Origin of the sequence: Devosia geojensis (assembly GCF_000969415.1) — a bacterium.
Taxonomy (GTDB): Bacteria; Pseudomonadota; Alphaproteobacteria; order Rhizobiales; family Devosiaceae; genus Devosia; species Devosia geojensis.
In genome coordinates this window covers 1-40671 of record NZ_JZEX01000023.1, presented here as the reverse complement: position 1 = coordinate 40671, position 40671 = coordinate 1, and the positions used below count along the sequence as shown (strand labels likewise).

Below are 40671 nucleotides of genomic sequence, written 5' to 3'. Positions count from 1 at the left end.
GCCCCCGACCCCTCCCCTCAAGGGGGAGGGGAGACGGCGCCCAACCCGTTGATCTGGTGTGGAATTAAAAACTTATCCCCGCAGCTTCCACCTGCCCCATACTCTGCCCCATCCCTTCGCCGGGCGCGGCAAGTACGAGTTGCCGGCGGCCGGTGGCAGGTCGGACGGTTCACTCGTGGCCACGGGACCGTCTCGCCTGCCACCGGGTTCTGGGAGCGGGTGTCTGCCGGGGGTCGCCCCGGCAGAGGCCGAAGTGGCGAGGACGGGCGGTCATCCCAAACAGCGCAAAGACATCGCTGGGCCGTCTCTCGTCGCCCCGGTCAAGAAATCCCCGTGCAACGGGCGGGTGAAAGCCCACCTTTCCTTTTGAAGCTTCGGTCCCCGGGTATAAGCCCGCCCGTTGCCGCCCACCTCATCAACCGCAGGCCACATGGCCGGGCGGGGTTTCGGCGTGCGCGTCGGAAACGGCACGCACTGGCGTCAAGTCGCGGCGGCGGGCTTGCGCTGCTCGAACAACTCCTGCGCCAAGGCCACGAACCGGTCGCCGCGTTCTTCGAAGTTCTTGAACTGGTTGTAGGAGGGGGCTCCCGGCGAGAGCAGAACCGTATCGAAGCGTTCCCGGCGCTTTGCCAGCTCCGCCATGCCTTCGGCGAGGTCGTGGGACGAGATCACCTCGATGTCCGGCGCGGCGGCGCGGGCGGCCTGGGCGAGGCGGAAGCCGGTGACGGGCAGGCAGACGAGTGTCGTCACCCCATGACCGGCGAGGAGCCCGGCAAGTTCGCCATAGTCCTGCTCGCGCTCGTGGCCGCCGGCGATGAGCGCGATGCACCGGCCCTCATAGGCGGCAAGAGCCGCCTTGGTCGCCTCCGGCGTCGTCGAGATGGAATCGTCGACGACGGTCACCCCGCCGATGGTGTGCTCCTCCAGCCGGTGCGGCAGCGGTCGGAAGGCGGCGATGCCCGCGACGATTCCCTCGACGGTCGCCCCCGCCGCCAGCGCCAGTCGCGCCGCGAGACGGGTATTGTCGAGGTTGTGTGCGCCCCTGAGGCGCGATGTGGCAACTGCCCTGGTCAGCGTGGCGTCGACCTGCGCATCGAGCGGCGGCAGCAGCCGCCGGCGGTCGCCGACCGCCGCCAGCACCAGCGCATTGTTCGCGGCGCCCGAGCCCAAACCGATGCGGAACTCGCCCTCACGGCCGATGAGGTGCAGCTTGTCCTCGTAGTAGCGCGCGACGCTCCCGTGCCAGTCGACGTGCTCGGGGTAAAGGTTGGTCACCCCCGCGATGTCGGGCAGGAAGTTCATGTCGGCGGTCTGGTAGCTCGAAAGCTCGAAGACGACGGTCCCGTGCCGGTCGGCGATCTCGAGCGGGGCGAGGCCGACATTGCCGGCGAGGCCCGCATCGACGCCCGCTTTTTCGAGCATCAGATGCGTCAGCGTCGCCGTCGTCGATTTGCCCTTGGTGCCGGTGATGGCGATGACCTTACGTCCCGTCCGGTAGGCGAGGCCCCAGAGGTTGAGGTTGGACGTGACGGGAATGCCTGCTGCCCAGGCCGCCTCGAAGATGGGCTTGTAGCGCGAGACACCGGGGCTCTTGACGATGAGGCCGAAGCGGCGCGCGGCGATGGCCGAGGGCAGGTCCGCGGGCGCGATTTCCTCGGCCTCCTCGATCACCGCTTCGCCGCTGTCGACGGTCACATAGACCTTGAGGCCCGGCTCCTTGGCCTTGAGGAAGGCGCGGGTCGAGCGCGCCTCGCGCCCGGCTCCGTAGAGCAGCACGGGTTCGTCAAAGCGCATGTTCGGCGATCCGCTTGGCCAGGTCGGCGGGGATGTGGTGTTCGGGGCTGTCGGCCATCAGTTCGCGCATCGCGTTTTCCAGCGCCGGCTGCCCGTACTGGGCGAGAAGGTCGTCCCGCAGCGCCACAACGATCGCCTCGTCCCGCCACTCCGGCCGTTCGGTCAGCAGGTAAAGGCAGGCCGCCGCTTCCAGGATTTCTCCCACGCACTCCCACGGCTTCTGCCCGGCAAGGCCGGTCAATTCGCGGAACGAGGCTTCGTGGCGCGGCTCGGCGAGCAGGTTCCGCCCGAAGATCGAGACCAGCCGTTCTTGCTCCATCACCGGCGCGAAGATGAGGAAGACGAAGTGGCACTTGGGGCATTCCCCGCACCAGAGCGGCCCCTCATGCCCGGCGAGGCGGAAGTTGCGGTTGCAGCTCGAGAACACCCGGTCGAACTTCGTCTCGCGCGAAAAGAGCTCAGCGATGCGCGCTTCCGAATAGGGGCGCAGCAGCGAGAAATATTCGAGGGCGCCCCCGGTCGCAGCCGAAAGCGTCGCCGCGATCCGCCGCTCGAAATCGAGCGATTTGGAATGCTGGTGGTTGGCCTCGCGCCCGTCGAAGACCACGTTGCCCTCGCTCGCCGAGCGCTCGTTGGAGAGCACGATCCGGTCGTAGCCGAAGAGCACGGCGCAGAGCGCGGCGATCATCGAGTTGATCGCGGTCGAGGGCACATGGCCGTTGTAATAGCCGGGCTCCGACGAAAGCCGGATCATTTCCGCGTCGAGCATGCGCCGCACATAGAGCGCGGGCCTGCCGATCGTCTCGACGCTGCCGAGGATCGGCCCCTTGGGATTGACGGCAAAGGGCGTGAACTCCGCCTCCGCCGCCTCCAGCAGCTCGACGCTGACCAGCGAATCCTTGCCGCCGCCGATCGGCAGCAGCGCGCGGTTCTCGAGCGCCGGCGCGTCCGGGGCAGGGCCGGTGTCCTCGGCGGTGGCAAGCGTCAGCCGGCCGAAGCGGATGAGGTTGTTGCGGGCATAGAACTCGCCGAGCCCATTCTCGTAAATGTCGATGACGAAATCGCGCTCGTCGACGGTCAGTGCAATGCCTGGCGCCTCGATGACCAGCGGAGCCTTGAGTTTATAGTATGAGACGCCGAGCACCATGGCGGTGAGGTCGAGGAGTTTCTCAAAGGCGCGCGATCCCGCCGCCTCCGGCGCGATGCCGCGCGGCAGCTCCAGCACCTCGGTGAAGCGCTTGCCCTCGAGGGCGTAGGTGAAGCGGACGACACCCGTTGCGGGATCGAACTGCGGCTGCTCGATGCGGAAGGTCTGGCTCAAGGCTCGTTCTTGTTCCCAAGCCGCGTCCGTCGCGGCATGATTCCCCCTATATAGGAATTGCGGCGGGTGTGGGAGTTGTGCGGATGCACCCATCCTTGCCCCGGGACGGTTGCGGGCGCCGTGCCTCCGCTCCCCGACGTCATTCCGGCGAAAGCCGGGACCCATCCCGAGATGCACGCAAGGTGTTTGAATGGGGCAGGAAGGCGCAAAGCCGCTCTTCCCTTGCCGGTGGATGCGCTCAGGGCTGGGTCCCCGGCTTCCGCCGGATGACACCCGGTGGGTGAGGCACGGATGGTGCCACGAGCAGGATGCTTGCGGAGGAGGTTGGGGAACTTCCCGGCGGGATAAACTGCCTAGTAGATCCGCATCTGCAGGCGCATGACGATGTCGTTGCCGAGCCGCTGGAAGCCATATTCGCGCATGGTGCAGGCCCAGCCGGTTCCGTTGCGCTCGATGCGGAAGAGGTTGTAGCGCGCCGGATCGTCCAGCCGGCCGCCCTGGGCGGCGCTGGCGGCGGCCACCCCGATCACCGGTACTTCTCCCCGGGGACCGGGTATCGAGTGGATGGACGAGCGGTGCGTGTGCCCGTGCAGCACCAGCTCGCAGCCCTGCCGCGCGATGACATCGCGGAAGAGCTTGTGCCCGCGTAGCCCGAACGAAGGGTGCTGCAGCTCGGTGTTGGGCGGGTGGTGGATCATCACCACGCGGAAATAGCCGGCCTCGCCCGTGACCTTGAGGATCTCCGCGAGCCGCGCCGCCTGTCCGCGCCCGAACTCGCCGACGGCGAGGAACGGGGCTGTCGGCACCGCGCTCGAGCAGGCGATGATCGCCACATCGCCCACGCGCCGCACGTAGGGGAAGCGGCTGTTTTTCTCCAGCGTCTCGCCGGCGATGTAGTCGCCCCAGCGGTTGAACGCCTTTTCCAGCGCGCCACGCACATAGGCGTCGTGGTTGCCCGGCGACACGCAAACGCGCTCGGCCGGCCCCAGTTCGTGCAGCCACTTGCCGGCGCGCTCGATCTCCTCGGTCAGCGCCAGGTTGGTCATGTCGCCGGTCACGGCGATGAAATCGGCGTTCTGTGTCTTGAGGTGGTCGATGAGGGTGGCGAGGCTTTCCCCGCTCAGCACCGATTTGCGGGTCAGCTTCCAGTTGAGATAGCCGGTGATGCGCTTGCCCACCAGGTCCTTGGGCCTGACCGGCGGCAGGGGCGCCAGGTGGATGTCGGAGATATGGGCGAGGGTTGTCATCGCGCGCCCTAATGCCACGAGCCGCTTCCCAAGAAAATCACCAAATGGCGCCACGCCACATTTTGTCGCCATCAATCCTCTGCTACCGGTAGGTCCGAAAGGGAGCGTTTCGCAATGCAGATGAATCGCTGGCAGCGCGCGAGCGTATGGCTTTATCTCAATGCGGTAGGGCTTCGGCGCCGCATGACCCTGGGCTCGCGGGTGATGCTGGTCGACGGCGACAAGGTGCTCCTCATCCGCCATTCCTACATCCCCGGCTGGGGCTTTCCCGGCGGCGGCGTCGAGCCCGGCGAGACCGCCGAGGAGAGCGCACTGCGCGAAGTGGTGGAGGAGACCGGTTACAAGCCCATCGGCCCGATGGAGCTTTTCGGCCTCTACCACAACAACAATCCCGTCACCAACCGCGACCACGTCGCCTTCTACATCTCGCGCCGCTTCGAGAAGGTCTTCGATTTCAAGCCGACCCACGAGATCAGCGAGATCGGCTGGTTCCACAAATCGGCATTGCCGGAAAAGATCACCCCCTCGACTTCGCAGCGGATCGACGAGTTCTTCGACAAGGCCGAAAAGCGCGCGATCTGGGGGTATTGAGGCCTACTTCAAGAACGGCAGCTCCGGCCCGATCGGGATGATCCGGTACGGGTTGATGCGCGTGTGGCTCCAGTAATAGTGCGTGGTGATGTGCTCAAGGTTCACCGTCTCCTTGACGCCCGGCACCTCGTAGAGTGCCTTGAGGTAATGCGAGAGGTTCGGGTAGTCGGCGATCCGCCGCCGGTTGCACTTGAAGTGGCCGACATAGACCGCGTCGAACCGCACCAGCGTCGTGAAGAGCCGCCAGTCGGCCTCGGTGATGGCATCGCCCGTAAGGTACGCCTGGTCCCCGAGGATGCCTTCCACCCAGTCGAGCGCGGCAAAGAGCTTCTCGACCGCCTCGTCATAGGCCTCCTGGGTCGTGGCGAACCCGGCCTTGTAGACGCCGTTGTTGATGTCGTCGTAGATGCGCGTGTTGATCGCGTCGATCTGCTCGCGCAGCGGCGCCGGATAGTAGTCGTCGGTGTTGCCGGTCAGCTCGTTGAAGGCCGAGTTGAACATGCGGATGATCTCGGCGCTCTCGTTGGAAACGATGGTGCCGCGCGTCTTGTCCCACAGCACAGGCACGGTTACGCGTCCGGTGTAGTGGGCATCAGCCTCTGCATAAACCTGCCAGAGGAAGTCCTTGCCGAGCAGAGCGTCGCCCGTAGAGCCCTCGTCGGTCCTGAAGCTCCAGCCGGTCTCGTCTGGCATCTTGGGCGAAACGACCGAGACGGAGACGAGGTTCTCGAGCTCCTTCAATTTGCGGAAGATCAGCGTGCGGTGCGCCCAGGGACAGGCGAGCGAGACATAGAGGTGGTAGCGCCCGGCTTCGGCGGGGAAACCGCCTTCGCCCGAAGGGCCTACGCTGCCGTCAGGTGTCACCCAGTTGCGGAAGCCTGCGTTGCTGCGCACAAATTTCCCGCCGGTCTTGCTCGTGTCGTACCATTCGGTCGACCATTTCCCGTCGATAAGTTGTCCCACGATCTTGTCCTTTCGTCGTGATGGCGACGCAATTGCCCGCTGACATAGGTTTGTCGGGGGTCGAATCGGTAGAGCCCGATCCGTTGACAGTGCGTTGCATCTTTCCGTTTGCGCGAGGGCGAGCTTGGTGATAATGCGCGTTTCAGGCGTGGAGGCGCCTAGGATGATAAAGGTTTTGAGAGCGACGCGACGACCCTAGCTGGTCCCCTTTGGCTGCCCTTTCGGCAGTCCCGTTCTCTCGTGCCCTCTCATCCGGATCTCCGATCATGACCGTTCCCCTGGCCTCCGCGGCTGTGCCCATCGTCACGCATCTGCCCGGCATTCCCTATGTGCGGCTTGCAACGCCCGCCGACGACGCGTTCGTCGAGGAGCTGCACGCCATCGCCTTCGGGCCGGGCCGTTTCGCCCGCACGGCCTTCCGGGTGCGCGAGCGGTTCCCGATCGATCCGACCCTCAGCCTCATCGCCGAGGTCGACGGCATGCCCTGCGGGTCGGTGTGGATGACACCGATCAGCGTCGGCGACGTCAACGGCTATCTCCTCGGTCCCCTCGCCACGCACCCGGATTTCCGCAAGCGCGGCGCCGGCAAGCTCCTTGCGCGCGAGGTCACGGCCAACGCGCTGGCGCGCGGGGAGGGGCGGTTCGTGCTGCTCGTCGGCGACCAGGACTATTATTGCCCGCTCGGCTGGCGGCTGACCACGCGGGGCGCGATCGTCTTTCCGGGGCCGGTGGATTATGACCGCGTCCTCGCTTACGCGCCCGAACCGGACCTGGCCCTGGCGCTCGCCGGGCCGATCGCCGCGTTCCGGTAAACGTTCGGTAAACGCCTGCGTTCAAATCAGTTTGAGCGCCTGCATGGCGGCTGCGTCTTATTGGGGGATGCAGCCGGGCGCGTCGTCGCCTAGATTGAACACGTGTGCCATTCCATTACTGGAGCGTTGTCCGCGTGGCTCTTGATGAGATCGACATAGACGGTATTGCCGCGCGCCTGCTTTCGCAGCCGCCCGCGCTCGCCGCCCATAGCGAGCTCAAGCCCGACTGGACGCCGGTGGTGCCGTTCGATCGTCCTCCCGTCGCGGCGGCGGTGCTGATCGCGCTCATCGACCGGCCGGAAGGCCACACGATCCTCTATACCGAGCGTTCGCCCGAGCTGCGCGCTCATTCCGGTCAGGTCGCCTTTCCCGGCGGCAAGGTCGATCCGACCGATATCGACGCGGCCGACGCGGCGTTGCGCGAGGCGGGCGAGGAAGTGGGCATGCGGCGCGAGGATGCGCGCGTCCTCGGTTTCATGCCGACCTATTTCACTGGCACCAACTACCTCATCACGCCCGTTGTCGCGCGCGTCGCGCCCAGCCGCCCGTTCGTGCCGAACCCGCGCGAGGTGCACTCGGTGTTCGAAGTGCCGCTGGCGCGGCTCTTGAGCAACGAAAGCTACGGCACCTACCGCATCAAGCGGAACGGGCAGGAGCACCGCACCTGGCAGATCGACCACGAGGGCCACGTCATCTGGGGCATCACCGCCAATCTCACCCGGCGCTTCCGCGATCTGGTGCTGGGCGAGGAGCCGCGGCCATGATCGGAGCGGCGACCGCCGAGGCGCGATTGCGCGAGGCGCATTGGGTGCACCTTCCGGAACTGCGCGCGATCCTGGCGCTGCTGGAAGGCGAGGAGGGCCGCACGCGTATCGTCGGCGGGCTGGTGCGCGACACCATCCTCGATCTGCCGCACGCGGTCTCCGACATCGACATCGCCACCGAACTGCTGCCTAACGATGTGACGGAACGGGCGCGCGAGGCCGGCATCGCCGTCTACCCCACCGGCATCGACCACGGCACGGTGACGCTGAGGCACGGGACGGTCGTGGCCGAGGTCACGACCCTGCGCCAGGACGTCGAGACCGACGGGCGCCATGCCATCGTTCGCTTCGGCACGGATTGGGTCGCCGACGCCTCCCGGCGGGACTTCACCCTCAACGCGCTCTATGCCGACATGGACGGGGCGCTTTTCGATCCGCTGGGGGGGCTCGGCGACTGCATCGATGCGCGCGTGCGCTTCATCGGCGATCCGGCGCAGCGCATCGCCGAGGACGGACTGCGCGTCTACCGCTTCTTCCGGTTCAGCGCCAGCCACGGGCGCGAGACCTTCGATCCGGACGGGCTGGAAGCCTGCGCTGCCGTCGTCGGCAAGCTCGGGCATCTCTCGGCCGAACGCATCGGTCACGAAATCAAGCGCATGCTGGGTCTTCCGCACGTGGCCTCGACGCTGAGGAAGATGGTGCAGATCGGCATTCTCGACCTGCCCGAAACCGTGGTCGCGGCATTGCGCAGCTACGAATGGCAGGTCGGCGAGCCGGTGCTTTCGGCACGCCTCGCCCTTATCCTCGAGGACGCCGATGCAGGGGAACTGCAGGCCCGCTGGCGGCTCTCGAACGAGGATATCGGGTCGGCGACGAACCTGCGTGCGGCAGCCGATCTCGTGGCGCGCATGCGGCTGCATGAGGCCGTCTATCGCTATCCGGGCCTCGCCAAGGATGCGCTCGACGTGGCGGCGGTCCGCGCCGGCTGGGGCGAAGCGGGCAAGATGGCCGTGCGCGAGAAACTGATCGCCGTCGAGGAGCGTGACTTTCCATTGACCGGAGACGATCTCGTCGGTCACGGCCTGCCGCCCGGTCCGGCGCTCGGCCGGGAACTCAAGCGCCTCGAGCGTCTGTGGATCGAGAGCGAGTTCGCCCTCGATCGGGACGAGCTGCTCTCGAAAGTCGAAAAGACCTGAAGCGTTTTAGTGCCGGGTCTCGTTGTCGTCGACGTCGACGATGCGTTCCTTGATGCGCTCGATCATGTCCGGGCGCACGATGGTTTCGCCGTGGAAATTCTTGAGATTCTCGACGGCGCGGCGCACCACTTCGGCCTCGCTGTCGGCCTCCGCGCGCCAGGTGGAACCGGGGATCAGGGTTCCGGAATCGAAGCGTTTCATATCGTCCTCCCCGTCTGGGTTGTCACACGTTGAGTGGACCAGAGGAACGCGGCAGGTACAAGGCAGTTCCCCTGACGTTTGCCTTGCGCATTGATCACTCACCTGCTGTCATCCCGGCGAAAGCCGGGACCCAGTAAACACTGGCCAAGCGGGCGAGCCACGATGGGCGTGATCGGCAGTTCGCGGCAAGAAATGTATCCGCGCCGGCTACTGCCCCGACTTTCGCCGGGGTGACAGCCGGTAGAAGTTGGAGGTCCCCTCACTCCTCGTCGGCGAAGATTCCGAGCGGCGAGAGCCCTTCGAGCCACGTTGCCCCGTCCCGCCGTACCACTTCGCGCGCGGCAATCCCGGCTTCGGTTTCGAGGGCGTCGGCCAGCTCGCGCGAATGGGTCACCACCCAGACCTGCGTGCGCTCGGCGGCGCGTGCGATGGTCCTCGCAAGTGCGGGCAGGAGGCTCGGGTGCAGGCTCGTTTCCGGCTCGTTGAGGGCGACCAGCGGCGGCAGGCGGTAGGAAAGCAGGGCGCCGAGCAGCGCCAGGAACTGCAGCGTCCCGTCGGAAAGCTCGCGCGCGGCGAACGGGCGCCTCGGCAGGTCCGGGAAGGTCATGGAGAATGTCGCGTTCTCCTGCGGGACCGGCACGTCGAGGCTGGCGCCGGGAAAGGCGTGCTCGATGGCGGCATCAAGGTCGATGGTGTCCTGCCGGATGTGCCGGAGCGTCGCGAACACCGCCGCGAGGTTCGAGCCGTCTGCATTGAGGAGCGGCGCGGCCACCGCCAGCGCCGGTCGGCGCAGCGGACTATCCGCATCCGTGCGGAAGCCGTGATAGAACCGCCAGGCGGCCAGCGTCTGGCGCACCGCGTCGATCTCGGCAAAGCCGCGTACGTTGGCGAGGGCCGTCTCGCTGGCCAGCAGCGTACCCGGCAGCTCGCTGCGCCTGCCGGCCGTGTCGCGCACCCAGGCCGCGCCGCCCTTGCGCTCAAGCACCGTCACCTCGCGCCTGCCCATGCGGATCGTCAGCGCCTCGCGCTTGATCTGCGCTTCCAGCGGAAAGGCCGCGGCGGTCGGCACGCGAAAGCCCACCTCCACCTGGTAGCCCGGCGCGAAACCGAATTCGGCCTCGTAGGCCGCCGGCATCTCTGCCCCGATGTCGTCGATCTCGACCTTGAGCGACAGCCGCGACTGGTCGCCCACCTTGCGCTCGCCGGCCCAGAACACCGAGGCCATTCCGCCCTCCCGGGCGATCTCCTCGGCCAGCGTCCCGCGCGCGGCTGCGTGCACGAGCTCCAGCGCGCGGTAGAGGTTGGTCTTGCCGACGCCGTTGCCGCCGACCAGCACCGAAAGCCGCCGCACCGGAAAGCGGATGGCGCGAACGGACCGGTAGCCGATGATCTCGATGTCCGTAAGGCTCAACGGTTATCTCCCTTTCGTCCCATGTGGAGATAACCCCCCTCCCAGCCTCCCCCGCAAGGGGGGAGGTGCTGGTCCTGTTGTTGGAGCAGATCGTGCCATAAGCACAATGCGGCACCTCCCCCCTTGCGGGGGAGGCTGGGAGGGGGGTGATGCCAGGCCGGTCAGCGATAGGGCTACGGCCACCTCACCTCGGGCGGCAGTGAGGAAAGAATCGCATTCACATTCCCCCCGGTCTTCAAACCAAACGTGGTGCCCCGATCGTAGAGCAGGTTGAACTCCACATAGCGCCCGCGCCGCACCAGCTGCTCGTGACGGTCCGCGTCGGTCCAGGCGGTCTCGAAGTTGCGGCGCACGAGCTTGGGGTAGATATCGAAGAAGGCGAGCCCGACGTCCCTGGTGAAGGCAAAGTCCGCTTGCCAGTCGCCGGAATTGAGGTGGTCGTAGAAGATGCCGCCGATGCCCCGCGGCTCGTTGCGGTGCGGCAAGTAGAAGTATTCGTCGCACCAGTCCTTGTAGCGCTGGTAGTCGATCTGCGGATGCGCATCGCACGCCGCCTTCATCGCCGCATGGAAGTCGCGCGTGTCCGGATCGTCCTGCGTCCTGCGCCGGTCGAGCACGGGCGTCAGATCCGCGCCGCCGCCGAACCACTGCCTGCCCGTCACGATCATGCGTGTGTTCATGTGCACGGCCGGAACGTGGGGATTGCGCGGATGAACGATGAGCGAAATGCCCGAGCTCCAGAACTCGGCGCCCGCTTCGGTCCCCGGAATCTGCTTAGCGAACTCGGGCGAGAACTGCCCGTGGACGGTCGAGATGTGGACGCCGGCTTTCTCGAACACGCGCCCATGCAGCATCGACATCTCGCCGCCCCCGCCCGCCGCGCGGTCCCAGGGCGTGCGCTCGAACTCGCCTGCCGGCAGTTCCGAGCCTGCGCCCGTCACCTCCGCCTCGATCGCCTCGAACTCGGCGCAGATGCGGTCGCGCAGCTCCCGAAACCAGGCGGCGGCCTCCCTCTTCCTGGCGTCGATGTCCTCGGGCAGTGCCTGGGGCTGGGGCATTTCGTTCGTCATGTCAGATCCTTGAACGCTTCTGTTTGCCGCATGGCTTCGCCGAGTACGAGGGTCGCGGCCAGCGCGACATTGATCGAGCGCAGCCCTTCGCGCATCGGGATGCGCACCTGGAGGCCCGCAGCCTGCGCCACCGTATCGGGCACGCCGGCGCTCTCGCGCCCGACCATTATAATATCCCCGGCCTCATAGGCAGCATCGTAGACCGAAAGGCCGGCCTTCGTCGTTGCCAGCACCAGGCGCCTGTCGCTCTCCCGCCGCCAGGCGTCGAACCGGGCAAAGCTCACATGTTCCTCGAATTGCGCATGGTCGAGATAGTCGAGGCCCGTGCGCCTAAGGTTCGCCCGCGAGAAGGCGAAGCCCGTCGGGTGGATGATATGCACCCTGATCCCGAGGCAGGCGCCGAGCCGCAGGAGTGTCCCCGTGTTCTGGGCGATGTCAGGCTGGTAGAGCGCGAGTTCGACGGGCATTCGGGAGCTTTCCGCGGGCGTCCTGTTGCAGGTGGCGCAAGGCTCGCCTGAGTGAAACTGGGTATAGTGTCGCAGTTGGGCTTTGTCGCGCCGGGGCGTACTGGACAAGCGCCTGGGACAGTGCAAAAAGGGTCCGCAAAAGACGGGCCGCTTGAGGGCGGGGGCGTGCGATTCCGCTTGGCACAAGCGGCAGGGCCGCCACGCCGGCCCGCCGTTTACAATGGACGGGGACCATACCTTGGCAACTCATGCAGAAAAACCAGCGACACGGCGGGATTTCCTCTATGTCGCAACCGGGGCCGTCGCGGCGGTCGGCGGCGCGGCCGTCGCCTGGCCGCTGATCAACCAGCTCAATCCCGATGCCTCGACGCTGGCCCTCGCCACCATCGAATTCAACCTTTCGGGTATCGAGGAAGGCCAGTCGGTCACCATCACCTGGCGCGGCCTGCCGGTCTTCGTGCGCAACCGCACCCAGGCCGAGATCGACGAGGCCAAGGCCGTTCCGCTTTCCGAGCTCAAGGATCCCGAGACCGACGAGGAGCGCACCAAGCCCGGCCACGAACAGTGGCTGGTCATGATCGCCAACTGTACGCATCTCGGTTGCGTGCCGGTCGGGGAATCGGGCGATTTCGACGGCTGGTTCTGCCCGTGCCACGGCTCGCACTACGACACGGCCGGCCGCATCCGCCGCGGCCCCGCGCCGCTGAACCTCGTCGTTCCGCCTTATGAATTCCTCAGCGATACGCTGATCCAGATCGGTTGACGGGGGCCACGATGTCAGAACATTCGACCTACAAGCCGGCCAACGGCGTCGAGAAGTGGATCGACGACCGGCTGCCGATCATCAGGTTCTCCAAGGAGCACCTGATGGATTTCCCCACGCCCAAGAACCTCAACTACTGGTGGACGTTCGGCGCGATCCTGGCCATGTGCCTCGGCATCCAGATCGTCACCGGCATCATCCTGGCGATGCACTACACGCCCAACGTGGCGATGGCGTTCGATTCGGTCGAGCACATCCGCCGTAACGTCAATGGCGGTCGCGTCATCCAGGCGGTGCACGCGGTCGGCGCCTCGATGTTCTTTGCCGCCGTCTACATCCACATCTTCCGCGGCCTCTATTTCGGCTCCTACAAGGCTCCCCGCGAGATCCTGTGGATCATCGGCGTCTTCATCTTCATCCTGATGATGGCCACGGCCTTCATGGGCTACGTGCTTCCCTGGGGCCAGATGAGCTTCTGGGGCGCCACGGTCATCACCAACATCTTCTCGGCGATTCCGATCGTGGGCGACCCGATCCTGCAGCTCTTGCGCGGCGGCTTCGCGGTCGACAACCCGACGCTCAACCGCTTCTTCTCGCTGCACTACCTGCTGCCGTTCGTCATCGCGGCGCTGGTCGTGCTGCACATCTGGGCGCTGCACGTGCCCGGCAACAACAACCCCATCGGCGTCGAGGTGAAATCCAGCCGCGACACGGTGCCCTTCCATCCGTACTACACGATGAAGGATGCCTTCGCGATGGTGGTGTTCCTCATCCCGTTCGCCTGGTTCGTGTTCTTTGCGCCCGATATCCTCGGTCACCCGGACAACTACATCCAGGCCAACAGCCAGGTCACGCCCACCCACATCGTTCCCGAATGGTACCTCCTGCCGTTCTATACGATCCTGCGGGCCATCGACTTCAACGTGCTGTTCATCGATTCAAAGCTCGGTGGCGTCATCGCCATGGGCGGCGCGCTGCTGATCCTCCTGGTTCTGCCCTGGCTCGACCGCTCGCCGGTCCGCTCGGGCAACTTCCGGCCGATGTTCCGCTGGTTCTACTGGCTCTTCGTCCTCAACTTCATCGTCCTGACCTACCTGGGCGCGCAGCCGGCCGAGGGCATCTACGTGCTCGTCGCCAAGTTCTGCGTTGCTTACTACTTCCTCTACTTCATCGTCATCCTGCCGGTGCTTTCGCGCATCGAGGTGCCCAAGCCGCTTCCGGCCAGCATCTCGGAAAGCGTGCTGGGCAAGGCACACGCATAACGGCAGGGCTCTCAAGATCATGATCAAGAAAAAGACCATCATCGCCGTGCTGGCCCTGGCAGGGGCGCTCTTTGCCGGCCCCGCCTTCGCCCAGGAGGAAGAGGCGGGCGGCCATGGCGCCGTCCATATCGACAAGCAGAGTTGGACGTTCGCGGGCATTTTCGGCACCTATGACGAGCACCAGCTCCAGCGCGGGTTTCAGGTTTTCCGCGAGGTCTGCGCCAACTGCCACGGGGCACGCCTCATGGCGTTCCGCAACCTCTCGGAGCCCGGTGGCCCCGGCTTCTCGGAGGAGCAGGTCAAGGCGCTCGCCGCCGAGTACCAGATCGCCGACGACACGGTGGACGGCGGCATGCGCCCGGGCATCCCGGCCGATCGCTGGCCCTCCCCCTTCGCGTCCGACCAGGAGGCGCGCGACGCCAATGGCGGCGCCATTCCGCCGGATTTCTCGGTACTGGCCAAGGCCCGCGGCGTCACGGACGCCTTCCCGTTCTGGGCTTTCAACTATTTCACCGGCTACCAGGAAGGCGGCGTCGACTACATCCGCGCCCTGCTCGTCGGCTATCACGATGAGCCCCCAGAGGGTTTCGAGCTGCCGGCCGGCCGCTTCTACAACGACTATTTCCCCGGTCACGCCATCTCCATGGCTCCGCCGCTCTTCGACGGCGCCGTCGACTATGTCGAGGCGGAAGGCGAGGCGGCCGTTCCCGAGACGGTCGATCAGTACGCCCGGGACGTTTCGGCCTTCATGATGTGGATGGCCGAGCCGCACCTGGTGTCGCGCAAGGAAACGGGTTTCCGCGTACTGCTCTTCCTCGTGGTCTTTGCCGGCCTCATGTGGGCCACCAAGACTCGCATCTGGAAGGGCATCGAGCACTGATCGCGCGCGATCCCGCCTGATATCTCGCGAAGGGGCCTGCGGGCCCCTTCGTTTTGCTCACGATTGCCCGAGCCCCTTGCCAAGCGGGCGCTCTGCTGCAATCTAGTCGTGTCAAGCGTTCCAGCTCCGGGAGTGCCGAGCATGTCCGTCGTCCGCCTTGCCCTGACCGTTGCCAGCGCGGCGGTGGCCATCAGCCACAATCCGGTCGTGCGCGCAGCGGTGGCCAACCCCAAGACGCGCGAGGTCGCGATAGAAGCGACCAAGATCGCCGCCTACAACGCGGGCCGGCTCGCGCGCGTCATCGTGCGTCCGCGCACCCGCTGACGTCCTTACCTCCACAAGGCTCGCCATGTCGCTCGAACTCGCCCAGCTCGACCTCAAAGCGCTCGTGCGCACGATTCCCGACTACCCCAAGCCCGGCATCCTCTTCCGCGACATCACCACGCTCATCGAGCACCCCGAAGGGTTCCGCGAGAGCGTCGAGCGGCTCGCCAACGCCCACCGCGGGCTGGGGGTGACGCATGTCGCCGGCATTGAGGCGCGCGGCTTCATCTTCGGGGCCGGGGTCGCCATCGCGCTCGGCGTCGGGTTCGTGCCCATCCGCAAGAAGGGCAAGCTCCCCGGCCAGACCATCGGGCAGAATTACGCGCTCGAATACGGCGTCGACACCATCGAGATCCATGACGATGTGCTTGACGGCTCGCACCGCGTGCTGCTGGTCGATGATCTCATCGCCACCGGCGGCACCGCCATCGCCGCCGTCGGCCTCATCCGCCGCACCGGCGCCGTCATCGAGCACGCCGGCTTCGTCATCGACCTGCCCGATATCGGTGGGGCCGAGAAGCTCGAGACGGAAGGCGTGACGGTCACCTCGCTCATCGCCTTCGAGGGGCATTGAACTCTCTGCCACGCCCTCGTGGTTCGAGGCTCCGCTTCGCTCCGCGCCTCACCATGAGGGCTACTGGTTGATCGCGATTTCCCATCAGCCCTCATGGTGAGGTGCCGCGTAGCGGCCTCGAACCACGAGCGCGTGGCACGATCTCACCAGCTGTTGCGCCCGTCGACCTTGACGACATCCAATGTCGCCAGGTCCAAATCCTCAACCATGCGCAGGTTGATCGCGAAGATCCGCGTCGTCGGCATGCCTTCGGTCATCCCTTCCTTCAGCGTCCCGTCGTTGTTGTACATGGAAGCCCAGTCGGGCGAGGAGCCGTACGTGTTGCCGCCGCAATGGGCGCAGAAGTGATGCTCATTGACCGGGCCGCTCGCCGAATAGATGGCGTCGTGCTCGGCCGAGACCACGCGTACGTCCTCGGGTCTGTAGTAGCCCCAGACGGCGCCGGTGCGGTGGCAATAGGTGCAGTTGCACTCCTTGACCTCGGCGGGCAAGGCGGGCAGCTCGATGCGGGTGGCGCCGCAGTGGCAGGTGGCGATGAGGGTCATGTCGGGTCTCCGTTTTCTGAACTGGAGACAGGCTAGATCGACCCTGCTGACAAGGCGTGTCAGCAGCCGGCCGGGACGTCCCTATTCGGCCGCCGCGACCACCTCTTCCTCGATAGTCGCCACGTCGACGAGGCAGAACTGGTTGCCTTCCGGGTCCTTCATGACCGTATAGGTCGGCAGCACGCGCACGACCTCGGCGCCGAGTTCCTTGATCCGCTCGACCTCCTCGGCGCGGTTCTCCACCGAGATGTCGAGATGCACGCGGTTGTTGTCGTAGCGGCGTCCGTCGACGTTCTGGAAGCAGAGCGTCGCGCCCGGCCCGTCGACCATCACCGTCGGGTCGGTCTCGATGGTGAAGCCGAGGCTCGCAAGGCGCTCGATCTCTTCTTCGTCATAGGGTCGTACGGCATAGCCGTCGAGCATCCCCGCCCAGAAGTTGGCGAGCTTGGAGGGTGTACGGCAATCGAAGACGATTTCGCGGATCTGGCCCATTTGTCTGTCTTCTCCTCAATCGTTACCGACCCGTTAAACCGGAATTGGGGCAAGATTTGTGTAGGATGGATGACAGTGGATAACCGCGGGAGAGGGGCCGCGATACATCGCGACCCCTGGGATTTGCATGGGGCGCAGCTATCGCGCCTTGTCCCTCGCCAGCAGCTCTTCGAGCGGCGGCAGGGCGGGGCCGTCGTGCTTCGACTGCATCAGCTTCTTTTCCTCGGGCTTGCGCACGGGGATGGGCGCGCCATGGCGCGGCACGTTGCGGTCGTGCATGACCGGAACCGGTCGCTGAAAGGGGTTTCTGGGCATGGGCAATACCTTTCCATTCCGCCGGCGTCGTTTCATCGACGCAGCGGGGATGAATATGTGCGCGCCGACAGAACGCCGCGCGCGGTTCATGGGTTCGTTTTGGTGGGATGCCCGTGGAGGAGAGCCGGGAAGGCCTCAGGTCTTTCGCCGTTGGTGCGGCGGTATCCGGATCGCAATCATCGCGCTCTCATCCAAATGCCCTCCAGGCGCACCGATCGGTGGCGTGGCTGCATGTCGGACGTCCGCTGCGACGATCAGATCATTTCCAGCGAGACCTCGTATCTTGGAACGACGGGACGTTAGCGAGGGATCGCCGAATGGTCAACCGCGTCTGGCTGCTTACCCTTGGAGGGGCAGGGTTGGGATGAGGGGAAGCACCGGCGGCTCGATTGCGCAGAACCGCCTAAAGCGGCGTGCAGAGCATCAGTATGGCGTCGGGCGTTTCCAATTGCACGGCCGAGCCGCCGCTGGGTCCGGCCACCATCCGACCGGCCTCGATGCCGCGCGCGGCGCGCAGGGGACCGTCGTTGAAACCCACTCCGTCGGTATAGCTGGTGATGGCGCCGGTGCCCGAAGCCGTGTCGCCGGCGGTGCGGGCGGCAAAACCGTAAACGCCGCCGTAGAGGGTCAGGATTCCCGCCTTCTGCGCACTGCCATCCCGGCATACCCAGTTGCCCTGGTATTCCTGCCCATGGGCGGCGGGGACGAGCAGGGCGAACGTGGCGGCAGCAAGGGCGAATCGGCGCATGGCTGGCAGATTGGCCGCAGCTTCACCCGCTTTCAAGTGCCCCGCCGCAACGCCTTGCCGATCACCGGCACCCTGGCGAGGACCATCAGCGCGCGCAGCCGCAGGGGCATCCGATAGTCGCGCAGCTTGGAAAAGCCGACGAGCTCGGCGTGGTAGACGATCTCGCCGTGCTGGTTGCGCGCTTCCAGCGTATTGAACAGCAGCCCCCAACCGGGAATGGAGTTGGACGGGCGCTTGTTGGTGACGACGAGGGTGTAGCGCACGCTGTCGCCCGGGCGCACCGGCGCGCGGAACTCCATGGAGTTGACGCCGGGGGAGGGGCCGGAAACGCCCGGCTCCTTGCCGAGCCCGCGCAGTCGTTCCTCCTCGGCAAAGAGCGCGTCGACCATCTTGCGGTGTCCGACGCACACCGTATGCCAGCCGGAGGCGACGATCCCGCCGAAATGGCTATGGCTCGCCGTTTCCTTGTCCACGTGGAAGTACTGCGGGTCGTAGAGCCGCCCGAAGCGGACGATCTCCTCCTCGCTGAAGGTATGGGTGCCGAGGTCGAACACCTCGTCGATGACGATGTCTTCGAACCAGCGGGTCATTGCGCCGCCTCCGCGACCGGGGCTGACGCGTCGCGCAGCTCGACGAGGTTGGAGAGGCGCATGGTCAGCACCGGCTGGTTCTTCTGGTTCCGCACGTCGAAGTCGAGGGTCATGATCCCCCATTCCGGGTGGTGATGGGAGCGGCGCAGCTCCGCCACCGTTACCGTGCCGCCGATGGTGTCGTCGACCATCACGGGGTTCTTCCATTTGAGGTTCTTGAACCCGAGACCCCCCGCCGAAGCGAGCTTGCCGAGGAAGCTGTCGACCAGCATCCGCAGCGTCAGCGCTCCCGTTTGCCAGCCGCTCGAGGCAAGGCCGCCGAGCAGCGATTCCCTCGCCGCCTTCTCGTCGAGATGGAACGGGAACGGGTCGAACTCGCGCGCGAAGGTGACGATCATCTCCTTGGTGACGGTCGTCTTGCCGAGATCGATCACCTCGCCGACCTGAAGGTCCTCGAAATGCCGCAGGTCTTTCGTGACAGGATTGGTCATTTGCTTGCCCTATACGTCAAGCGGGAAGATGCACCCGGGCGCGTCAAAGGGCAAGTGCCGGCGCAGCCACGGGGAGCCGCTCCGGTTCGCGGGCGGCTCCGGGTAAGATCGTTCTGTCGTTGCGGGGGGACCGGCGGGGAAGCCGGAAAAAATCAGCGCCCGTTGAGGGCGAGGAATGCGTCGACGAGATTCTTGGCGCGGGTGAGCGCTGCGTCGGCGCCTTCTTCCAGCGGCGTCTCCGGGCGCTTGGAAAAGCTCTTGCCGGTGGCGATGCGGGTGATCGTGGCGATCCACGCCTCACCGGCGGTCAGGGTGATGTCAAACCCCTTGTAGACAGTGTTCATGGTCGAACTCCTTTGCGTCTCACCTCCCTTGCCGCGGCCGCGCTGTGCGGCCGACAGCCTGAAATGGGGTTTACCACCCCGATTTTCAGGGTTGAACCGGCTTGCGGAATAGCTTCTATGCGGGGAGCGGGAAGCACGGGAGGGGGAAATTCCATGTGGCAGACGGCGATGCAGGCGGCGATTGCGCAGCGTCTTGAGGCGGATACGCGCGTCGAGGCGCTCTTCGTCGGCGGCAGTTTCGGGCGCGGCGAGGGCGACCGTTTCAGCGACATCGATCTCGTCGCGGTCGTTCCGGGCGAGCATCAGGAAGCCGTCGCCGCCGATTGGAAGGGCGTGCTCGGGTCGATCGCGCCGGTGGTCTTCTGGCACGATTTCGCCCGCCCGGCGCTCATCACCAACGCCGTGACCGAGGATTGGCAGCGCATCGACCTCATGATCGTCGAGGGTGTGCAGCAGCGCTCGCGCGACACCCTGAAGCCCCTTTTCGACAGGGCAGGCCTCTACGATGCCTTGCCTGAAACACAGCCCTGGACAGGGCCGAACAAGGGCAGGGTCGAGGGGCTCATCAGGGAGTTCATCCGCGTCTTCGGCCTCCTTCCCGTCGCCGTCGGGCGCGGCGAATTCCTTCTCGGGCAGATGGGTGTCGGGCTCCTGCGCGGCATGCTCGTCGATCTCCTGCGCGAGGAGGTCGAGCGCGCCGACAAGGGCGGCATGCTCAACTGGACGAGGCTTCATTCGCCCGAACAGCTCGCCCTCATCGCCAGCGTCCCCAGCCCCGAGCCGACGCGCGACAGCCTCATCGCCGCCCACCTCGCCTGCGCCCAGGCCTTCCTCCCCCGCGCCCGCAGTATGGCCGAACGCCTCGGCATCGAGTGGCCGCAGCGCTTCGAGGATGCGGCTTGGCGCCATATCGAACGCGAGTTGGGCGTTGTGAAGCCGGCCAGCATGGCTTAACCGCAGGAACCGGCCCTCGGCCGCAGCCGTTGCTTGGGACGCAACGGGTCCCTGCCATGGCCATCTCACCGTCCCTACGCATCTATGCCGCCTGCTTTGCCGCGTGCCTCACGGTCGGCAGCTGGTATCCGCGCATCGCCGATGTGCAGGCGGGGCTCGATCTCAACAGCGCCCTTCTCGGCCAGAGCCTTGCCGGCTATCCCGTCGGCACCATGCTCGCTTTCTCGCTCGGCGCGCGCTGGGCGACGCGGCTCGGCTTTGCCCGCTGCTTGCCCTCGTCACGCCGGTCATGGGGCTGGCGCTCGTGCTAGCGACGATCGCGCCGTCGCCGCCGCAGCTCTTTGCCGCGCTTCTCATTGCCGGCCTCGGGCAGGGCATGCTCGGCATCACCGCCAATGTCGAGGCCGATCGCATGGAGGCGGTGCTCGGCCGGCGCGTGGTGGTGCGTGCCCATGGGTTCTGGAGCCTTGCCGTATTGGTCGCGGGTGGGGCAGGGGCGCTGGCGCGCGGCATGGATATCGCGCCCGTCTGGCATCTCGGCGCCGTGCTGCCGCTCGCCAGCGTCCTCGTCTGGCTTTCGGTTGCCGGCTACCAGCCGATGCCGCCGCGGCAGAGCGAAGCGGCGGCGCGCCCGTCGCGCCTGGTGCGGCCGAGCCGCGCCGTCCTCGTGCTCTTCCTCGCCGCCGGGGGCACGCTCTTCATCGACAATGCCGCGTCCGACTGGTCGGTGATCCTGATGCGCGATGCGCTCAGCGCCAGCTCCTTCCTTGCTGGCCTCGGGCTCACCGCCTGGGCCAGCGGGCAGGCCTTCGGGCGCCTCTCGCACAACTGGGTGGCCAAGCGCATCGCGCCGGAAAGGCTGGCGCTCGCGCTCGCCGGCATAGCCGTCCTCGGCCTGCTGCTCGTCATCTTCGCCCCGAACAGCATCGTCGCCATTGTCGGTTTCGCGCTCGTCGGCCTCGGCACCAGCGCGCTGCTGCCCATGGGGCTCTCGGCGGCGGCGCGTCTCACGGAGCGGCCCTCAGCCGTCAACGTCGCCGCGCTCTCGCAGCTGACCTTCCTTGCCTCGATCCTCGCTCCACTCGTCATCGGCTGGGTTGCCGAGGCGTTTGGCCTGCGCGCCGCGTTCGGCCTCGGCATCGCCATCCTCATCGCCAACGGCGTGACGATCCTCTGGCGCCGCCCGTTCGCGGCGCTCGCCAAACCCGCCGAGTGAACCGGCTCAGGTGTTGAACTTGAACAGCATCACGTCGCCGTCCTTGACGACGTACTCCTTGCCTTCGTCGCGCGCCCTGCCGGCCTCGCGGGCTGCGACTTCTCCGCCGAGCGAGACGAAATCGTCATAGGCGATGGTTTGCGCACGGATGAAGCCGCGCTCGAAGTCGGTGTGGATGACGCCGGCCGCCTGCGGAGCCTTGTCGCCCTTGTGGATGGTCCAGGCGCGCGCTTCCTTGGGGCCGACGGTGAAGTAGGTCTGCAGCCCCAGGAGGTCGTAGGCCTCGCGTATCAGCCGGTTGAGGCCGGGTTCGTGCAGGCCCAGCGTCTCGAGGTACTCGGCCTGCTCGGCGTCCGGCAGCTGGGCGAGCTGGCTCTCGATCTCGGCCGAGATGACGACGACTCCCGCGTTGTGCGCATGGGCGTAGTCCTCGACCTGCTTGCTCATCGTGTTGCCGGTTGCAGCCGAAGCCTCGTCGACATTGCAGACGTAGAGCGCCGGCTTGGAGGTCAGGAGCTGCAGGCCCTCAAATGCCTTCTCCTCCTCGGCCGAGCGCTCCACATGCCGGGCCGACTTGCCTTCGCGCAGCAGCACCAGCGCCCGGTTGATGAGCTCGACGTTGAGCTTGGCTTCCTTGTCGCCCTGCTTGGCCTTCTTCTCGACGCCGGGCAGGCGCTTCTCGAGGCTTTCGAGGTCGGCGAGCATCAGCTCGGTCTCGACCACCTCGGCGTCGGCGAGCGGATCGACCTTGTTGGCGACGTGCAGGATGTTGGAATCCTCAAAGCACCGCAGCACATAGGCGATGGCGTCGCACTCGCGGATATTGGCGAGGAACTGGTTGCCGAGCCCTTCGCCCTGGCTCGCGCCCTTCACCAGCCCCGCGATATCGACGAACGACATGCGCGCCGGAATGACGTTGGCTGATTTGCCGATCGCCGCAAGCTTGTCGAGCCGCGCGTCCGGCACCGCCACCTCGCCGACATTGGGCTCGATGGTGCAGAACGGGAAGTTCGCCGCCTGTGCGGCGGCCGTGCGCGTCAGCGCGTTGAAGAGCGTCGACTTGCCCACATTGGGCAGGCCGACGATGCCCATCTTGAATCCCATGGGGAACTCCGGATTTTTCGTTGCCCCCAAATCGGGCGGATGGGCGGCAAAGTCAATGGAGGAAGGCCGGCAGGCGCGGCGCGCGTGTTACTTCCCGAACATCTTCCTCAGCATGTCCGCCATCGGCCCGCTCTCAGGCATCTTCACCTGCGGCTTTGCCGCCCGCGCCTGGCGGATATGGCTCTGCGCCTTGGGCGGCGCTTTTTCGGTTTTCACCGGCTCGCTGCCGAGGACCAGCGCCAGCTTGTTCATCAGCCCGTTGTCGTCGCCCTTGACCACGAGGTCGGCGTTGCGCGCCAGCGTTTCGAGCAGCGGCTCGAGCCATTCGGCATCCGCCTTGGCGAAGTCGCCGAGCACGTGGTGGTTGACCAGCTCCTTGGCGCCGGGATGGCCGATACCGATGCGCACGCGCCGGTAGGCGGTGCCGATCTGCGGATCGATCGAACGCAGCCCATTGTGCCCGCCATTGCCGCCGCCGCGCTTGATGCGCACCTTGCCCGGCGCGAGGTCGAGCTCGTCATAAAAGACCGTCACGTCCTCGGGCGCGATCTTGTAGAATTGGCAGGCCTGCTGCACCGCATCGCCCGAGTGGTTCATATAGGTCTGGGGCTTGAGGATCAGCACCTTCTCACCGCCGATGCTGCCTTCGCTGAGGAGTCCGCCGAACTTTGCCCGGAACGGCCCGAAGCCGTGCTCGCGCGCGATCGCCTCGACGGCCATGAAGCCGACGTTGTGGCGGTGGTTCTGGTACTGGCTGCCCGGATTGCCCAGGCCGACGAAGAGCTGCATGGCGAAATTCTTTTTGCGGCGATGGTGATGCCGAATACCGACGTTAACCTTCTACCACCGGGTCATTCCCGCGAAAGCGGGAAACTCTGTTTCAACGCAGAGCTGCAAACGGAGGTCCCCGCTTTCGCGGGGATGACCCGTGGGGATGAGAGCGTGAATTCAGCCGGCGCGTGCACCACCCTTAAAACGAATGAGGCGACCCGCAGGCCGCCTCATCAACTCTAACACGCTTTGGCGCGCAAGGGGATCATTCCCCTTCGGCGGCCTCGCCGTTACCCTCGGCAGCTTCCTCGCCGGCCTCGGCTTCGGCGGCCCGCAGGCCCGACGGAGCAACGATGGTGGCGATGGTGAAGTCGCGGTCGGTGATGGTCGGGGTGACGCCGCTGGGCAGCGACACGGCCGAGATGTGGATCGAATCGCCGATTTCGGTGCCGGTGAGGTCGACGACGATCTCCTCGGGGATGGCGTCGGCCGGAGCGTTCACCTCAACGGTGTGGCGCACGATGTTGAGCGTGCCGCCGCGCTTGAGGCCCGGGCTCTTCTCCTCGTTGATGAAGTTGACGTGCACTTCGACGTGGAGCGTGGCGCCCTTGGTCACGCGCAGGAAGTCGACGTGCATGGCGAAGTCCTTGACCACGTCGAGCTGGTAGTCGCGCGGGATCACCTGGTGCTTCTGGCCATCGACGTCGAGCGTCAGGACGTGGGAGAGGAAGCCGCCGGAGTAGATCGCCTTTTGCGCGTCCTTGAAGGGGATGGAGATGGTCACCGGGGGCTGCTTGCCCCCATAGATGACGGCAGGGACAAGTCCCTGACGGCGCAGTTCACGAGCGGCCCCCTTGCCCACCCGATCCCGCGCCTGAGCCTTGAGCTCTCTGGTCGCAGCCATGGAATGTTCCATTCATGGGTTGGTGTATGCTGTACCCAAACAACATACGCGCCCGTCCTCCAGGGGTGACGAGCGCTTCATGGCGCGCGGATATAAAGGAAAGGGGGGCGATGGGCAAGGGGTGCGTTGCCGTCCTGTTCAATCCGCCAACTTGAACGCCAGCTCCGTCACCCATTTGCTCGAGTCCTTCTCGACCTTTGGGTCGGTCGGATAGATCTCCAGCCGGCAGCCGAAGACGTCGCCGGCGGGGGAAGGGTGCGTGTCGAGCTGCAATCCTTGCGCCTTCACCCAGTCGAGCAGCGCGCCATTGGCTGCTATCAGGTTCCGGTAATGGCCGGTATGGGTGAGCGTCGCGTAGCGTCCCGCCGGCAGCGTGCCGGCGACGAGCAGGTCGTCGGCCGATTCCTGCCGCTCCGTCGGCAGGCCGAAATCGATCTCGAGGGCGCTCGGCATGTCGATGATGTTGTAGCGGAAGAAAGGAGCGTCCGTTGCCGCGATGCCGCGCTTCTTCATGCGGCGTTTGAGGTCCGCGAGCGCCTTGGAGGCGACGGTTCCGAATGGGATTTTGACGATCTTTCGCACGCCAAGGTAAGGCCGTCCCGGCAGTTCCATGATCTTGGGTTCGCTCAGCATTCCGTTCACCTCTCCCCGCTCTCGCGCGTCGCCGGCACCCAGATCTCGATGCCGCCGAGGCCGGTCTGCGGGTCGAAGTTCTCGTCGTAGAGCTCGAAGCAATCCCTGGGATGGTAGCCGTTCTCGGGGATATAGCGCCCGAAAATTGCGGCGAACGTCTGGTTCAATTCCGACAGGTGCGTCTCGTGGCGGAAGACGAGATAGTCCTGGGCGGGAAACTTGTGGACGGTCAGCTCCGCCGGCAGGTCGGCCGGCACGCGCGCCACCTCGACGCCGGCCATGTAGAAGAAGTCTTCCTTCCAGTCGCCGCATACACCGTACCAGTAGCCCAGCACCTCGCCGAGCGTGCCCTCATAGGGCTGGAACTTCTGCCACAGCCCGGGGATGGTGTTGGGCCCATCCATACGGAAACGGCCGCCGAGCCCCACGACGGTGAATGCGTCGCGCTGCTTGCGTTGCGGTTCCTCGAGGTCGGCCATCACTGTCTCATGCATACCGATCGACTCCATCAGCAAGCGTTGGTCGATGTCGTGCCCCTTGCGCGCTTCGTCCGGCGTGATGCCGAACTGGTCGCGAAAGGCGCGAGTGAAGCCTTCGTGGGAGTTGTAACCGGCCTCGAGCGCGACGGCGAGAATGCTGGGCGCCCCGTCGCGCAGGGCCTTGTAGGCTTCGGTCAGCCGGCGGGCGCGCAAATAGGCGACCACCGGCATGCCCGTTGCGTAGGTGAAGCTGCGGCTGAGGCTGAACCGGCTGATGCCGGTCGCCCGGGCGATGTCGTCGAGGCTCGGTGACCTGTTGAAGTTGCTCTCGATGAACCAGATCGCCTTCTCGACCACACCCATCTTCGTTCCCTGCACTCTGCTCCCCGTTGGCGCAAACACCTTAGGAGCGTACCGTCCATGCCTGCTTGACCGATCTTGCGGGCCGAGGCCCTAGTTGCTCGGCAAGGACTTCAACTGGTCCTGCAGGTACCGCCGCACCGCCGCGTCGGTGGATAGGCCCATGGCGATCGTCAGCGCCTCATGGGCCTCTGCCGTGTTGCCGGCCCTGCGCAACAGATGGCCTTTGAGCGCCCAATAGGGCTGGTAGCCGGCCATGCGCTTGTCCCCTTCGAGGGGAGAGATGGCGGCGAGGGCTGGAATGGGGCCCTCGATTTCGCCCTGTGCCGCCGCACGGTTGAGCGCCACCACCGGCGACTGGGTCAGCGCCAGCAGGTGGTCGTAGAGCGCCAGGATCGCCGGCCAGGTGTTCGCGCCGGTCTTCAGCCGCGCCACATGCGCGGACTGGATTGCGGCCTCGATCTGAAAGCGGCCGGAAGGGCCGCCGGCGTTGGCCTGCCGCAGCAGCGCCTCGGCCGCATCCATCAGCGTTTCGTCCCAGAGGTCCCTGTCCTGTTCGTCGAGTGGAACATAGGCGCCGTCGGGGCCGCGCCGGGCAGCGCGGCGCGCCTCGGCATAAAGCATCAGCGCCAGCATGCCCTTGGCTTCGGGCTCGGCCGGCAGCAGCGAGACGATCAGGCGGCCGAGCCAGATGGCTTCCTCGGCGAGCTGCGGCGCGCCGGGCTCGCCCAGCTCCGCCCAGCCCTTGGTGTAGGCGGCATAGATGGCGTCGAGCACGGCGTCGAGCCGCTCGGTCAGCTGGTCGCTGTCGGGAATGGCGAAGGGGATACCCGCGTCCTTCAGGCGCGATTTGGCACGCACCAGCCGCTGACCCATGGTGGCCGGCGGGATGAGGAATGCGGCTGCGATGTCCTGCGCCGTCAATCCCAGGATGGCCTGCAGGATGAGAGGCGTCCGCATGCCCTTCTCGATGGCGGGGTGGGCGCAGGCGAACATCAGCGCCAGGCGCCGGTCGGGAATATCGCCGGCGCTGCCGGCCGCTTCCTCCATCTCGTCGGCCATCATCTTGAGGTGCTCCTCGCCGGCCTGCCGGGTCTGCCGCCTGCGGGCCGCGTCGGCCTGGCGGCGGCGGGCGACCGTCAGCAGCCAGGCGTCGGGATTGGCCGGCACGCCGTCGGCGGGCCAGCTCTTGAGCGCCGCGGCGAACGCCTCGGCCAGCGCGTCCTCGGCGCCCGCCACGTCTCGCGTGCGGGCGGCGAGGAAGGCAACGAGCCGGCCATAGCTTTCGCGCGCCACGCGCTCGGCTGCCCGGCTCGCCTCGTTGCCCCGCTTCACTGGATGGGCGGCGCTGGTCACGCCGCCCATTGTCCCGCCACCTGGCGCGTCGTCGCATTGAGGCGGTTCCAGATGTTGATCGCGCCGATCTGGATGACGAGAGCGGCGAGCGTTGCTTCATCGAAGTGCCGCGCCGCCTCGTTCCAGATCTCGTCCGGAACCGGGTCGGCCTTGTCGGCGATACGCGTCACCGCTTCGGTCAAGGCAAGCGCGGCCCGTTCATCGTCGTCGAACCAGGGCGACTCGCGCCAGGCCGCGACGGCGAAGATGCGCTTGTCGCTCTCGCCTTCTCTCTTCAGCTCTTCGGAGTGCATCTCGACGCAGACGCTGCAGCCGTTGATCTGGCTGGCTCTCAGGTGCACGAGCTGCTGCAGCACCGGTGGGACGCCGGAGGCGGCCCTGCTCAGCGCATGCAGCGCCTTCATGGCGTCGGGCAGCAGCATGACGGGATGGGTCATTCGCGGATTCATCATCTTGCCCTCCCCGTTTTCAGCTGTGCGGATCGACGATCGGGCGGATCTCGATCGAGCCGTACTTGACGCTGGGGCAGCGCTGCGCCCAGGCGATGGCTTCATCGAGGCTCGGCACGTCGATGATGAAGTAGCCGGCGAGCTGCTCGCGCGCCTCGATATAGGGGCCGTCGAGCACGTCCGTCTTGCCGTTGCGGCTGCGCACGGTCGTTGCAGCCGACGCCTCCTTGAGGCGCAGCCCCGGAACGGCGTCGGCCTTGTTCAATGCCTCGTTGAAGGCGGCCCATTCGGCGTAAACCTCCTGCGGGGCAGTGGCGTATGCTTCATCGTCGTTGTGGATCAGCATCATGTAGCGCATGGAAATTTTCCTCATCGTTCTCGCCGGAACACCGTGCCCCGACGCTACAATGTCGGGGCGGTGTTGGCGAATTCGACTTTTGCGCATTCTTTTTTACGAGACCGGCACGTTCCCGTCCGTGGCGCACCAGGCCTTGCCGAAATGGTCGACGGTGTTGACCAGCGGGCGCACCTCGATCGGTCCCCATTGCGCCGCCGGGCAGCGCGCCGCCCACTTCAGCGCCTCGTCCATGTCGGTCGCCTCGATGATGAAATAGCCGCCGAGCTGCTCGCGCGTCTCGACATAGGGCCCGTCCTCGACCTTGAGCTCGCCGCCCTCGTTGACGAAAGCGCCGTCATCGAGCTGGCGGACCTCGCCGCCTCGCATGTGGATGGTCTTGGAATTCCAGGTCGGCGCCAGCGCCGAGGTCGCAACGAACGCCCCGGCCTTCCCAAGCGCCTCGTGGTAGGCGTACATCGTCTCCATGGCCTTGGCCATCTGCTCGGCGGGGATCGAGGTACCCACCTTCTCGTCGGCATAAAGCATCAGCATGTATCGCATCGCCGTTCTCCTTCCTCGCGGGGCACCATAGCCCGGCATGAGAATGTCGCGCGAGGATCGGCGATTTCGACAGGGTGGCCGGTTTCAGACGAGAAATCGCACACGCCGATAGCTGGCGTCTGGCACGTTTTCCCTTCTCCCCTTGAGGGAGAAGGTGCCCGAAGGGCGGATGAGGGGTCAGCGGTGCCGCCGCAGGCGCCGGCCCTTGTTGCGACATCGCGGACCCCTCACCCTGATTTTCCGCTGAACGCGGAAAATCTGTCCCTCTCCCTCAAGGGGAGAGGGGAAGAACGTGCCATGTGCGATGGCCTCAGGGGGAGGGGGAGCGGTAACGTATGGAAACCCTAATCCAGCAGGCTCGAGACCGACTGCTCGCTCGCCGTGCGGGCGATGGCTTCGCCGAGCAGTGGCGCGATCGAGAGCTTGCGGATGTTGGCGGTCGATTTGACCTCGTCGGTCGCCTCGATCGAGTCGGTCACCACCAGTTCCTTGAGCTTGGAGTTGCCGATGCGCTGGCCGGCGCCCTCCGAGAGGACGCCATGGGTGATGTAGGCCGAGACTTCCTTGGCACCGGCCTTCAAGAGCGCCTCGGCGGCATTGACGAGGGTTCCGCCCGAATCGACGATGTCGTCGATGAGGATGCAGGCCTGTCCCTCGACGTCGCCGATGATGTTCATCACTTCCGAGACGCCGGCACGCGGGCGGCGCTTGTCGACGATGGCGAGGTTCGCGCCGATCCGGCTCGCGACGTTGCGGGCGCGCTTGACGCCGCCGACGTCGGGCGAAACGATCATCACGTTGTTGACGTCGTAGTGCTCGCGGATGTCGCGCACGAACACCGGCGCCGAAAACAGGTTATCCGTCGGGATGTCGAAGAAGCCCTGGATCTGGTCGGCGTGAAGGTCGAGGGTCAGCACCCGGTTGGCGCCGGCTTCGGTGATGAGGTTGGAAACGAGCTTGGCCGAAATGGGCGTGCGGGAAGCCGATTTGCGGTCCTGCCGAGCATAGCCGAAATAGGGGAGCACCGCGGTGATGCGTCGGGCCGAGGAGCGGCGCAGCGCATCGCAGATGATGAGCAGCTCCATCAGGTTGTCGTTGGCCGGATATGAGGTCGACTGCAGGATGAAGACGTCTTCGCCGCGCACGTTCTCGTGGATCTCGACGAAGATTTCCTTGTCGGCGAAGCGTTTGACCGTGCAGTCGGTCAGCGGCAGTTCGAGATAGTCGACGACCGCCTCCGCTAGCGCCCGGTTGGAGTTGCCGGTTACCAGTTTCATGGCGGTGTCCCTGTTCTCAACATGCGCCGGCCGTCGGGCGCACCCCAGTTGCGCGCACCTTTACCGGCCCCCGCGCCGATAGGCAATCGGCCAAATGTCGGTTGTATGAACGAATTTCGGCGGTGGTGAAGGGGGCGGCATGGGCAGTCCGCTCACCCACCGGTGTCATCCCCGCGAAAGCGGGGACCTCCGTTTGCGGGCGGGTAATGGAAAACAGAGGTTCCCGCTTTCGCGGGAATGACCCCTGTGAGAGGGGCACCATCCTGCCACCACCCGCGATGTCACCCCGGCGAAGGCCGGGGCCCATCCTGAGATGCTGCGCCAGCCGCAAGGTGTGTGAACGGGGCAGGAAAGATCGTACGTCCGCTCTTCTCGCGCCCGCTGATGCATTCAGGGCTGGATCCCGGCTTTCGACCGGGGGGCACGGCTCCCCCTATCTCCCAGAGGAGAGGGAACCTCACACCAGCCCGATCACCGAGAGCTGCCGCCCGGTCGACCCGCCGTGGTGCGTCGCATAGCGATGGGAGAAGTACCGCTCGGGGCTGCCATAGGTGCACCCGCCTGCGATCTCGACCGCCGCGACGCCCGCTGCCCGCAGCTGCGCCGCGACGAACCCGGAAAGATCGAAGTGCTCGCGCCCGCCCGGACCCACCGAGAAGAACGCCTCCGCTTCCGGCCGGTGCGCGAGGAACTCGGCCATGAACTGCGGCCCCACTTCGTAGTTGGCCGCCGAGATGGTCGGGCCGATGGCGGCGACGATGCGGCCGGGCTCTGCGCCTAATGCCACCATCGCATCGACCGTCGCGGCGGAGATGCCCGCCCGCGCTCCGGGCCAGCCGGCATGGGCGGCGCCGATCACGCCGGTCTCGGGGTCGGCGAGGAGGATCGGCGCGCAGTCGGCGGTGACGATGCCGATGAGCAGTCCGCGCGTCCTCGTCACCATCGCATCCGCTTCCGGGCGCGCGCCCGGCTCGGTCGGGGCGGCGAGAGACACCACACGCGCCGAATGCACCTGGCGCAGCGTCGCCAGATGGCTCGGCGTAAAGCCCATCGCCTCGGCGATACGGCAGCGGTTTTCCGCCACAGTACCGGGGTCGTCCTCGGAGGCTTCGGAGATGTTGAGCGAGGTGAAGTCTCCGGTCGAAACGCCTCCGCGCCGCCCGAAGAAGCCGTGCTTCAGTCGGGGCAGGGCGGAAAGGTCGGGGCTCGTCTCGAACGGCGCGCTCACGGGGCGAATCCCTGCGGCTGCAATCCGGGGCTTGCCGCGCACAGCACCTTGAAGAGTTCGCCCATCGCATCTCCTCCCGTCAGCCGTTCCTGTGCCGCCGCGATGTCCCTGGCCGAGCCGGGATTGGCGGCCGAGAGCATCTTGGCCCGTTCGCCGATGCCGAGGCTCTTGAGGAACGCACCCTGGTTCGCCAGCGGCTGCACCGCCAGCCCCGCCCGCCGCGCGACCGTCGCCAGCGCCTCGAAGTCCACATGGGCGGAGATGTCCGCTTCGCCCGGCGCCTCCAGCGGGTCGGCGTATTTGTGCCTGCGCACTGCCTGCAGCGTTTCGCCCGTCTGCGTGCGGCCATAGCCGTAGTCGATGGCGAGGATCGCCCCACCGAGCCGCGCGACCTGGGTGGAGAGCCGGTTCATCACCTCGCCGCCGGCGATGCCGACCTCCAGCACCTCGCCTTCGCCAGCGCTCTGCACCGCCTCGGGCATGGCGCTTGCGGGAATTGGCGTCGGTGACAGCCCGAAGGCGCGCTTGCCCTCCCGCAGCCCGACCATCCGCTCGTGCCAGCCGTCCTTGCCCCTGACGAACTGGCGGATCGGCAGGGCGTCGAAGAACTCGTTGGCGACCACCAGCAGCGGCCCGTCGCCGACCTTCTCGAAACTGTCGATCCATTTGGGGTCGTACGCCTCGAGCCGCGCATTCTGCTGCGCGATCAGCTCCGGGTTGGTCTCGAAGAGCCGCAGGTCCAGCGCATCGCGAAAGCCGGTCGCGCGGCAGGCGACCCGCAGCATGTCGGCCATCAGCGTGCCGCGTCCGGGCCCGAGCTCCAGGAGGGTGAAGGCCTTGGGCTCGTCCATCTGCTGCCAGAGGTTGACGAAGAAGAAGCCGATGAGCTCGCCGAACATTTGGCTGATCTCGGGCGCCGTCACGAAGTCGCCGCCGGCCCCCAGCGGATCGGCCTTGCGGTAGTAGCCCTTGGCCGGATGGGTGAGGCAGAGGCCCATGTAGTTGGCGATCGACATTGGCCCGCTGCTCTCGATCTGCAGGTCGATGAGCTCGCCGAGGCTCTTTTCGGTGGCCTCAGGCACGGCGGGACCTCATGGCGTAGGCGATGAGGCAGAGGCCGGCCAGGATCATGGGCAGGCTCAGGACCTGTCCCATGGTCAGCCACCCGCCGTAGAGATAGCCCAGTTGCGCATCCGGCAGGCGTACGAACTCCACCGCGAAGCGCGACAGCCCATAGCCGATGCCGAAGATGCCGGCGACCAGCCCCGGCCGGCGCAGCGCATGGGCGACATGGGTGGCGTAGCGGATGACGAGGAAGAGTATGAGGCCCTCCAGCGCCGCTTCGTAGAGCTGGCTGGGGTGGCGCGGCACGCCCAGCGGATCGGTCGGGAAGACCACGCCCCAAGGCAGGTCGGTCGGCGCGCCGAAAAGCTCGGCGTTGATGAAGTTGGCGATGCGCCCCAGGAAGATGCCGATGGTGCCGATGGCGGCTAGGAGGTCAAGCGAGGAGAGGAGGTTGCCCCCGCGTTTCCTCGTAAAGAGGATCACCGCCAGCATCAGTCCGATCATGCCGCCGTGGAAGGCCATGCCCCCGTCCCAGAGCGCGAAGATCTCCATGGGGTTCGCGAGGTATTGGGGCAGGTTGTAGAAGAGCACGTAGGCCACGCGTCCGCCCACGATGATGCCGATGATCGCCCAGAAGGCGAAGTCCCAGATGTCGTCGGGCGCGAAGGGCGGGGAATTGTCGGCCCAGAGCGCGCGGCGCTTCAAAAGCATGCGGCCATAGAGCGCACCCAGCAGCACGCCGGCAAGATAGGCGAGCGCATACCAGCGCACGACCAGCGGTCCAATGGCGAAAGCGACGGGATCGATCTCGGGAAAAGGCAAGGGGCGGGCTCCATGAGGGCTCGCGCGGACCATTGCCGCTTCGCCCGCTCTGGTCAAGTCGGGCGCCAGGGCCTACATAGGACACGACCGATTGCGGCATTGCCGCGGCCTTCAATCAAGGAGCCGGCCCATGGCCCAGAACAACAGGATTTTCGACGATCTCGGGCGCCTGATGAACGAGGCCGCGGGCGTTGCCGACGGCGTGCGCCGCGAGGTCGAGACCGTCGTCAAGTCGCAGGCCAAGCGGATCGTCGCCGACATGGACCTCGTCAAGCGCGAGGATTTCGACGCGCTGCGCGAGCTCGTCCAGGTGCAGGGCGAGGAGATCGACCAGCTGCGCAAGGAGCTTGCAGCGCTGCGCACCAAGAGGAAGGCCGAGTAGGCCGGCTCGGTGCGCCTCGCGGGCTACTCCTTCGCCGGAATATCCAGCCCCCGCTGCACCGCCGGTCGCACCAGCGCCCGCGCCAGCCAGCCGGGCACGTTCTTCAGCTCGTCGAACCCGACGATCTCGCGCGCCTCGTAGAACCCGATGAGGTTGCGCACCCAGCCGATCATCGAGATGTCGGCGATGGTGAACTCGTCGCCCATGATCCACTCGCGCCCCTCGAGCCGCGTCTCGATGACGCCGAGCAGGCGCTGCGATTCCGCCCGGTAGCGCTCGAACGGTCGCTTGTCCTCGATCTCGCGGCCCTTGAACTTATGAAAGAAGCCGAGCTGCCCGAACATCGGGCCGATCGCTGCCATCTGGAAGAACACCCACTGGATGGTTTCGTAGCGCCGCGCGGGGTCGGTGGGCAGGAGCTTGCCGGTCTTCTCGGCGAGATAGAGGAGGATCGCGCCCGACTCGAAGAGCGGCAGCGGCTTGCCGCCGGGTCCCTCCGGATCGATGATCGCCGGGATCTTGCCGTTGGGGTTGAGCGAGAGGAACTCCGGTGTCCATGTCTCGTCGGCGCCGATGTCGATCCGGTGCGCCTCGTAAGGGAGGCCGATCTCCTCCAGCATGATCGAGACCTTCACCCCGTTCGGCGTCGGCGCCGAATAGAGCTGCAGAAGGTCCGGATGCTCGGCAGGCCAGCGCTTGGTGATGGGGAAGACGGAAAGATCGGTCATGCGGCACCTCTGGTCTTTGAAGTTCCGCCCGACCATAATCACGCCCGCCCGCCCCGCAAGGCGGTATCAGTCATGGAACCGTGCGACCGGCACTCCCGCCACGGGTGCGCGGAAGGAGACGATGCCGCCGCAGAGCGGATAGCGTTCCAGCACCTCCGGCTCGATGCCGGAGCTGAGGCTCGTCACGTAAACCGTACGCATGTCCGGCCCGCCGAAGCACGGCATGGTCGGGCGCAGCACCGGCAGGTTGATGAAGCCCAGCAGCTCTCCGTCCGGAGAAAACCGGTTCATCCGGCTCATCGAAGGGCCGGCCGACCAGTACGTCCCGTCCAGGTCGCACGCTCCGCCGTCGGCCCGTCCCAGCGCCTCGCTGTCGGCGATGAATCTGCGCCGGTTCTGCGCGACGCCGGCTTGCGGGTCGAAGTCCCAGACATCGATCCACATGTCGCCGCGCGAGTCCGAGTGGTACATGCGCGCGCCCGCCGCATCCCAGGCTAACCCGTTCGAGGTCGCCAGCCCCTCGGCGATCACCCGCACCGTCCCGTCCGGCCCGAAACGATAGAGCTTCGCCTCCGGGCTCCCGGTATTGCTGGCATCCATGCCGCCGACCCAGAACGCTCCATCCGGCCCGACCTTGCCGTCGTTGAGCCGCATGCCGGGCTTTTCGTGCGCGATCCGCGCCAGCGTCTCGCGTTTGCCGCTCGCCGGATCGAAGAGCACCACCTCGTCGGTCAGGGCCACCACCAGCCGTCCCGACCGGCAGAGCCCGAACGATCCCACCGGTCCGCTAAAGCTCCAGCGGGTCCGCTCGCCGCTCGCGATATCGAGCGCATGGATCGTGCCTGCTGGAATGTCGGTCCACAGCAGCCGCTGCGTTTTACTGTCCCAGACGGGGCTCTCGCCCACCGCAAAGCGCTCGGCGATGAGGGTTGCGATCTCGATCATCAAATGCCTCGCGTTTCGCGTCGAATCGCTGACATTTCGTGCACGTTTCGCCCTCTGTCCGATAGCCTTTCGCGGTGATTTTCATGGCCCAGATCCTGCTCACCGGCGCCGCCGGCCAGCTCGGCTCGCATCTGCGCGCCTGGTTCGCGCGGGAGGGGCGTCCGGTGCTCGCCACCGATATCCGCCAGCCCGAGGCGGGCGAGCCCGTCGAGATCGCCGACCTCGCCGACCGGGCGGCGGTCGACCGGCTGATGGCGCAGGACATTGCGGCGGTCGTCCACTTCGGCGGCATGGCCAAGGAAGCCGGCTGGCAGACGATCCTCGAGGCCAACATCATGGGCGCCTACAATGTCTTCGAGGCGGCGCGCAAGGCCGGGGTCGGACGCGTCGTCTATGCGTCCTCCTACCATGTGCTCGGCATGCATCCGGTGGTCGACGAGCCCCTTGGCCTCGGTGCGCCGGTGCGGCCGGACTCGCTCTACGGCGTCTCCAAGGTCTTCGGGGAGGCGCTGGGGCGGCTCTACTTCGACAAGTTCGGCGTCGAGTGCCTCGCGATCCGTATCTGCACCGCCGGCACGCCGGGTACGGCGCGCGAGTGCCGGCTCTGGTGCAGCCGCGACGATCTCGCCCGGCTCGTTTCGCGCGGGCTCGACATGCCCGATCTCGGTTATCGCACCGTCTTCGGCATCTCGGACAACGCGGATGCGTGGTTCGTCAACGAGCCCGATCCCGGCCTCGGCTGGCGGCCGCGGCACTCCTCATCCGAGCTCGGTCTGCCGTATGCCGCCGATCCGCTCGATCCGGCCGATCCGCGCAACCAGCGGCGGGGCGGCGTCTTTGCCGAGTGGCCGCATTTCGACGACTGAATGCGAAAGAGGCGCCGCCCCTTCGGGCGCCGCCTCTTGTCCGATCCGGCGTGCCGGGGTCAGCGGCGCACGCGCACCGATTCCACGTAATTGCCGAACTCGCCGAGCGAGGAGGCGCTGGTGGTGTAGGTGCGGCAATCGCGGAAGCCGCCGCTGGTGCACACGTCGATGGTGAATTCGCCGCGATTCTCGATGGAGCCGATGCCTTCCGACCAGCGCGGCAGGCGGTAGCTGTCGCCGGGCTCGAGGCAGAAGCTCTCGCCGCGGAAGCGCGAGCGCTCATAGAAGCACGCTTCGTAGATCACCGGCGGGCGCACCACCGGCGGGCGGGGCGGACGGGGGTCGACGATGATCGGCGGGCGCGGCTGGCCGATGCCGATGGAAACGTTCGGGCCGCCGGGACCGCCGATATTGAAGTCGAGGCTGAAGCCGCCGCCCGAACCGCCGCGGTCGGCCGCCAGATAGCTCGAGGACACCCAGCCGTTGCGGCCGGACTGGATGACATAGCACCAGCCGCTCTGGCAGCGCTGCACGTCGACCTCCTGGCCGCGCGCGAGGGTGGCGACGACCGGATAGCCGGTGCCGGGGCCCGAGCGCACGTTGACGTTGGTGGTGGCGTAGCCCGGCGCCGCCTGGGCGGCGGGCAGGAACATGACGGCAGCCGCGGCCGCGACGGCGATGCCGGTGGCGATGTTCAGCAGGAATTTGCGTGTCTGGCGGTTCATTGGACGCTCCTTGTCGAGGCTGCGCGCCTCTTTTTGGTGCCGATCCCGCTCTTGTCTGCGCGGGCGTGGCGAATGCTTCCGGTTTCAGCAACGGCTCCCGGTGACGGAAAGTTCCCGGGCGCGACGACTGCCGAATGCTCCTTGATTTCGATTATATTTCGTTGCGCCAAATAGTTCCATCCACCAAAACTTGTACGGTTACCATCGCGCCTATGCCGGTGGGCAGGTTTATTGGAAAACCGCCCGCTGCGGCATCTATTGCCGTTCCGCCGGCCGCGTCATTGCGGCCGGCAGGGACATGAAACACTTGGTTCAATGAACGCAGGCTGAATGAAGGCTCTATCGCGCGATCATCCTCTTGCCGCCGTCTTCGCCGAGCGCCACGTAGACGAAGCGGCCCTCGGTCACCTTGACCCGGTCGGCGACGCGGTTGCGCCGGGCCCAGGCCTCGATGGCGACGGTGATCGAGGTCGTGCCGATGCGCTCGATGGTGGTGTAGACGCAGAGCACGTCCCCGACCTTGACCGGCGCGATGAAGGTCATCGCCTCTACGGCGACGGTCACCACGCGCCCGCCCACGTTCTCGACGGCGGCGATGGCGCCGGCGATGTCCATCTGGCTCATCACCCAGCCCCCGAAGATATCGCCGGCCGGGTTGGTGTCGGCGGGCATGGCGAGCGTGCGGATGGTCAGAGCCCCATGCGGCTCGGTCTGTACCTGGATCATGGCAGGGGTCCTTTCACCGGCCAGCGGCCGGTTTCCTCTTCCCAGTGCTTGCGGCACAGCGAAACATAGACGGATTTCTCGATCGACACCTGGTCGCCGTCGGTCAGCACGCGTCCGTGCTCGTCCTGGCGCACCACCATGGTGGCCTTTGCCCCGCAATAGCAGATGGTGCGGATCTCGCGCAGCACGTCGGCGATGGCGAGGAGCTCGCAGGAGCCCGGAAAGAGCTTGCCCTGGAAGTCCGTGCGCAACCCGAAGCACATCACCGGCACCTTCAGCCGGTCGGTGACGCGGGCGAGCTGCCAGACCTGCGCCTGCGAGAGGAACTGCGCCTCGTCGACGAAGACGCAGTCGACCTTGGATTCGCGCATGGCGTCGTGCACGCGCTGATAGAGGTCGTCGCCCGGATCGTAGATCTCGGCTTCCGCCTTGATGCCGAGGCGCGAGGAGATGACGCCGACGCCGTCCTCGGCATAGTGGCGCGAGGTGAAGAGCAGCGTCCTCATCCCGCGCTCGCGGTAGTTGTAGGACGCTTGCAGCAGCAGTGTGGATTTGCCCGCGTTCATCGCGGCATAGGAGAAATAGAGCTTGGCCATCGGCGTCGGACGATCCGTGAGGGACCTCTTATTGCCCGGCCGGGCCCGGCCCGCGAGTCCCACCCTTGGCGCATCCCCAAAAAAAGACCGCCTGGGCTTGGAGCCTGGCGGCCAGAACCGATCGGGGTCGGCAGGAACGGGTGGGGTTGGCGGCCTGTCCGTTCCTCTGGAGAAACCGGTGCGCGGCGCAAGCGGGGGCGCGGGGCAGCGGTTCTTCCCGGTGTTGGGGACGCCGGGAGCAGGTATCACGCTAGGCAATGTCTATGACGGGGCAATGACAGGGGTTCCATAAAACTGCCTCGGAGTGCAGATAGTCAGTTCAATCGCGGCGGGCCCCGGAGAAATGTTGATGAAACGGCTGCTTGTTCTCTTGATCACTTTCATGACTGCCGCTCCCGCGCTGGCCCAGGGCTTCGCCTCGCCAGTCGGCACCTGGGAAATCGAGATGCGCGACTCGCGCTACGAGGTCGCCATGTGCGGCGAGAGCGGGAATCAGCTCTGCGGCACGCTCGTCTGGCTCGGCGGCCACGCCGACAACGAGGAGAACCGGCCCTACCTCAACACGCTTCTCATCGACCACGCCCCGCCGGCCGGCGAGAACCAGTGGAAGGGGACGCTGCGCATCTTCGGCCAGACGGCGACCGGCACCATCACCCAGCTCAGCGACAACCACATCCAGCTCGAAGGGTGCGTGGCCTTCATCTTCTGCCGCACCTATCAGCTCTATCGCATCAACTGATTTGGCATACCCGGCGATCAAGGCTCGGCGGCGACTGCTGCCGGCCGCTGCCGCGCAAACAGCAGCGGGATCACCTCCACGAAGACGATGGCTGCGAAGATCAGCGCGGCGCCGAGATAGCCGATCGGAACCAGCCGCTCGCCGAGCAGCAGGGCGGCGCCCAATGCGGCAAAGAGGCTTTCGCTCGACAGGACGATGGCGGCGTTGGCCGGCGGCACGTGCTGCTGGCCGATAGCCTGCAGGCTGAACGCCACCGCCGTCGACAGGATGCCTGCATAGGCGATCTCGACCCACCCGAGCGCGATGCCCGAAAGATCGGGCGTCTCGAAGATCGGCACGAGCCCGGCACAGAGCACGCCGCACACGAGGAAGCTGACGGCCGAGACGAAGACCGGCAGCCCCGTCATCCTCGCCACGATGCCGAGGAGGAACACCTGCACCGCCCAGAAGAGCGCGCAGGCGACGACGAGAAGGTCGCCGCTGTTGAAGGTGTCGAGCCGCCCGCCGTTGAGCAGGTAGACCCCGGTCAGCGCCATCGGCACGCCGAGCCAGATCACCGGGTGCGGCACCGTCCTCAGCGCGACGGCCGCGATCATCGGCACGAAGAGCACGTAGAGCGCGGTCAGGAATCCGGCATTGGTGACGGTGGTGACCGTGAGGCCCACCTGCTGGAGTATGGAGCCGGCGGTGAACGCCAGGCTGAGGATGGCTATCAGCAGCCACTGCTTGCCGGTGATCCCGGCTTTCCTGCGCCGGTACTCCCAGAGGGCCAGCGGCGCGATGACGATGGCGCCGAGCAGGTACCGCAGCGCACCGAACGTCAGCGGGCCCATCACGTCCATCGCGGTCTTCTGCGCGACGAAGGCGAAACCCCAGATGGCGGTGGTGATGAGCAGCAGGAGCGTCGCGACGGGGCGGCTCAGGACTGCGCTGGTCATTCGAGCTCGGCGTCGAGCGCCGCGATCAGCCGGTCGATCTCGCCGGGGCTCGTATAATGGGTGAACGAGACCCGCAGCACGCCATGGGCCGGATCGATGCCGACGCCTTCGAGCAGGCGATAGGCGTAGAAGTGCCCGCCGCTCGCCATGATGCCATGGGCGGCGAGGCGGCCGGCAACCTCGACGCCCGGCTCACTAAGCGCCAGCGCCACGGTCGGCGCGCGAAGCGAGGGATCGAGCGGGCCGATGACGCGGATGTCGTTGCGCTTGCGCAGGTAGTCGAACAGCGGTTCGGCGAGCGCCTGCTCCTGCGTCCGCATGGCCGCGTGCGCCCGCCGGAACGGCGTCTGCCCGGTGACCGCATCGCCCGCGACCTCGGCGACGAATTCCAGGTAGTCGGCAACGCCGGCGCAGGCGGCGATCTGCGCATGGTCCGGCCCCGCCGGTGTCAGGCGATAGCGCGGCTTGTCGTCGTTGAAATAGTGCCCCTGGTTGGGCAGCTCCGCCGCCAGCGACGGTTGGATCGCCATGATGCCCTGATGCGGTCCATAGACCTTGTAGGCCGAGAAGAAATAAATGTCGGCTCCCAGCGCCATAAGGTCCGGCAGGCCATGCGGGGCGTAGCTGACGCCGTCGATCGCGGTCACCGCGCCGACGGCATGGGCGCGCCTGGTGATCTCGGCCACCGGATTGATCTCGCCGGCAATGTTGGAGCAGTGCGGCGCGGCGACGAGCCTTACCTTGCCGTCGAGCAGCGCATCGAGCCCGGCAAGGTTGAGCCGTCCGCTCTCGCCATCCACCCGCCACTCGCGCACCTCGATGCCGCGCGCGGCCAGCCGCCGCCATGCGCCGGTGTTGGCCTCGTGGTCCTGGTTGGTGACGACGATGGCATCGCCCGGCTTCAGCCATCCGGCGAAGGCATTGCCCAGCACATAGGTGTTGGCCGAGGTCGAGGGACCGAAATGGATCCAGTCGGGCGTGACGTTGAGCGCCGCGGCGATCCGCTCATAGGCAAGGTCCATCGCCTCGCCGGCCTCGATCGAGGCCGGGTAGACGCCGTAGGGCTGCACCTTGGTGCGGCGGTAGAACCCCTCGAGGCGCGTCAGCACCTGCAGCGCCGTATAGGAGCCACCCGCATTCTCGAAGAACGCCTGACCTTTCAGCGAAGGCTCGGCAAAAGCGGGAAAGGCGGCGCGGATGCGGGCCGGATCGAGGGGCAGGGCGGTCATCGAAGGTCCAATCGGGGCGGTGGCCGATTGGTATGCGAGAGTTGCGGACGCCGCAAGTCGGGGGGATGCTACGGCTCCTGCGCGCCCCTCCCCCTTGAGGGGAGGGGTTGGGGTGG

Annotated in this window: 50 protein-coding genes; 15 read left to right on the top strand and 35 right to left on the bottom strand. The window is 66.4% G+C overall.

What is annotated here, in order from left to right:
• Positions 1-480 precede the first annotated feature (480 nt).
• From murD to VE25_RS01590, 3 genes are all read right to left on the bottom strand, one after another.
• Positions 481-1794: a UDP-N-acetylmuramoyl-L-alanine--D-glutamate ligase gene (gene murD / locus VE25_RS21615; RefSeq protein WP_052731655.1), complete on the bottom strand. Its 1314-nt coding sequence runs from the start codon at positions 1792-1794 to the stop codon at positions 481-483.
• Positions 1784-3115 (bottom strand): MurL-like N-terminal domain-containing, encoded by a 1332-nt coding sequence (locus VE25_RS01595; protein ID WP_046106823.1) that lies wholly within the window; start codon positions 3113-3115, stop codon positions 1784-1786. The genes murD and VE25_RS01595 overlap by 11 nt, the downstream gene beginning before the upstream one ends.
• Positions 3116-3468: 353 nt before the next feature.
• On the bottom strand, positions 3469-4362 hold the full coding sequence (locus VE25_RS01590; protein ID WP_046106822.1) for a metallophosphoesterase family protein: 894 nt from the start codon (positions 4360-4362) through the stop codon (positions 3469-3471).
• Between the two features lie 114 nt (positions 4363-4476).
• On the opposite strand from VE25_RS01590, the gene VE25_RS01585 reads away from it, so the two are divergent.
• On the top strand, positions 4477-4953 hold the full coding sequence (locus VE25_RS01585) for an NUDIX domain-containing protein (protein ID WP_052731654.1): 477 nt from the start codon (positions 4477-4479) through the stop codon (positions 4951-4953).
• Positions 4954-4956: 3 nt separating this feature from the next.
• On the opposite strand, the gene VE25_RS01580 is transcribed toward VE25_RS01585, so the two are convergent.
• Entirely contained in the window at positions 4957-5916 is a 960-nt protein-coding gene (locus VE25_RS01580; RefSeq protein ID WP_046106821.1) for a glutathione S-transferase family protein, read from the bottom strand.
• 266 nt (positions 5917-6182) lie between these two features.
• On the opposite strand from VE25_RS01580, the gene VE25_RS01575 reads away from it, so the two are divergent.
• The 3 genes from VE25_RS01575 to VE25_RS01565 all read left to right on the top strand — a co-directional run bounded on the left by VE25_RS01575 (position 6183) and on the right by VE25_RS01565 (position 8688).
• Positions 6183-6728, top strand: a complete 546-nt coding sequence (locus tag VE25_RS01575) for a GNAT family N-acetyltransferase (RefSeq protein WP_083988657.1) — start codon at positions 6183-6185, stop codon at positions 6726-6728.
• A gap of 134 nt (positions 6729-6862) precedes the next feature.
• Positions 6863-7492 (top strand): CoA pyrophosphatase, encoded by a 630-nt coding sequence (locus VE25_RS01570; protein ID WP_052731653.1) that lies wholly within the window; start codon positions 6863-6865, stop codon positions 7490-7492.
• Positions 7489-8688 (top strand): CCA tRNA nucleotidyltransferase, encoded by a 1200-nt coding sequence (locus VE25_RS01565; protein WP_052731652.1) that lies wholly within the window; start codon positions 7489-7491, stop codon positions 8686-8688. Before VE25_RS01570 ends, VE25_RS01565 begins: the two co-directional genes overlap by 4 nt.
• A gap of 6 nt (positions 8689-8694) precedes the next feature.
• On the opposite strand, the gene VE25_RS01560 is transcribed toward VE25_RS01565, so the two are convergent.
• The 4 genes from VE25_RS01560 to VE25_RS01545 form a co-directional block, all read right to left on the bottom strand.
• Positions 8695-8889, bottom strand: a complete 195-nt coding sequence (locus VE25_RS01560) for a DUF1059 domain-containing protein (RefSeq protein ID WP_046106820.1) — start codon at positions 8887-8889, stop codon at positions 8695-8697.
• 259 nt (positions 8890-9148) lie between these two features.
• Positions 9149-10300 carry an AAA family ATPase gene (locus tag VE25_RS01555; RefSeq protein WP_046106819.1) on the bottom strand — a complete coding sequence of 384 codons (1152 nt, stop codon included), beginning with the start codon at positions 10298-10300 and terminating at the stop codon, positions 9149-9151.
• Between the two features lie 173 nt (positions 10301-10473).
• On the bottom strand, positions 10474-11370 hold the full coding sequence (gene hemF / locus VE25_RS01550) for an oxygen-dependent coproporphyrinogen oxidase (RefSeq protein ID WP_152664473.1): 897 nt from the start codon (positions 11368-11370) through the stop codon (positions 10474-10476).
• The gene (locus VE25_RS01545; RefSeq protein WP_046106818.1) at positions 11367-11837 is read right to left on the bottom strand and encodes a tRNA (cytidine(34)-2'-O)-methyltransferase; all 471 of its coding nucleotides are present in this window, start codon (positions 11835-11837) and stop codon (positions 11367-11369) included. The genes hemF and VE25_RS01545 overlap by 4 nt, the downstream gene beginning before the upstream one ends.
• A gap of 220 nt (positions 11838-12057) precedes the next feature.
• On the opposite strand from VE25_RS01545, the gene petA reads away from it, so the two are divergent.
• The 5 genes from petA to VE25_RS01520 all read left to right on the top strand — a co-directional run bounded on the left by petA (position 12058) and on the right by VE25_RS01520 (position 15640).
• The gene (petA, locus tag VE25_RS01540; RefSeq protein ID WP_046106817.1) at positions 12058-12600 is read left to right on the top strand and encodes a ubiquinol-cytochrome c reductase iron-sulfur subunit; all 543 of its coding nucleotides are present in this window, start codon (positions 12058-12060) and stop codon (positions 12598-12600) included.
• 11 nt (positions 12601-12611) lie between these two features.
• A complete protein-coding gene (locus tag VE25_RS01535) occupies positions 12612-13862 on the top strand; it encodes a cytochrome b (protein WP_046106816.1) in 1251 nt (416 codons plus the stop codon).
• A gap of 22 nt (positions 13863-13884) precedes the next feature.
• Complete coding sequence (locus VE25_RS01530) at positions 13885-14742, top strand: cytochrome c1 (RefSeq protein ID WP_439328889.1); 858 nt, start codon at positions 13885-13887, stop codon at positions 14740-14742.
• Between the two features lie 141 nt (positions 14743-14883).
• A complete protein-coding gene (locus VE25_RS01525) occupies positions 14884-15066 on the top strand; it encodes a hypothetical protein (protein ID WP_046106814.1) in 183 nt (60 codons plus the stop codon).
• A gap of 25 nt (positions 15067-15091) precedes the next feature.
• Positions 15092-15640 (top strand): adenine phosphoribosyltransferase, encoded by a 549-nt coding sequence (locus VE25_RS01520; RefSeq protein ID WP_046106813.1) that lies wholly within the window; start codon positions 15092-15094, stop codon positions 15638-15640.
• 143 nt (positions 15641-15783) lie between these two features.
• Here the strand turns inward: VE25_RS01520 and VE25_RS01515 are convergent, their stop codons facing one another.
• The 7 genes from VE25_RS01515 to VE25_RS01490 form a co-directional block, all read right to left on the bottom strand.
• Positions 15784-16185 (bottom strand): GFA family protein, encoded by a 402-nt coding sequence (locus tag VE25_RS01515; RefSeq protein WP_046106812.1) that lies wholly within the window; start codon positions 16183-16185, stop codon positions 15784-15786.
• A gap of 81 nt (positions 16186-16266) precedes the next feature.
• The gene (locus VE25_RS01510; RefSeq protein ID WP_046106811.1) at positions 16267-16677 is read right to left on the bottom strand and encodes a VOC family protein; all 411 of its coding nucleotides are present in this window, start codon (positions 16675-16677) and stop codon (positions 16267-16269) included.
• Positions 16678-16815: 138 nt separating this feature from the next.
• The gene (locus VE25_RS22875; protein ID WP_160299938.1) at positions 16816-16956 is read right to left on the bottom strand and encodes a hypothetical protein; all 141 of its coding nucleotides are present in this window, start codon (positions 16954-16956) and stop codon (positions 16816-16818) included.
• 439 nt (positions 16957-17395) lie between these two features.
• Positions 17396-17740 (bottom strand): hypothetical protein, encoded by a 345-nt coding sequence (locus tag VE25_RS01505; RefSeq protein WP_046106810.1) that lies wholly within the window; start codon positions 17738-17740, stop codon positions 17396-17398.
• A gap of 32 nt (positions 17741-17772) precedes the next feature.
• On the bottom strand, positions 17773-18330 hold the full coding sequence (locus tag VE25_RS01500) for a MaoC/PaaZ C-terminal domain-containing protein (protein WP_052731651.1): 558 nt from the start codon (positions 18328-18330) through the stop codon (positions 17773-17775).
• A complete protein-coding gene (locus VE25_RS01495; protein WP_046106809.1) occupies positions 18327-18821 on the bottom strand; it encodes a MaoC family dehydratase in 495 nt (164 codons plus the stop codon). Before VE25_RS01495 ends, VE25_RS01500 begins: the two co-directional genes overlap by 4 nt.
• A gap of 152 nt (positions 18822-18973) precedes the next feature.
• Entirely contained in the window at positions 18974-19165 is a 192-nt protein-coding gene (locus tag VE25_RS01490) for a hypothetical protein (RefSeq protein ID WP_046106808.1), read from the bottom strand.
• A gap of 153 nt (positions 19166-19318) precedes the next feature.
• On the opposite strand from VE25_RS01490, the gene VE25_RS01485 reads away from it, so the two are divergent.
• Genes VE25_RS01485 through VE25_RS01475 form a run of 3 tightly spaced genes read left to right on the top strand, consistent with a single transcriptional unit; the run spans position 19319 to position 21335 of the window.
• Positions 19319-20119 carry a nucleotidyltransferase domain-containing protein gene (locus tag VE25_RS01485; protein ID WP_046106807.1) on the top strand — a complete coding sequence of 267 codons (801 nt, stop codon included), beginning with the start codon at positions 19319-19321 and terminating at the stop codon, positions 20117-20119.
• Positions 20120-20175: 56 nt separating this feature from the next.
• Positions 20176-20430, top strand: coding sequence for a hypothetical protein (locus VE25_RS01480; RefSeq protein WP_046106806.1), 255 nt, complete (start codon positions 20176-20178; stop codon positions 20428-20430).
• Positions 20424-21335, top strand: coding sequence for an MFS transporter (locus tag VE25_RS01475; protein WP_160299937.1), 912 nt, complete (start codon positions 20424-20426; stop codon positions 21333-21335). The genes VE25_RS01480 and VE25_RS01475 overlap by 7 nt, the downstream gene beginning before the upstream one ends.
• 6 nt (positions 21336-21341) lie before the next feature.
• Here the strand turns inward: VE25_RS01475 and ychF are convergent, their stop codons facing one another.
• The 13 genes from ychF to lgt all read right to left on the bottom strand — a co-directional run bounded on the left by ychF (position 21342) and on the right by lgt (position 32714).
• Complete coding sequence (gene ychF / locus VE25_RS01470) at positions 21342-22439, bottom strand: redox-regulated ATPase YchF (RefSeq protein ID WP_046106804.1); 1098 nt, start codon at positions 22437-22439, stop codon at positions 21342-21344.
• 87 nt (positions 22440-22526) lie between these two features.
• Positions 22527-23228, bottom strand: a complete 702-nt coding sequence (gene pth, locus VE25_RS01465; RefSeq protein WP_046106803.1) for an aminoacyl-tRNA hydrolase — start codon at positions 23226-23228, stop codon at positions 22527-22529.
• A gap of 247 nt (positions 23229-23475) precedes the next feature.
• A complete protein-coding gene (locus tag VE25_RS01460) occupies positions 23476-24114 on the bottom strand; it encodes a 50S ribosomal protein L25/general stress protein Ctc (protein WP_046106802.1) in 639 nt (212 codons plus the stop codon).
• A gap of 138 nt (positions 24115-24252) precedes the next feature.
• A complete protein-coding gene (locus VE25_RS01455) occupies positions 24253-24747 on the bottom strand; it encodes a GyrI-like domain-containing protein (protein WP_046106801.1) in 495 nt (164 codons plus the stop codon).
• A gap of 5 nt (positions 24748-24752) precedes the next feature.
• The gene (locus VE25_RS01450) at positions 24753-25604 is read right to left on the bottom strand and encodes an AraC family transcriptional regulator (protein WP_152664471.1); all 852 of its coding nucleotides are present in this window, start codon (positions 25602-25604) and stop codon (positions 24753-24755) included.
• Positions 25605-25679: 75 nt separating this feature from the next.
• Positions 25680-26951 (bottom strand): RNA polymerase sigma factor, encoded by a 1272-nt coding sequence (locus tag VE25_RS01445; protein ID WP_244466841.1) that lies wholly within the window; start codon positions 26949-26951, stop codon positions 25680-25682.
• Positions 26939-27391 carry a carboxymuconolactone decarboxylase family protein gene (locus VE25_RS01440; protein ID WP_046106828.1) on the bottom strand — a complete coding sequence of 151 codons (453 nt, stop codon included), beginning with the start codon at positions 27389-27391 and terminating at the stop codon, positions 26939-26941. Before VE25_RS01440 ends, VE25_RS01445 begins: the two co-directional genes overlap by 13 nt.
• A gap of 19 nt (positions 27392-27410) precedes the next feature.
• Positions 27411-27749, bottom strand: coding sequence for a YciI family protein (locus tag VE25_RS01435; RefSeq protein WP_046106799.1), 339 nt, complete (start codon positions 27747-27749; stop codon positions 27411-27413).
• A gap of 93 nt (positions 27750-27842) precedes the next feature.
• The gene (locus VE25_RS01430; RefSeq protein ID WP_046106798.1) at positions 27843-28289 is read right to left on the bottom strand and encodes a YciI family protein; all 447 of its coding nucleotides are present in this window, start codon (positions 28287-28289) and stop codon (positions 27843-27845) included.
• Positions 28290-28633: 344 nt separating this feature from the next.
• Positions 28634-29566, bottom strand: coding sequence for a ribose-phosphate pyrophosphokinase (locus VE25_RS01425; protein WP_046106797.1), 933 nt, complete (start codon positions 29564-29566; stop codon positions 28634-28636).
• A gap of 457 nt (positions 29567-30023) precedes the next feature.
• On the bottom strand, positions 30024-30794 hold the full coding sequence (gene pgeF / locus VE25_RS01420; protein WP_046106796.1) for a peptidoglycan editing factor PgeF: 771 nt from the start codon (positions 30792-30794) through the stop codon (positions 30024-30026).
• Positions 30791-31876 carry a class I SAM-dependent methyltransferase gene (locus tag VE25_RS01415; RefSeq protein ID WP_244466840.1) on the bottom strand — a complete coding sequence of 362 codons (1086 nt, stop codon included), beginning with the start codon at positions 31874-31876 and terminating at the stop codon, positions 30791-30793. The genes pgeF and VE25_RS01415 overlap by 4 nt, the downstream gene beginning before the upstream one ends.
• Positions 31869-32714 (bottom strand): prolipoprotein diacylglyceryl transferase, encoded by an 846-nt coding sequence (gene lgt / locus VE25_RS01410; RefSeq protein ID WP_046106795.1) that lies wholly within the window; start codon positions 32712-32714, stop codon positions 31869-31871. Before lgt ends, VE25_RS01415 begins: the two co-directional genes overlap by 8 nt.
• A 97-nt stretch (positions 32715-32811) precedes the next feature.
• On the opposite strand from lgt, the gene VE25_RS01405 reads away from it, so the two are divergent.
• The gene (locus tag VE25_RS01405; protein ID WP_046106794.1) at positions 32812-33063 is read left to right on the top strand and encodes an accessory factor UbiK family protein; all 252 of its coding nucleotides are present in this window, start codon (positions 32812-32814) and stop codon (positions 33061-33063) included.
• Positions 33064-33086: 23 nt separating this feature from the next.
• Here the strand turns inward: VE25_RS01405 and VE25_RS01400 are convergent, their stop codons facing one another.
• Together VE25_RS01400 and VE25_RS01395 are read right to left on the bottom strand one after the other, a co-directional pair.
• Positions 33087-33791 carry a glutathione S-transferase family protein gene (locus VE25_RS01400; protein ID WP_046106793.1) on the bottom strand — a complete coding sequence of 235 codons (705 nt, stop codon included), beginning with the start codon at positions 33789-33791 and terminating at the stop codon, positions 33087-33089.
• A 66-nt stretch (positions 33792-33857) separates the two neighbouring features.
• Positions 33858-34736: an SMP-30/gluconolactonase/LRE family protein gene (locus tag VE25_RS01395; protein ID WP_046106792.1), complete on the bottom strand. Its 879-nt coding sequence runs from the start codon at positions 34734-34736 to the stop codon at positions 33858-33860.
• 83 nt (positions 34737-34819) lie between these two features.
• On the opposite strand from VE25_RS01395, the gene VE25_RS01390 reads away from it, so the two are divergent.
• A complete protein-coding gene (locus VE25_RS01390; RefSeq protein WP_046106791.1) occupies positions 34820-35602 on the top strand; it encodes an NAD-dependent epimerase/dehydratase family protein in 783 nt (260 codons plus the stop codon).
• Between the two features lie 59 nt (positions 35603-35661).
• Here VE25_RS01390 and VE25_RS21610 read toward each other — a convergent pair whose 3' ends face one another.
• The 3 genes from VE25_RS21610 to VE25_RS01375 form a co-directional block, all read right to left on the bottom strand.
• Positions 35662-36327: an SH3 domain-containing protein gene (locus tag VE25_RS21610; RefSeq protein ID WP_052731650.1), complete on the bottom strand. Its 666-nt coding sequence runs from the start codon at positions 36325-36327 to the stop codon at positions 35662-35664.
• A 339-nt stretch (positions 36328-36666) separates the two neighbouring features.
• A complete protein-coding gene (locus VE25_RS01380) occupies positions 36667-37053 on the bottom strand; it encodes an acyl-CoA thioesterase (RefSeq protein WP_046106790.1) in 387 nt (128 codons plus the stop codon).
• Positions 37050-37649 (bottom strand): thymidine kinase, encoded by a 600-nt coding sequence (locus VE25_RS01375; RefSeq protein ID WP_046106789.1) that lies wholly within the window; start codon positions 37647-37649, stop codon positions 37050-37052. Before VE25_RS01375 ends, VE25_RS01380 begins: the two co-directional genes overlap by 4 nt.
• A 349-nt stretch (positions 37650-37998) precedes the next feature.
• Here VE25_RS01375 and VE25_RS01370 point away from each other — a divergent pair, with 349 nt between their 5' ends.
• The gene (locus tag VE25_RS01370) at positions 37999-38388 is read left to right on the top strand and encodes a DUF2147 domain-containing protein (protein ID WP_052731649.1); all 390 of its coding nucleotides are present in this window, start codon (positions 37999-38001) and stop codon (positions 38386-38388) included.
• A gap of 17 nt (positions 38389-38405) precedes the next feature.
• Here the strand turns inward: VE25_RS01370 and VE25_RS01365 are convergent, their stop codons facing one another.
• Together VE25_RS01365 and VE25_RS01360 are read right to left on the bottom strand one after the other, a co-directional pair.
• Positions 38406-39326, bottom strand: coding sequence for a DMT family transporter (locus VE25_RS01365; RefSeq protein WP_052731648.1), 921 nt, complete (start codon positions 39324-39326; stop codon positions 38406-38408).
• A complete protein-coding gene (locus VE25_RS01360) occupies positions 39323-40555 on the bottom strand; it encodes an aminotransferase class V-fold PLP-dependent enzyme (protein ID WP_152664470.1) in 1233 nt (410 codons plus the stop codon). The genes VE25_RS01365 and VE25_RS01360 overlap by 4 nt, the downstream gene beginning before the upstream one ends.
• Positions 40556-40671 lie beyond the last annotated feature (116 nt).

Excerpts from the sequence above, each read along its gene's own strand:
- ychF (WP_046106804.1), bottom strand. The coding sequence starts at position 22,439 with ATGGGATTCAAGATGGGCATCGTCGGCCTGCCCAATGTGGGCAAGTCG.
- pth (WP_046106803.1), bottom strand. The coding sequence starts at position 23,228 with ATGCAGCTCTTCGTCGGCCTGGGCAATCCGGGCAGCCAGTACCAGAAC.
- petA (WP_046106817.1), top strand. The coding sequence starts at position 12,058 with ATGGACGGGGACCATACCTTGGCAACTCATGCAGAAAAACCAGCGACA.
- VE25_RS01505 (WP_046106810.1), bottom strand. The coding sequence starts at position 17,740 with ATGCGCCGATTCGCCCTTGCTGCCGCCACGTTCGCCCTGCTCGTCCCC.
- VE25_RS01480 (WP_046106806.1), top strand. The coding sequence starts at position 20,176 with ATGGCCATCTCACCGTCCCTACGCATCTATGCCGCCTGCTTTGCCGCG.
- VE25_RS01460 (WP_046106802.1), bottom strand. The coding sequence starts at position 24,114 with ATGGCTGCGACCAGAGAGCTCAAGGCTCAGGCGCGGGATCGGGTGGGC.
- VE25_RS01405 (WP_046106794.1), top strand. The coding sequence starts at position 32,812 with ATGGCCCAGAACAACAGGATTTTCGACGATCTCGGGCGCCTGATGAAC.
- VE25_RS01435 (WP_046106799.1), bottom strand. The coding sequence starts at position 27,749 with ATGCGCTACATGATGCTGATCCACAACGACGATGAAGCATACGCCACT.
- VE25_RS01425 (WP_046106797.1), bottom strand. The coding sequence starts at position 29,566 with ATGAAACTGGTAACCGGCAACTCCAACCGGGCGCTAGCGGAGGCGGTC.
- VE25_RS01370 (WP_052731649.1), top strand. The coding sequence starts at position 37,999 with ATGAAACGGCTGCTTGTTCTCTTGATCACTTTCATGACTGCCGCTCCC.
- VE25_RS01380 (WP_046106790.1), bottom strand. The coding sequence starts at position 37,053 with ATGATCCAGGTACAGACCGAGCCGCATGGGGCTCTGACCATCCGCACG.
- VE25_RS01585 (WP_052731654.1), top strand. The coding sequence starts at position 4,477 with ATGCAGATGAATCGCTGGCAGCGCGCGAGCGTATGGCTTTATCTCAAT.
- VE25_RS01375 (WP_046106789.1), bottom strand. The coding sequence starts at position 37,649 with ATGGCCAAGCTCTATTTCTCCTATGCCGCGATGAACGCGGGCAAATCC.
- VE25_RS01485 (WP_046106807.1), top strand. The coding sequence starts at position 19,319 with ATGTGGCAGACGGCGATGCAGGCGGCGATTGCGCAGCGTCTTGAGGCG.
- VE25_RS01520 (WP_046106813.1), top strand. The coding sequence starts at position 15,092 with ATGTCGCTCGAACTCGCCCAGCTCGACCTCAAAGCGCTCGTGCGCACG.
- VE25_RS01400 (WP_046106793.1), bottom strand. The coding sequence starts at position 33,791 with ATGACCGATCTTTCCGTCTTCCCCATCACCAAGCGCTGGCCTGCCGAG.
- VE25_RS22875 (WP_160299938.1), bottom strand. The coding sequence starts at position 16,956 with ATGCACGACCGCAACGTGCCGCGCCATGGCGCGCCCATCCCCGTGCGC.
- hemF (WP_152664473.1), bottom strand. The coding sequence starts at position 11,370 with ATGACGAACGAAATGCCCCAGCCCCAGGCACTGCCCGAGGACATCGAC.
- VE25_RS01360 (WP_152664470.1), bottom strand. The coding sequence starts at position 40,555 with ATGACCGCCCTGCCCCTCGATCCGGCCCGCATCCGCGCCGCCTTTCCC.
- VE25_RS01515 (WP_046106812.1), bottom strand. The coding sequence starts at position 16,185 with ATGACCCTCATCGCCACCTGCCACTGCGGCGCCACCCGCATCGAGCTG.
- VE25_RS01495 (WP_046106809.1), bottom strand. The coding sequence starts at position 18,821 with ATGACCAATCCTGTCACGAAAGACCTGCGGCATTTCGAGGACCTTCAG.
- VE25_RS01535 (WP_046106816.1), top strand. The coding sequence starts at position 12,612 with ATGTCAGAACATTCGACCTACAAGCCGGCCAACGGCGTCGAGAAGTGG.
- VE25_RS01440 (WP_046106828.1), bottom strand. The coding sequence starts at position 27,391 with ATGAATCCGCGAATGACCCATCCCGTCATGCTGCTGCCCGACGCCATG.
- VE25_RS01395 (WP_046106792.1), bottom strand. The coding sequence starts at position 34,736 with ATGATCGAGATCGCAACCCTCATCGCCGAGCGCTTTGCGGTGGGCGAG.
- VE25_RS01545 (WP_046106818.1), bottom strand. The coding sequence starts at position 11,837 with ATGCCCGTCGAACTCGCGCTCTACCAGCCTGACATCGCCCAGAACACG.
- VE25_RS21610 (WP_052731650.1), bottom strand. The coding sequence starts at position 36,327 with ATGAACCGCCAGACACGCAAATTCCTGCTGAACATCGCCACCGGCATC.
- lgt (WP_046106795.1), bottom strand. The coding sequence starts at position 32,714 with ATGGTCCGCGCGAGCCCTCATGGAGCCCGCCCCTTGCCTTTTCCCGAG.
- VE25_RS01500 (WP_052731651.1), bottom strand. The coding sequence starts at position 18,330 with ATGACCCGCTGGTTCGAAGACATCGTCATCGACGAGGTGTTCGACCTC.
- VE25_RS01590 (WP_046106822.1), bottom strand. The coding sequence starts at position 4,362 with ATGACAACCCTCGCCCATATCTCCGACATCCACCTGGCGCCCCTGCCG.
- VE25_RS01525 (WP_046106814.1), top strand. The coding sequence starts at position 14,884 with ATGTCCGTCGTCCGCCTTGCCCTGACCGTTGCCAGCGCGGCGGTGGCC.
- VE25_RS01575 (WP_083988657.1), top strand. The coding sequence starts at position 6,183 with ATGACCGTTCCCCTGGCCTCCGCGGCTGTGCCCATCGTCACGCATCTG.
- murD (WP_052731655.1), bottom strand. The coding sequence starts at position 1,794 with ATGCGCTTTGACGAACCCGTGCTGCTCTACGGAGCCGGGCGCGAGGCG.
- VE25_RS01430 (WP_046106798.1), bottom strand. The coding sequence starts at position 28,289 with ATGCGATACATGCTGATGCTTTATGCCGACGAGAAGGTGGGTACCTCG.
- VE25_RS01565 (WP_052731652.1), top strand. The coding sequence starts at position 7,489 with ATGATCGGAGCGGCGACCGCCGAGGCGCGATTGCGCGAGGCGCATTGG.
- VE25_RS01560 (WP_046106820.1), bottom strand. The coding sequence starts at position 8,889 with ATGAAACGCTTCGATTCCGGAACCCTGATCCCCGGTTCCACCTGGCGC.
- VE25_RS01490 (WP_046106808.1), bottom strand. The coding sequence starts at position 19,165 with ATGAACACTGTCTACAAGGGGTTTGACATCACCCTGACCGCCGGTGAG.
- VE25_RS01390 (WP_046106791.1), top strand. The coding sequence starts at position 34,820 with ATGGCCCAGATCCTGCTCACCGGCGCCGCCGGCCAGCTCGGCTCGCAT.
- VE25_RS01455 (WP_046106801.1), bottom strand. The coding sequence starts at position 24,747 with ATGCTGAGCGAACCCAAGATCATGGAACTGCCGGGACGGCCTTACCTT.
- VE25_RS01445 (WP_244466841.1), bottom strand. The coding sequence starts at position 26,951 with ATGGGCGGCGTGACCAGCGCCGCCCATCCAGTGAAGCGGGGCAACGAG.
- VE25_RS01365 (WP_052731648.1), bottom strand. The coding sequence starts at position 39,326 with ATGACCAGCGCAGTCCTGAGCCGCCCCGTCGCGACGCTCCTGCTGCTC.
- VE25_RS01510 (WP_046106811.1), bottom strand. The coding sequence starts at position 16,677 with ATGGGCCAGATCCGCGAAATCGTCTTCGATTGCCGTACACCCTCCAAG.